The 57,671-nt window shown below is 41.3% G+C and carries 53 protein-coding genes, 1 pseudogene and 1 other annotated feature (1 of these 55 running past the window's edge); of the genes and pseudogenes, 6 read left to right on the top strand and 48 right to left on the bottom strand.

The features are described 5' to 3' along the window. The 7 genes from HMPREF1504_RS09915 to HMPREF1504_RS09885 all read right to left on the bottom strand — a co-directional run. Positions 1 to 338: the 5' portion of a hypothetical protein gene (locus tag HMPREF1504_RS09915; protein ID WP_005376418.1), read on the bottom strand. Its footprint begins 193 nt before the window's first position; the window shows 338 of its 531 coding nt (coding positions 1–338); its start codon is at positions 336 to 338; its stop codon lies off the left edge, out of view. A 163-nt stretch (positions 339 to 501) separates the two neighbouring features. Continuing rightward, positions 502 to 1,572, bottom strand: a complete 1,071-nt coding sequence (gene leuB / locus HMPREF1504_RS09910; RefSeq protein ID WP_038125283.1) for a 3-isopropylmalate dehydrogenase — start codon at positions 1,570 to 1,572, stop codon at positions 502 to 504. Positions 1,573 to 1,845: 273 nt separating this feature from the next. Continuing rightward, positions 1,846 to 2,337 (bottom strand): 3-isopropylmalate dehydratase small subunit, encoded by a 492-nt coding sequence (locus HMPREF1504_RS09905; protein ID WP_016476163.1) that lies wholly within the window; start codon positions 2,335 to 2,337, stop codon positions 1,846 to 1,848. A 1-nt stretch (position 2,338) separates the two neighbouring features. Continuing rightward, positions 2,339 to 3,598 (bottom strand): 3-isopropylmalate dehydratase large subunit, encoded by a 1,260-nt coding sequence (gene leuC, locus HMPREF1504_RS09900; RefSeq protein WP_038125282.1) that lies wholly within the window; start codon positions 3,596 to 3,598, stop codon positions 2,339 to 2,341. Position 3,599: 1 nt separating this feature from the next. After that, positions 3,600 to 5,138, bottom strand: coding sequence for a 2-isopropylmalate synthase (locus HMPREF1504_RS09895; protein WP_005381515.1), 1,539 nt, complete (start codon positions 5,136 to 5,138; stop codon positions 3,600 to 3,602). A 228-nt stretch (positions 5,139 to 5,366) separates the two neighbouring features. Beyond that, positions 5,367 to 5,570 (bottom strand) — a binding site (T-box leader). Between the two features lie 418 nt (positions 5,571 to 5,988). Then, positions 5,989 to 6,396, bottom strand: a complete 408-nt coding sequence (locus tag HMPREF1504_RS09890) for a hypothetical protein (RefSeq protein ID WP_005380138.1) — start codon at positions 6,394 to 6,396, stop codon at positions 5,989 to 5,991. Positions 6,397 to 7,002: 606 nt separating this feature from the next. Continuing rightward, positions 7,003 to 7,635 (bottom strand): hypothetical protein, encoded by a 633-nt coding sequence (locus HMPREF1504_RS09885; RefSeq protein WP_038125281.1) that lies wholly within the window; start codon positions 7,633 to 7,635, stop codon positions 7,003 to 7,005. Positions 7,636 to 7,819: 184 nt separating this feature from the next. Here HMPREF1504_RS09885 and HMPREF1504_RS09880 point away from each other — a divergent pair, with 184 nt between their 5' ends. From HMPREF1504_RS09880 to HMPREF1504_RS09875, 3 genes and pseudogenes are all read left to right on the top strand, one after another. Continuing rightward, positions 7,820 to 8,092: a type II toxin-antitoxin system RelB/DinJ family antitoxin gene (locus HMPREF1504_RS09880; protein WP_038125280.1), complete on the top strand. Its 273-nt coding sequence runs from the start codon at positions 7,820 to 7,822 to the stop codon at positions 8,090 to 8,092. Next, a pseudogene (locus HMPREF1504_RS10275) lies at positions 8,083 to 8,193 on the top strand (type II toxin-antitoxin system mRNA interferase toxin, RelE/StbE family); the annotation flags it as partial. The gene HMPREF1504_RS09880 and the pseudogene HMPREF1504_RS10275, both read left to right, overlap by 10 nt. A 227-nt stretch (positions 8,194 to 8,420) precedes the next feature. Beyond that, a complete protein-coding gene (locus HMPREF1504_RS09875; protein WP_038125279.1) occupies positions 8,421 to 8,768 on the top strand; it encodes a hypothetical protein in 348 nt (115 codons plus the stop codon). Between the two features lie 47 nt (positions 8,769 to 8,815). Here the strand turns inward: HMPREF1504_RS09875 and HMPREF1504_RS09870 are convergent, their stop codons facing one another. The 17 genes from HMPREF1504_RS09870 to HMPREF1504_RS09785 all read right to left on the bottom strand — a co-directional run bounded on the left by HMPREF1504_RS09870 (position 8,816) and on the right by HMPREF1504_RS09785 (position 25,216). Beyond that, positions 8,816 to 9,271, bottom strand: coding sequence for a hypothetical protein (locus tag HMPREF1504_RS09870; RefSeq protein ID WP_038125278.1), 456 nt, complete (start codon positions 9,269 to 9,271; stop codon positions 8,816 to 8,818). Positions 9,272 to 9,339: 68 nt separating this feature from the next. Further along, positions 9,340 to 10,386, bottom strand: a complete 1,047-nt coding sequence (locus HMPREF1504_RS09865) for a type I restriction endonuclease (protein ID WP_232203356.1) — start codon at positions 10,384 to 10,386, stop codon at positions 9,340 to 9,342. Positions 10,387 to 10,580: 194 nt separating this feature from the next. Continuing rightward, the gene (locus HMPREF1504_RS09860; RefSeq protein WP_038125276.1) at positions 10,581 to 11,321 is read right to left on the bottom strand and encodes an ABC transporter ATP-binding protein; all 741 of its coding nucleotides are present in this window, start codon (positions 11,319 to 11,321) and stop codon (positions 10,581 to 10,583) included. Position 11,322: 1 nt separating this feature from the next. After that, positions 11,323 to 12,090 carry an ABC transporter ATP-binding protein gene (locus HMPREF1504_RS09855; protein WP_038125275.1) on the bottom strand — a complete coding sequence of 256 codons (768 nt, stop codon included), beginning with the start codon at positions 12,088 to 12,090 and terminating at the stop codon, positions 11,323 to 11,325. Continuing rightward, positions 12,083 to 13,597: an ABC transporter substrate-binding protein gene (locus tag HMPREF1504_RS09850; protein ID WP_038125274.1), complete on the bottom strand. Its 1,515-nt coding sequence runs from the start codon at positions 13,595 to 13,597 to the stop codon at positions 12,083 to 12,085. Before HMPREF1504_RS09850 ends, HMPREF1504_RS09855 begins: the two co-directional genes overlap by 8 nt. A gap of 66 nt (positions 13,598 to 13,663) precedes the next feature. Next, on the bottom strand, positions 13,664 to 14,473 hold the full coding sequence (locus HMPREF1504_RS09845; protein ID WP_005376468.1) for an ABC transporter permease: 810 nt from the start codon (positions 14,471 to 14,473) through the stop codon (positions 13,664 to 13,666). After that, positions 14,466 to 15,416 (bottom strand): ABC transporter permease, encoded by a 951-nt coding sequence (locus tag HMPREF1504_RS09840; RefSeq protein ID WP_038125292.1) that lies wholly within the window; start codon positions 15,414 to 15,416, stop codon positions 14,466 to 14,468. Before HMPREF1504_RS09840 ends, HMPREF1504_RS09845 begins: the two co-directional genes overlap by 8 nt. A 235-nt stretch (positions 15,417 to 15,651) precedes the next feature. Beyond that, positions 15,652 to 16,236 (bottom strand): hypothetical protein, encoded by a 585-nt coding sequence (locus HMPREF1504_RS09835; protein WP_038125273.1) that lies wholly within the window; start codon positions 16,234 to 16,236, stop codon positions 15,652 to 15,654. A gap of 47 nt (positions 16,237 to 16,283) precedes the next feature. Beyond that, positions 16,284 to 16,883, bottom strand: coding sequence for a hypothetical protein (locus HMPREF1504_RS09830; protein WP_038125272.1), 600 nt, complete (start codon positions 16,881 to 16,883; stop codon positions 16,284 to 16,286). Positions 16,884 to 16,947: 64 nt separating this feature from the next. After that, entirely contained in the window at positions 16,948 to 17,706 is a 759-nt protein-coding gene (locus tag HMPREF1504_RS09825; RefSeq protein ID WP_038125271.1) for an SDR family NAD(P)-dependent oxidoreductase, read from the bottom strand. 329 nt (positions 17,707 to 18,035) lie between these two features. Next, positions 18,036 to 18,812, bottom strand: coding sequence for a Fic family protein (locus tag HMPREF1504_RS09820; RefSeq protein WP_038125270.1), 777 nt, complete (start codon positions 18,810 to 18,812; stop codon positions 18,036 to 18,038). A 284-nt stretch (positions 18,813 to 19,096) separates the two neighbouring features. Next, on the bottom strand, positions 19,097 to 20,092 hold the full coding sequence (locus HMPREF1504_RS09815) for an electron transfer flavoprotein subunit alpha/FixB family protein (RefSeq protein WP_005380054.1): 996 nt from the start codon (positions 20,090 to 20,092) through the stop codon (positions 19,097 to 19,099). Beyond that, a complete protein-coding gene (locus tag HMPREF1504_RS09810) occupies positions 20,092 to 21,096 on the bottom strand; it encodes an electron transfer flavoprotein subunit beta/FixA family protein (protein ID WP_005376408.1) in 1,005 nt (334 codons plus the stop codon). Before HMPREF1504_RS09810 ends, HMPREF1504_RS09815 begins: the two co-directional genes overlap by 1 nt. Before the next feature lie 4 nt (positions 21,097 to 21,100). After that, positions 21,101 to 21,379 (bottom strand): ferredoxin family protein, encoded by a 279-nt coding sequence (locus HMPREF1504_RS09805; RefSeq protein ID WP_005384274.1) that lies wholly within the window; start codon positions 21,377 to 21,379, stop codon positions 21,101 to 21,103. Then, complete coding sequence (locus HMPREF1504_RS09800; protein WP_038125269.1) at positions 21,376 to 22,683, bottom strand: FAD-dependent oxidoreductase; 1,308 nt, start codon at positions 22,681 to 22,683, stop codon at positions 21,376 to 21,378. Before HMPREF1504_RS09800 ends, HMPREF1504_RS09805 begins: the two co-directional genes overlap by 4 nt. Positions 22,684 to 22,972: 289 nt before the next feature. Continuing rightward, complete coding sequence (locus tag HMPREF1504_RS09795; protein WP_038125268.1) at positions 22,973 to 24,580, bottom strand: IS1182 family transposase; 1,608 nt, start codon at positions 24,578 to 24,580, stop codon at positions 22,973 to 22,975. 297 nt (positions 24,581 to 24,877) lie between these two features. Next, on the bottom strand, positions 24,878 to 25,216 hold the full coding sequence (locus HMPREF1504_RS09785; protein ID WP_038125266.1) for an Abi family protein: 339 nt from the start codon (positions 25,214 to 25,216) through the stop codon (positions 24,878 to 24,880). 455 nt (positions 25,217 to 25,671) lie between these two features. On the opposite strand from HMPREF1504_RS09785, the gene HMPREF1504_RS09780 reads away from it, so the two are divergent. Next, positions 25,672 to 26,133, top strand: a complete 462-nt coding sequence (locus HMPREF1504_RS09780) for a helix-turn-helix transcriptional regulator (protein ID WP_005376460.1) — start codon at positions 25,672 to 25,674, stop codon at positions 26,131 to 26,133. Positions 26,134 to 26,220: 87 nt separating this feature from the next. On the opposite strand, the gene HMPREF1504_RS10485 is transcribed toward HMPREF1504_RS09780, so the two are convergent. The 23 genes from HMPREF1504_RS10485 to HMPREF1504_RS09670 form a co-directional block, all read right to left on the bottom strand. Next, positions 26,221 to 26,370 carry a hypothetical protein gene (locus HMPREF1504_RS10485; RefSeq protein ID WP_005376489.1) on the bottom strand — a complete coding sequence of 50 codons (150 nt, stop codon included), beginning with the start codon at positions 26,368 to 26,370 and terminating at the stop codon, positions 26,221 to 26,223. Positions 26,371 to 26,373: 3 nt separating this feature from the next. Continuing rightward, complete coding sequence (locus HMPREF1504_RS09775; protein WP_038125265.1) at positions 26,374 to 27,690, bottom strand: pyridoxal phosphate-dependent aminotransferase; 1,317 nt, start codon at positions 27,688 to 27,690, stop codon at positions 26,374 to 26,376. Positions 27,691 to 27,856: 166 nt separating this feature from the next. After that, positions 27,857 to 29,716, bottom strand: a complete 1,860-nt coding sequence (locus tag HMPREF1504_RS09770) for a TonB-dependent siderophore receptor (protein ID WP_038125264.1) — start codon at positions 29,714 to 29,716, stop codon at positions 27,857 to 27,859. 29 nt (positions 29,717 to 29,745) lie between these two features. Then, positions 29,746 to 30,657 carry an ABC transporter substrate-binding protein gene (locus HMPREF1504_RS09765; protein ID WP_038125263.1) on the bottom strand — a complete coding sequence of 304 codons (912 nt, stop codon included), beginning with the start codon at positions 30,655 to 30,657 and terminating at the stop codon, positions 29,746 to 29,748. A gap of 1 nt (position 30,658) precedes the next feature. Continuing rightward, on the bottom strand, positions 30,659 to 34,282 hold the full coding sequence (cobN, locus tag HMPREF1504_RS09760) for a cobaltochelatase subunit CobN (RefSeq protein WP_038125262.1): 3,624 nt from the start codon (positions 34,280 to 34,282) through the stop codon (positions 30,659 to 30,661). A gap of 3 nt (positions 34,283 to 34,285) precedes the next feature. After that, positions 34,286 to 36,337 (bottom strand): VWA domain-containing protein, encoded by a 2,052-nt coding sequence (locus HMPREF1504_RS09755; RefSeq protein ID WP_038125261.1) that lies wholly within the window; start codon positions 36,335 to 36,337, stop codon positions 34,286 to 34,288. A gap of 2 nt (positions 36,338 to 36,339) precedes the next feature. Next, positions 36,340 to 37,269 (bottom strand): ATP-binding protein, encoded by a 930-nt coding sequence (locus HMPREF1504_RS09750; protein WP_038125260.1) that lies wholly within the window; start codon positions 37,267 to 37,269, stop codon positions 36,340 to 36,342. A 55-nt stretch (positions 37,270 to 37,324) separates the two neighbouring features. Further along, positions 37,325 to 38,170, bottom strand: coding sequence for an ABC transporter ATP-binding protein (locus HMPREF1504_RS09745; RefSeq protein WP_005380117.1), 846 nt, complete (start codon positions 38,168 to 38,170; stop codon positions 37,325 to 37,327). Further along, positions 38,170 to 39,207, bottom strand: a complete 1,038-nt coding sequence (locus HMPREF1504_RS09740) for an iron ABC transporter permease (RefSeq protein ID WP_005380104.1) — start codon at positions 39,205 to 39,207, stop codon at positions 38,170 to 38,172. Before HMPREF1504_RS09740 ends, HMPREF1504_RS09745 begins: the two co-directional genes overlap by 1 nt. Further along, positions 39,200 to 40,153: an ABC transporter substrate-binding protein gene (locus HMPREF1504_RS09735; RefSeq protein WP_038125259.1), complete on the bottom strand. Its 954-nt coding sequence runs from the start codon at positions 40,151 to 40,153 to the stop codon at positions 39,200 to 39,202. Before HMPREF1504_RS09735 ends, HMPREF1504_RS09740 begins: the two co-directional genes overlap by 8 nt. 42 nt (positions 40,154 to 40,195) lie before the next feature. Next, positions 40,196 to 42,181 carry a TonB-dependent siderophore receptor gene (locus tag HMPREF1504_RS09730; RefSeq protein WP_005380077.1) on the bottom strand — a complete coding sequence of 662 codons (1,986 nt, stop codon included), beginning with the start codon at positions 42,179 to 42,181 and terminating at the stop codon, positions 40,196 to 40,198. Positions 42,182 to 42,314: 133 nt separating this feature from the next. Beyond that, a complete protein-coding gene (locus tag HMPREF1504_RS09725) occupies positions 42,315 to 44,258 on the bottom strand; it encodes a TonB-dependent receptor (protein ID WP_005380111.1) in 1,944 nt (647 codons plus the stop codon). Between the two features lie 100 nt (positions 44,259 to 44,358). Further along, entirely contained in the window at positions 44,359 to 45,120 is a 762-nt protein-coding gene (locus HMPREF1504_RS09720) for an ABC transporter ATP-binding protein (protein ID WP_005380044.1), read from the bottom strand. Beyond that, positions 45,120 to 46,166 (bottom strand): iron ABC transporter permease, encoded by a 1,047-nt coding sequence (locus HMPREF1504_RS09715; protein ID WP_005380070.1) that lies wholly within the window; start codon positions 46,164 to 46,166, stop codon positions 45,120 to 45,122. The genes HMPREF1504_RS09720 and HMPREF1504_RS09715 overlap by 1 nt, the downstream gene beginning before the upstream one ends. A 12-nt stretch (positions 46,167 to 46,178) precedes the next feature. Continuing rightward, positions 46,179 to 47,201 carry an ABC transporter substrate-binding protein gene (locus tag HMPREF1504_RS09710; protein ID WP_038125258.1) on the bottom strand — a complete coding sequence of 341 codons (1,023 nt, stop codon included), beginning with the start codon at positions 47,199 to 47,201 and terminating at the stop codon, positions 46,179 to 46,181. Further along, positions 47,201 to 49,612 (bottom strand): TonB-dependent siderophore receptor, encoded by a 2,412-nt coding sequence (locus HMPREF1504_RS09705; protein ID WP_038125257.1) that lies wholly within the window; start codon positions 49,610 to 49,612, stop codon positions 47,201 to 47,203. The genes HMPREF1504_RS09710 and HMPREF1504_RS09705 overlap by 1 nt, the downstream gene beginning before the upstream one ends. Positions 49,613 to 49,740: 128 nt before the next feature. Then, positions 49,741 to 50,484 (bottom strand): TonB family protein, encoded by a 744-nt coding sequence (locus tag HMPREF1504_RS09700; RefSeq protein WP_005380058.1) that lies wholly within the window; start codon positions 50,482 to 50,484, stop codon positions 49,741 to 49,743. A 4-nt stretch (positions 50,485 to 50,488) separates the two neighbouring features. Continuing rightward, positions 50,489 to 50,893: a biopolymer transporter ExbD gene (locus HMPREF1504_RS09695; RefSeq protein ID WP_005376414.1), complete on the bottom strand. Its 405-nt coding sequence runs from the start codon at positions 50,891 to 50,893 to the stop codon at positions 50,489 to 50,491. Continuing rightward, on the bottom strand, positions 50,890 to 51,501 hold the full coding sequence (locus HMPREF1504_RS09690; RefSeq protein WP_005376405.1) for a MotA/TolQ/ExbB proton channel family protein: 612 nt from the start codon (positions 51,499 to 51,501) through the stop codon (positions 50,890 to 50,892). Before HMPREF1504_RS09690 ends, HMPREF1504_RS09695 begins: the two co-directional genes overlap by 4 nt. A 548-nt stretch (positions 51,502 to 52,049) precedes the next feature. Next, complete coding sequence (locus HMPREF1504_RS09685) at positions 52,050 to 53,000, bottom strand: ABC transporter substrate-binding protein (protein ID WP_005380073.1); 951 nt, start codon at positions 52,998 to 53,000, stop codon at positions 52,050 to 52,052. 81 nt (positions 53,001 to 53,081) lie between these two features. After that, positions 53,082 to 54,146 carry an ABC transporter substrate-binding protein gene (locus HMPREF1504_RS09680; RefSeq protein WP_038125256.1) on the bottom strand — a complete coding sequence of 355 codons (1,065 nt, stop codon included), beginning with the start codon at positions 54,144 to 54,146 and terminating at the stop codon, positions 53,082 to 53,084. Positions 54,147 to 54,258: 112 nt separating this feature from the next. After that, the gene (locus HMPREF1504_RS09675) at positions 54,259 to 55,392 is read right to left on the bottom strand and encodes a M48 family metallopeptidase (protein WP_038125255.1); all 1,134 of its coding nucleotides are present in this window, start codon (positions 55,390 to 55,392) and stop codon (positions 54,259 to 54,261) included. 183 nt (positions 55,393 to 55,575) lie between these two features. Then, entirely contained in the window at positions 55,576 to 55,938 is a 363-nt protein-coding gene (locus tag HMPREF1504_RS09670; RefSeq protein WP_005376431.1) for a CGGC domain-containing protein, read from the bottom strand. 193 nt (positions 55,939 to 56,131) lie between these two features. Between HMPREF1504_RS09670 and HMPREF1504_RS10630 the strand changes: the two genes are divergently transcribed. Together HMPREF1504_RS10630 and HMPREF1504_RS09665 are read left to right on the top strand one after the other, a co-directional pair. Further along, positions 56,132 to 56,275 (top strand): type II toxin-antitoxin system RelE/ParE family toxin, encoded by a 144-nt coding sequence (locus HMPREF1504_RS10630; RefSeq protein ID WP_156919376.1) that lies wholly within the window; start codon positions 56,132 to 56,134, stop codon positions 56,273 to 56,275. Then, positions 56,256 to 56,531 (top strand): helix-turn-helix domain-containing protein, encoded by a 276-nt coding sequence (locus HMPREF1504_RS09665; RefSeq protein ID WP_038125254.1) that lies wholly within the window; start codon positions 56,256 to 56,258, stop codon positions 56,529 to 56,531. The genes HMPREF1504_RS10630 and HMPREF1504_RS09665 overlap by 20 nt, the downstream gene beginning before the upstream one ends. An 85-nt stretch (positions 56,532 to 56,616) precedes the next feature. Here the strand turns inward: HMPREF1504_RS09665 and HMPREF1504_RS09660 are convergent. Further along, positions 56,617 to 57,671 (bottom strand): autotransporter outer membrane beta-barrel domain-containing protein (locus tag HMPREF1504_RS09660; protein WP_038125253.1); only part of this gene is annotated, 1,055 nt, incomplete at its 5' end.

Raw genomic sequence — 57,671 nt, 5'->3', positions numbered from 1 at the left:
ACAAAGTTAAAAGTCACAAAAGAAAAAGCATTTGATAATACTTCCATGTGATTTTTAAGATACCACGCACCAAGCAACGCAAAAAAGATATGTGATGCTGCACGCATAACAATAACAAGAGGGAATCCTGCTACAAAGAATCCTAACGTGGATCCAATAACTACACAAGCCGCCGATTTACGTGATAAAAACATAGCCAAAAAGATTGGCACATGACTGGCCAGTGTATAAGACGCCGGTGGTATGACGACTTTCAATGGCATTACGATAGGGATCATAATTGCTAAAGCCATTAATAACGCAGTAATAGTGAGATTTCTGTAAATAGTTGATTTCATGGTAAACACCTCATTTTAAAACTATACTAAATACAAACTAAAAATACCTCACCAAATGCGATGCAATGTCGTAAGCGTTCTTTTACCGCACATGATATAGGATCATGCATCTGACTATATGACAAAAATCAGAGAACTAGTCAAGATGCACGAGCTTACATGACTACAAACGTTCAATAACAGCTTGTGCCATTTCTGTCGTACCCACACGTTTTAAACCATCGCGATAGATATCGCCTGTGCGGTAACCATCAACGAGCACTTGTTCAACAGCTTTTTCGATTGCGTCAGCCACTTGAGGCAAATCAAGGGAGTGACGGCACATCATAGCTGCGGACAAGATTGTACCCAATGGGTTCGCCAAGTTTTGCCCCATAATGTCTGGTGCAGAACCGTGGATTGGCTCATACAATGCTGTGCCAGTACCCATGGATGCAGATGGTAAAAGCCCGATAGAACCAGAGATAACAGCACCTTCGTCAGATAAGATATCGCCGAACAAGTTTGTTGTAACGATAACGTCGAATTGTGCAGGATTTACAACGAGTTGCATCGCTGTGTTATCTACGTAGAAGTAATCTGTTGCGATATCTGGATTAGCTGCCGCTTTCTCTTGAGCAATTTTACGCCATAAACGAGAAGAAGCCAATACATTTGCTTTATCTACGGATACAACCTTTTTATTACGTTTGCGAGCTGTTTCCATAGCAATGTCCATGATGCGCTCTACTTCGTAACGGCTGTAAGTTTCTTTATCCCATGCAAACTCGTTAGCGCCTTCGCCTTGTGCCTCTTCGCGTTCACCGAAATAAATACCGCCAGTCAACTCACGAACGATAACGAAATCTACATCTTGTACGAGTTCCTTTTTAAGAGGGGAATACTCTTGCAAGGATGGATAGATTTTTACAGGACGCAAGTTACAGAACAAACCAAGCTCCTTACGAAGACCGAGGATTGCTTTCTCAGGACGAATAGAAGGATCTACATTATCCCATTTAGGACCGCCTACAGCACCAAGCAAAACAGCATCAGCAGCTTTACAAGCCTCGATAGTATCCTCAGTCAAAGGCACACCATATGCATCAATAGACGCACCGCCCGCTTTTTTATCAATCCAATTAACCTTTACATTAGCTTTCTCAAAAGCCACATCACACACAGCCTTCGCTGCAGCAATAATCTCAGTACCGATACCATCACCAGGAATCAATACGATATTTTTTTCGCTCATCTATATATTCCTCTCCGACGATGAAGCCCCGTTGCAAGCCTCCATTGCCTTAACGGGCCGAGGCCATAGGCCTCGCCCTAGCAAAAGTCGTTTGCGACGGGGCTTCATCGTCTACATCTATCCATATGTACATCATTGCGAAAAAAATCGCAATGATAAGCTACATAGAGCCGAGGTGCATGCTCTGACGCGACTTTAGTAGGTCAAGGCCCTCGGCCGATGACCGTTAAGCTAGCTGGAGCGTCAGAGCATCACCGAGGCTCGGCCACGTACTTATTTGCGATGTTTCGCAAAGTTCACAAGACCTCCTGCTGCCGCAATATCTTGAATGAATTGTGGCAATTCAGTGCCTTGGTATTGTTCGTTTTTAGTCAAGTTGTACACGATACCTTTAGACAAGTCTACGCCGATAGCGTCGCCTGCATCGATACGATCGACTTGTTCGCCGATTTCAATAACTGGTAAACCGATATTGATAGCATTACGGAAGAAGATACGAGCAAAGGAGTGTGCAATGATAACAGGCACGCCTTTTGCTTTGATAACGCCTGGTGCGTGTTCACGGGAGGAACCACAACCAAAGTTTTTACCAGCTACCATGATTTCGCCAGCTTTTACATTTGGCGCGAATGTAGTATCAATGTCCTCCATCGCATGTTCCGCCAATTCGTTCCAGTCAGCAATCGCCAAGTAACGAGCTGGAATGATTACGTCTGTATCTACATCGTCGCCGTAGCGCCAGATTTTTTTGCTTTCAAAATCCATATTAAACCTCCTCAGGGCCTGCAATGCGGCCTAATACAGCACTTGCTGCCGCCACGTAAGGGCTTGCCAAATATACTTCAGAATCAACGTGACCCATACGACCACGGAAGTTACGGTTTGTAGTAGAAACGGTTCTTTCACCAGCTGCCATGATACCCATGTAACCACCTAGGCAAGGACCACATGTTGGCGTGGACACTGCGCAGTCAGCTTGAATGAAGATGTCCAATAAACCATCTTTCATAGCTTGATCGTATACATCTTGGGAACCAGGAATTACGATACAACGAACGAATGGAGCTACTTTGCGACCTTTGAAGATTTCTGCAGCTGCCACCAAGTCTTCGTAACGGCCATTTGTACAGGAACCGATGATAACTTGATCGATTTTAATATCTTTGTCAATCTCGTTGATGTAATGTGTGTTGGATGGCAAATGAGGGAATGCTACAACTGGTTGCAATTGGGACAAATCGATAGTCACAGTTTGAGCATATACTGCATCAGGGTCAGGATTAATAGGTTCTACAGGACGATTTACGCGGCCTTTAATGTATGCTTCAGTAATTTCATCATATGGGAATACGCCACATTTACCGCCAGCTTCGATAGCCATGTTACAGATTGTAAGGCGGTCAGCCATAGTCATGTGTTGTACGCCTTCACCAGCGAATTCAAGGGCCATATAACGAGCGCCGTCTACGCCGATTTTACCAATTAAATCAAGGATTACGTCTTTACCAGTTACCCATTTGTTAGGTTTGCCGATAAGCTCAACCTTAATTGTTTCAGGTACTTTGAACCAAGTTTTACCTTCTGCCATAGCAACGCCCGCATCAGTGGAGCCTACGCCTGTGGAGAATGCATTTACCGCACCATATGTACAAGTATGGGAGTCAGCACCGATCATCATTTCCCCAGGGCCGATAAGACCTTTTTCTGGCAAAATAACGTGCTCGATACCCATTCTACCTACTTCAAAGTAGTTTGTAATGCCATGTTCGCGTACGAAGTCGCGCATGACTTTCGCTTGTGTAGCAGATTGAATATCTTTGTTTGGTGTGAAATGGTCAGGCACCAAGTAGATTTTATGACGGTCAAATACAGGTTTGCCGATTTTTAAGAACTCTTTACGCGCTGGTGGGAATGTGATGTCGTTCATCAATACCGCATCCAAATGACATTCGATGATTTGGCCCGGTTTTACAACATCAAGACCCGCGTGGCGAGCCATATTCTTTTCAGTAATGGTCATACCCATATTATTCTTCCTCCTGTTGTTCTAGCTCCATAGCTAGGAATACTGAGTTTACTGCATTAATATATGCATTTACACTTGATTTAACGATATCGGTGCTAATACCACGACCATGGTACAAGCGACCGTTATATTCTACCTTAAGGGTTGCTTCCCCAAGGGCATCTTTACCTGCTGTGATGGCGCGGATTTGGTAATCTTTTAAGCTAATTGGCAAGCCAACCACACGTTCAACCGCTTTAAGGGATGCGTCTACTGGACCGTCACCTACGGCAGCATCAGCTTTTTCACCTTCTGGGGTCATGAGGCGAACGTCAGCGTATGCGTAGCCTTTTTCACCCAATTTGTAATATTGAGCCACAAGCTCGAATGCTTTTTTATGATGTAAGTTATCTACTACAAGAGCGATAATGTCATCATCGTATACTTGTTTTTTACGGTCTGCCAATTCTTTGAATTTAGCGAAGAGGTCGTTGATTTTCTCTTCTGTGAAAGATTGGAAACCAAGTTTTGCCAAATGATCGGCAAAGGCATGACGACCAGAGTGTTTGCCCAATACGAGGTCTGTTTTTTCAGCCCCTACGGACTCAGGAGTCATGATTTCATATGTTTCAGGATTGCTCATCATACCATGTTGATGGATACCAGACTCATGAGCAAAGGCATTAGAGCCAACGATTGGTTTGTTTGGTGGAACTACGACACCTGTCAAACGACTTACTAGTTTAGAAACTTTCGTAAATTGTTTTGTATCAATGTTCACTTGAAGGTCACCGAAGTAATCATGGCGTGTTTTAAGAGCCATTACAACTTCTTCAATCGCTACGTTACCAGCCCGTTCGCCTAGGCCATTAATTGTGCCTTCTACTTGGCGTGCACCTGCTTTAATAGCAGCTAACGTATTTGCATTAGCAAGACCTAAGTCATCATGACAGTGAACGGAGATAATTGCATTTTCAATGCCTGGTGTATGTTCTTTAATATAGCGGATTTTATCACCGAACTCATTAGGGTTCATGTAACCTACTGTATCTGGTACATTAATAATTGTTGCACCACCAGCAATGGCAACACCAAATACTTGGCATGCGAAATCTAAATCAGAGCGTGCCGCATCTTCACCAGAGAACTCGATTTCATCAACCTTACCTTTTGCATATGCCAATACGGATTTAACCTTATCCAATACCTCTTGGCGAGTCATTTTTAATTTATATTCCATATGAAGCTCGGAAATAGCAATGAATACATGTAAACGGCTACGTTCCGCATCTTTCAATGCATCAATCGCTTTTTGTACGTCCTTTTCATTAGCACGAGCCAACGCACAAATTGTTGCGCCTTTCACTTCGCGTGCAATCGTTTGTACTGCTTCAAAATCCCCAGGGGATGCTGCTGGGAAACCAGCCTCGATTACGTCGATGCCGAGGCGTACTAGGCCTTTCGCAATTTCAATTTTTTCAGGGGTTTGTAAAGATACACCTGGTGTTTGTTCCCCATCACGAAGGGTTGTATCGAAGAAATATACGCGATTTTGATCCATAATCTTCACCTTTTCTGTACTAATAAAACATAACAGTTTATTATATCTATTCATTGTGAAAGTTTAGTCAAACAAAACGTAGAATTAAAGTGCGTGCTCGCAAGCGACTTTAGTAGGCTGAAGACCGTTAAGCTAGCTGGAGCGTCAGATCACCACTTTAATTCGGTCACGTAGTATGGTTGACTAAACTTTTATAAAAAAAAGCCCCTCAGAACAACTGTCGTTGCTCAAAGGGGCGTTATATACATAACACGGTACCACCCTAATTGGGACTCGTTGCGGGTATAACGGAACCACCGTCGATGACTACTGCTGTATTCGCCACCAAAGCTCACGGGAGAGTGTCAGCGTACAACCTCTATTGCCTCGCACCAACCGGCAACTCTCTGAAAGCAGGATCTGTAAACCTTTATACCCATTCATCGCTTGTTTTAAGATATAAAGGTATTGTACTGTATTCTATAGACTTATGTCAATTAAAATAAAATGAATATGACGTATTCTAATATTTATCTATATATTTCTCTTTATCGTTCCTTCTAGAAACATATATATGTACGGTGTATAATTTAGTTGTTACTACTCCAATCTGGTAACAGAAAGGAGGTGAGACTATGTTAGACATTTTGATATCCCTTTTAATGTCTATCGCAGCAGGTATAACTTGTCACTATATCTGCAAGTGGCTAGATAGACAGTCTCGTTAGTAACTAGCACAATAAAAATAGCAGGGTGGCCGCCCTGCTATTTTTTCGTTCATATGAGACTATGTCACATATTGACATCCCTTGTCATATATAGAATAACACTTCACTATAGTATAGTCAATGTGCCATCTACGTAATCAATCTTAAAAGCTTATCCACTCTAAATTCTCAAAATTATTTAAAATTCGTTTATCCATTTTTACCACTTGATTAGATAGCTCTATTTGACCATTAATAAATGAAATATCTGTATACCATTCCTTTAACCCCGCATACACTTCATTCTCTAAATCAATAATAATAGTTTCAATGGGATCCCAGGTTTTGCATCTTACAGACTCGACCATAACCATACTATTACCTATGAAAGTAACATCCCTACCATAAATCCAAAATGGCAATGCTTTTCCCTTTATAGAAATAGAATATATAGCATCTCCATGAGGCGGTTCCGTTTCATATTGCGCTTTTATATTGTACTTTTCCATTATCTCATTGCTAGCATTTTCTATATATGGCAACGTTGAAATCTTGTAATTTTCTAGGTTCATAAAAACTCCGTTATTTTTAATATCAAACATAACAAAGAGGACCATACAGCCTTGGTTTATCACCACGATCTGACAAAAAAGCCCTTGCTAGGACCGGCATCCTTTGCAAGGGCGTCTTTAGTGCATTTAATCAACACTTTGCTCTATCGGTATCTTACCATAAAAAGTAAAATATTGTCATTATGAATAACTTTATTTTCATATATAATATAAAAACCCCTCGGAGTTGCCGCTCCGAGGGATTTTGTAGTTAATTGCACAACTATCAATTGGCTATATAGAATATACTACACTTAAAATGTTTTTTCAATAAAAATAGCAGGGCTACCACCCTGCTATTTTTCGTTCATATGAGACTATGACAAAACATGAAGTTACCTATGTAATTATCATAGTTCTGTTATCAGAAGTCACTATCATTGCACTAGTTAAATAGTACAATGATAAACGCCTAACATATAGAGGAGTGCAGTCCTCTAACAGGTTAGGCATCATCATAATTTTGTTCAGTTTTAGATGAGCCTAATGTCCTAATCACGTTAATGGGCTCTCTATATATGTATATAATAAGCTAACCTTACTTAAAAAGATAGTATAATAAATAGCTCAATTTATACTTACACTATTAATCATTTCTCTAGCCCGCTCAACAGAAACTGGGTCATTAAATAAGAACACATGGTTCTGCCCCGCATGTTTCCAAGATGCTAAGTAAACGGCGTCATCCACCATTCGATAGGTTATCGTCATCCCATTTATAACATCGATTTTCTGAGGTAAGTAATCCTTATAATCACCTGCGATATTACCTGATACTGTAGATACTCGGTATTTGATATACTTTGGCATATCGTCGGATCTATCGAAATATCTCCCTTTTAAAAGTTCATGGTACGCATAGACCACTTGCAACACATCACGATCTACAATGGACACATGAACAGCATGAAACCGGTCTAACCCCATAGGCACTTGAGGATTAAAATTCAGATGTTGCTTAGCCTCATATACAGTATCAAACACCTCTAGCGATTGACCTTTACGAGTGCTTCTATAATCCTCATCAATCATAGTGCAACTTCCAAGTCTATCTGGACAAGGAAACTCATTTCGATCACCATAAGGCTGATCATAAATAGAATTACCATTAAGACGGAACCGCATCAACTCATCTGCGGACACAACATTGATGGAACCTATAAAAGCTAGCGTAGCTAACGCACATACAACCTTTTTCATGATATATTCCCCTGTAAACAAACTACATATAGTAAGTTAATTATATCACCTAAAAAGCTAATATTCTTATATTCATAAGTATTTTTCGTCCAGGAAAAGATATGTATTATGCTTGCAATTCGCAGTTATAAGATCGCAATTATATAGCATTTGCATTACAATAGAAGTAACAGGAGGTGATACTATGGCTAAAACAGCCTCTATCAGTTTGCGTATCGAGCCAGCTGTAAAAGCACAATTAGAAGCACTATATGCTAGCTTTGGCATATCCGTAACTGATGCGATTAATATTTTTCTCCACACATCACTAATGGAAGGCGGATTTCCATTTCAACCTAAACAACCTCGTTATAATGCAGAAACAGAAGCTGCTATTCAAGAAACGAAAGATATATTAGCAGGAAAAATAAAAGCAAAATCATATGCTAATGTAAAAGAAATGATTGAGGATTTATAGAATTACACATCGAACCAGATTGGCTTCTAGTTTATGCAATTAAAGATGACATATTAGTATTATCTTTAACTCGCACGGGCAGCCACTCAGATTTATTCTAACTAAGCTTAAGAGGAATGTGAAAGCATTCCTCTTTTCTATTCCCCCAAAAATTTATACCAGTTATCATCATAAATCTATCACATTTGATAGTATCTATCGCAAATCGTTCTACTATTCAAAATTATTGTAGGTGTTATAATGAACTTATAAAAACGGACAGGTGCTCATATGATAGTAAGTGCATCTTTCGAAACTCCTATTTACTAGTTATATCAAGGAGATTATCATGACACATACACAATTAACACAACTCGTACAAGCATTATTAGATGCACCACAAAGCAATCCTAAAGTAAAAGAATTCGCTCAATCTTGGATTAATGCAGAAGGTACACCTAAACAAGAAGAACTTACAAAACAACTCGTATCCGTAGCAGAACAAAATATTGCACTTATCGACGAAACAATCGGCTTTGCAGGGTCTGAACTCGCTACACAAATCCTTGGCGCAGAAGGCGCAGCTAACCTCTTACAACACGCTAAAGACATTAAAGCAGAAGGCGCAGAATTCTGTGACTGCGCTGCCTGTGTAGCCGCAAAAAATATTATCGATTTGAAAGCGGAAATTCAATAACTATTATAGAAAGAGACTCCAATAGAAGAGTCTCTTTTTTTTATACATTATCTATTCTGCTCTTTACCTTTATAAAAAATCACTTTAGATACTTTATCTCTATTTTTATTAATAACTAAACTAATTCCATATTTATAGTTATATTTAGACTTTGTAAGCTCAATCAATTTATGCTTATCTTTTGAAACTTTAGATTTATTCCACCAAGTTTTTACTTCTATCGCAATAAAATTATTACATTTACCTCTCTTATGGATAATAATATCTGGTATTACATTCTGATTTAGTTTTTCGACAAATTTACCCTCACAACCAAATCTATTATACTCACAATCCACATCATAACCTTCAAATAAAGGGGTAAGATATACGCCCAATTTATGAGTAATAGATCGTTCACTAACATGATTATTCTCTTCAGAATAAATCAAATATTGGTCCTTTTCATATAACTTATTTAAAGCTTCTTCCACCTTATCTAAAATATCATTTAAATTATTCATAAGACTCTCTCTGCTTAATCTTCAAATTATGATAAATATAGCAACAATGTAGCAATAAATTTATTTACTTACTTCATATCTAATGATTGCAATCTTTGAACAAGTTTATCTGTATACCCATAGATATCACTAATATTTTCAATTGTATATTTAATTTGTTCACCATTTTCAACAATAGCAATATACTTCTTATTCTTTTTAATATAGATTCGACATAACCATTTAGTAATACGATCATCTAAGATTATTGCAAAGTAACTTTCTTTATCACTATAAGAAATTCGTTTTACATCAATATATTTACTAAGAATTGCTCTTACAATGTAATATGCTTCAAGTTCTTCTTCTGTTGTAACAATATTACTCTCTACCTCACCATTAATATTTGCATCTTCATTATCAGCTTGCGACTCTGTTGTTGAGACCGGCTCTGTATTTGCAAAAGCAGTCTCAATCTTCTTATTAAGCATTTCTTTTATAATATAATCAAATGCGTTCTTTACAATAGGCGTATATTTTTCAATAACCGCTTGTGTCTTCGCTCGATTATATACACCCTTACCTAATATAAACTTAACTAGTTCTTCACTAGGATCATCTATTTCATCTTTAATAATTTGTCTAATTTGAGCCTCATTTTTTAAGCCCTCTGCAGAATCATAAATTGCATCCTTATCAAAATTTTCTTTTGTAAAATGCTGTAACTTTGCAATTTGCTCATCACGTAGCTCTAATAAGTTAATCTCTAAAAATGGGGCTTCATCCATCTTATTGACTTCATCAATATCTGTATAGAATCTATATACGATACCATTTGTAAGAATAGCAAACTTGGCTGTTGTTGTACCGAAATAGCGATATAATTGAGAGTCATGCTTCTCTAGTCTTTCATTAATTGATTTACACTCGACTAAAATAATAGGTTCATTATCTAACTTAATAGCATAATCAACTTTTTCTCCCTTTTTAATCCCTACATCTGCTACAAACTCAGGCATAAACTCATTCGGATTAAATACATCATAACCAAGAATTCTAAAGAAAGGCATAATAAGTGATGTCTTAGTTGCCTCTTCTGTCAAAATATCATTTTTTAAAGTTTTAATGCGTTGCACATGTGATTTAATAAGGCCTTCGAATTCTATAACAATACCTCCTATACATACTTCACCTTATTTATATATTTCTACATAGAAACAAAATTTCCTGCATATATTAGCATTATTAATTTATAAAAGTAATAAACAGGAAGTAATAGTAAAAAGGCTGTAACAGAATACATTTGTGTATTCTGCTACAGCCTCTTTGTTTACTCACTTGCTTCCACAAGTGCTTTTGTATATGGGTGTACCGCTTCTTTAAGTCGTTTTGATTCGATGTTTTCTACGATTTGCCCCTCTTTCATAACGATGATTCGGTCTGTTACGGCTTGTAAAAGTCCGACGTCATGGCTGACGAACACATAGCCGAAGGGTTGTTCCGTATGTAGTTTTTGTAATAGGTCTAGCACCAACTTTTGGTTCACCGCATCAAGGGCTGATGTAGGTTCATCAAAAAGTACTAGTTTAGGATTCATGAGCATAATCCGTGCTAATACAACACGTTGTAGTTGACCACCACTGACTTCGTGAGGGTATTTATGAACCATATTTTCTGGCAAGTCTACTCGTTGCATCCATTTACGGATATCGTCCTTTGCTGATGCCACATCCATGAGATCATAGTTGATATACGGCTCTAAGAGAAATGCTTCTAAGTTCATCCGTGGCGGAATGATGGCCAAAGGATTTTGAAACATCATCTGCATAGAACGATAGATGTCTCTATGGTTTTGGATGGATGTAACATCCTCTCCAAATAGTTTTAGAGTACCAGAAGTAAGTTTTTCTAGCATCGCAATTAATTTGAGAAGTGTACTTTTACCAGAACCACTACCACCAGCAATTCCTACGCGTTCATTGGCAGCTACAGAAAAGGATACATTGTCAACAGCGTGAACCGTATGATTGTGGTTTGTATATTGTTTACAGATATTCTCAAGTTGAATCATACTACACCACTTTCATTACGGAATCTAATAAAATACGAGTATACTCATCTTTTGGACATGCCATAACCTCTTCGGTAGAGCCTACTTCAACGAGTTGTCCCTTATTCATAACGCCAATGCTATGAGCAATACGTGCAGCAGCCTTGATATTATGGGTTACGATAATTACCGTTGCTCCAAGGGCTTGCGTCACTTCACGTAACAGATCTAACACAGAGGCTTGCACGAGTATATCTAAGGCGCTAGTGGGCTCATCGGCAAAGACAATAGTAGGTTTTAAGATGAGACTCAATGCTATGGCTAACCGTTGTTGCATACCACCACTTAGCTGGAATGGATACGACTGTAATATACGTTCTCCCCCATCGAGATGAACGAGATTAAGCATATCGATAACACGGCTAGCATCATAGCTTTCACCATGGGCATGGAACAAATCCTTAAAATGATTTTCTACGGTCCGATTTGGATTTAAATAGGCACTAGGATTTTGAAAGATCATGGAAATCTCTGTACCACGTAATTTGCGCCAATCGCTATCACTCAAGGTAGAGATGTCGATGCCATTTAACAAAATTTGACCTGTTATAGTAGCTTGTTTCAACATGCCAAAGGCGGCGCGGACTAGCGTAGATTTACCAGATCCGCTTTCACCAACGATGGCAAAGACCTCGCCATTAGGCACGGAGAAGGATATATTGCGCACCGCCTCTTCCGTACCATATGCAATTGTTACATCATCAAATGCAATGCAATCAGATTTATTCAATAGTAGAATCCTTTGTTAATAAGTAGTAATCGATTGGATGTACTGGTACATTTTTAACCTTATTAGTGGATACAACTGTTGCACTTGGATACAACAAGTAAATATCTGCTACATCATCAACTAAGATTTGTTGCGCTTGTTTTGCAATAGTAGAGCGTTCGTTTTGATCAAATGTTACGGACAATTGGTCGATTAACGCATCTACTTGAGGGTTAGAGTAAGCGCCAACATTAGCTTTTGCGCCGGATTTGTAGAACAAGCTGAGGAACCAATAAGGATCATTTGTAGACATGGTAATAACGTTACGTTCTACCAAATCAAAGCCATCTGTACCTAGTGTATCCACTTCATCAGGGCTTTGTAATTTCTTAAGTGTTACATTGATACCCGCTTGTTTCAATTCTTGTTGAATTTCTTCGTACATACTAGTGTCTTTACCCCAAACAGCTAATGTTAGAGATAATTCTTTACCATCTTTAGCATACACACCATTTGCATTTTTAGCATAACCAGCTTGTGTTAAGATTTGGTCCGCTTTAGCTACATCAGTTGTCGCTTTGTTAGCGATTGTATCGTAACCTAGGTTTGCAGAAGGTGGGAATGGTGCTGCACCTGGTGTGGAACCATTACCGATGATTTTCGCCATGGAATCATAGTTAATGATATGAGCTACTGCATTACGTACATCTTTATCATGTAATGGAGATGCTGCAGTTTGGTTCATTTTTAACATGAACACACGAACGCCAGAGATATCTTGGATATTGAAACCATCTTTAAACAAGCTACGGTTAGCAGAGTCCACCTTTTGGATGACATCAACGTCTTTAGATTGCAATGCCATCGCACGTTTATTGTTGTCTTCGATGTCTTTTACTGTTACAGAATCAAGACCTGGTTTGCCGCCCCAGTAATCTGCAAAGGCTTCTAGTTCAATGGTTTCACCCTTTGTGAAAGATTTAATTTTATAAGGGCCTGTAAGAACTGGTTTTGTTGCCACGTCCTTAAGATCCGCTGTATCCATGATGACAAACGCAGGTTCTGTTAAGCTAGACAACAAGGAGCCATTAGGCTCTGTTGTTTTGATAATCAAGTTTTGACCATCTACGGTAATGGACTCGATTTTAACAGCTTTTGCGGAACGAGCACTTTGTTTCATAGTGTACTCGATGGACTCTTTTACCTTTTGTGGCGTCATAGGTGTGCCGTTTTGGAATTTTACATTTTCACGGATATGGAATTTCCATGTAGTAGGGTCCACATTTTCCCAAGAATCCGCTAATTGTGGGGCAAATTTCATGTCTGGTGTAACAACAGCTAATGTTTCGCCAGCACCGATACGAGTCAATGTCCACGCATCCCATTCGTGTGTTGGGTCTAATGTTTCACCAAACCAATACAGACCAACATTCATGTGTTTTCCTTGCTTAGCCGTATCACTGCCACACCCCGTCAAGAGGGCCACCATGGACAACACGGCTAAACATACTAATAACCAACGTTTCATACTTTCTCCTTTAAAAATACATCGCCCACTAGGGCTTTCACCATAAAAAATCTATACAAAGCGCAGTTAACGAGATACATCGAGTGCATCGCGCAACGCATCGCCAATATAGTTGAATAAAACAACAGTAATAAAAATGGCAAGCCCTGGATAGATCAATAGCCACGGTGCCGTTTGTAGGAAATCTCGGGAACTTAATAAGATTGTGCCCCACTCTGGATCTGGCGGTTGTACACCAATACCGATAAGCGAGAAACTTGCCACCAAGATGATAGCGTCACCGAGATGTTGAATGATTACAATCAATAGGGATGGCAGTACATTTGGCAAAATGTATCGCCACAGGATGCGCAGATTTGATGCGCCCGACATGCGAGCGAAGGTAATGTACTCCGCGTGACGTTCAATCTGTACAAGACCACGTGTAATGCGCGCATATTCCGCCCATTTTGTAATACACAAGGAAATAATGACATTCGGAATGCTAGGTCCCATGATACCGATGAACGCGATGGCAATCACCATATTCGGAAACCCTAACACCAAATCAATCAAGCGAGATAGCCAGCGGTCAATACGAGGCGTAGAAAATCCTGCCAAGCCACCGATGACAATACCGATGGCCCCACTAATGCCAATGATGGTGAAAGCAATCCCTAAAGAGGCTTTACCGCCATAAAGGATGCGAGACCACACATCACGGCCCAGCTGATCAGTGCCTAATAAGTGCGTGCTACTAATATCTTGCAACCGGTCTGCCACATTCGTAGCCTCTGGATTAAATGGAGCTATGTATGGAGCACAGAGGAATACTAAAATCCATAAAGTTGCTAAGACTAACATAATGTATAAGGTGTACGGCTTTTGTCTATTCATAAGAGCCTCCTTGTATAGCGGCCCTTCGTTTAGGGTTTAGCCAATAACTCAATGCATCAATGATGATATTGATAATAATGAACACCAATGTAATCCAAATGATATAGCCCTGCATCAATACAAAGTCTCGCGCCATAATGCCTTGTACCATCATGTACCCAATACCCTTGATGGCGAATACTGTTTCAATAACAGCAGAGCCACCAAGCATAGCGCCCATCGTTACGCCCATCATAGGCAATAACATCAGTCCTACATGAGGGAATATATATCGAGTAAATACCATCCACTCTGGTAAGCCTAATGCACGCGCCCCTTGTACGAAGGGACGCCTGGATATCTCTAAAATAGCATTACGCAAGCGACGGATATATAGTCCACATAGCCATAGAGCTAATGTAACAGCTGGCAATATATAAGCAGAGAAACCATTTGTGTTCGTTACTGATACAATCTGTAATTTAACGCCAAATAAGTAGAGCAACAATAACCCCACCCAGAAGCTAGGAATCGCTAAGGCTAGAAACGTCAATAATCGTACACCATGATCCACCCATGAATCCTTGTACTTGGCGGACAGCATCCCTAGTGGAATGGTCACTACAATTCCCATGACAAGTGCTAGTGATACGAGGCCCAATGTATTAGGCAAGGCCCCCGATAACAATGTGATTACCGGCATTGAATACAGGATCGATTCCCCAAAATCACCCCGTACAATTTGTCCAAGCCAACGCACATACTGTTGCCACCACGGATCATTGAGACCTAATTGTTCTCTTAATTGAGCCACCAACACCGGATCAGGCGTGGCACCCACGAGATTAAATTTCATTGCCACCGGGTCGATAGGAGATAATTTTATCAATACAAATGTACCGATAGTAACTACCAATAAAATACCTACAATACTCGCCAAACGCTGTAGTATTAATCGATACAATCCATCACCTACCTTCTTTATCACAAAATAGCTATATTTATATTCTATCAATGTAATACTTAGATAGATATACCCATACAGGTATTTAGAATCGTTATCATTATGAAAGTTTTGCATACCAACAAAAACAGCCCCTCATACGAGGAGCTGTTTATATAAAACCCTTACATTTCATGCGAGTACTGCACTGTAGATCGCATGCCATTCCATCAAGAATAGTTTGTATCAGGCTGTATTATTTCATATGTGATTTTGGTGCAACTGTATTAGCAATGATCGCTTTTGCCATATCTCGATTTACAGGACGTTCAAAGTACATCGCATGGTTTTGACCATCTTTTGTCCAACCAGCGAGGTATACCATTTTTTCGCCACCTTTGAAAGTAACCTTTGTACCGTTTACCTTTTCTGTAGCTGTAACGCGATAATCGTTATAATTACCACTGATATCACCTTTTGTAGTACCTACACGATACACAATACGTTTGCCTGCCGCTTGGTTCCGCGTTGTATCTTCACCAGCTTGGTAAACATACACAACTTGCAAAACATCTTTATTGATTGTGCTTACAGACTCAATATTATAACCTACAGGTAATACTTTAGGTAGATGAGGCATAATATTCATGTATTTAGCAGCTTCATCAATAGTGGCGAATTCATGAATTGGGCTTGGCATGCCAACCATAGACGCTGCCTGTTCTGCAACTACAGGTTTAGCTGGATCTGGTTTTACATCAAAAGTACCTTGTGCACCAGCAACAGTGTAAGAACCTACACAAGCACACGCAACTGCCATTAATACAAATTTTTTAATCATGGGTATAATCTCCCTTCGGTCAATAAAAAAAATTATTAAAAACACATTTATTTTTCATGTGATTTTTCCTCAACAATATTACGGATAATAGCCTTCGCCACATCTCGTGTAACGGGGCGATAAAAATCTAAGGAGTGATTTTGTCCATCTTTCATCCACGATGCAAGATAAACCATTTTGTCACTGCCTTTAAAAGTAACCTTCATACCGTCTACACGTTCAGTTTCTATCACCTTATGAATTTTATGGTCACCTCTGATATCACCAGTTAACTTAGATGAACGATATATAATATATGCGCCTCCATCTTGATTATAACATGGCTCCGCACCAAATTTGTAGACATATACAACTTGTAATATATCTTTCTCTAAAGTGATGACAGATTGAATATTAAAGCCTACAGGTAACAACTTTGGCATCTGTGGTGTAATATTCATATACTCCGCCGCTTCTTTAACTGTGGTGAACACATGTACAGGACTCGGCATAATAAAATTTGGTTCCGTAGGTTCAACTGAGATTCCACCAGTCATAGGCACAGAACGATCCCCAACAGATGGCTCGTGAGCACTAGTAATGCTATAGAAACCAATAGCTGCACATGCTAAAGAAGTCACTAGTAATGTCTTTATCTTTGTTGTCATAACAACAATCTCCAAAAACAAGAATACTGCCTATATCATTTTAAAAAGCTTAGTATTTAGCCTATTATTTCTTATGTACCATAAAACCTGCTGCTTGTTGGTTAGCCATGATGGTTACATCAGAGATTTGCAAGCGTTTAGGTTGGTTTGTTACATATAGTACTACATCGGCCACATCCTCTGGTTGAACCGCCTCAATGCCAGCATAAACGGAAGCTGCTCTTTCAGCATCTCCGTGAAAGCGAACTTCACTGAATGGCGTTTCTACAATACCTGGTTGAATGGTAGTCACCTTAATATCTGTAGCTATGGTATCCATACGAATGCCATCGGCCAACATTTTGACAGCTGCCTTTGTAGCACAGTACACAGCGCCGCCTGGGTACGCATAAATTCCAGCAGTAGAGCCCATGTTCACAATATGGCCACTATTTTGAGCCATCATGAACGGCAATACAGCCTTAGTCACATAAAGAAGGCCTAATACATTCGTATTAATCATTGTTACCGCATCATCAACAGCACTATCTTGGAAAGGATCAAGCCCTTGTGCAAGACCCGCATTATTAACGAGTACATCGACGCCACCAAAAGCCTCGATAGCTGGTTTTACCTTAGACTCTACATCTTCGCGTTTGCTCACATCGAGAACGAGCGTATCTACACGAACGCCATATTGCTGTTCAAAATCCTCCTTAATCGCCGCCAAGCGATCTGCACGACGACCAGCAATCAATACATTATCTCCATCTTGAGCGAAAGCTCGGGCACACTCAAGGCCGATACCAGAAGTAGCACCTGTAACGAAAATTTTGCGGTTCATATGTATTCCTCCTTCTATTTAACAGTGATGACAGGGGCGGAAAAAAGACACGCTATCGCGCAAGCGGGACCCGAAGTCTTTTTCCCGCCCCTATCATCACATACTTTAAATACATCGGTCCTGAATTACATAATGAAACACAAAGATTTTCATTACTAAACAAAGAAAAAGAAAGTAATTCAGGACCTCTATCAGATTGTGTCCTCTCTACGGTAGGGCCAAAGTCGGTTTTGGAAGCCCATCAGGACCTGTTTTAAATACGTTATCCTTATTTCCCGCAAATATTTTCGTTACAGGAATAAAGAAAAAATAGTAATTCAGGACCTTAATTATAATTTATGTTTTGTGGATCCTTCTTTTGGATTTGTATCGATTGTTTTACCAAGTTCGGTTTCATTTATATCTTGGATTTCATAGCCCCAGCGTTTTAGCATGGTTTGTTGTTCTTGTTTTAGGAAATCGAAGAATTGAATGCGATGTTGCTCAGGGCTTTCATAATATCCAATTAAAGCGGTCCGATATTCTACTTCGCGAGATTTCGTTATCGTAATTGGGCATAATCCATTCTGAATAAGGTTTCCATTCATCATGAGCAGAGCGGTTCGTTTATTGCCATCGCCAAAGAACTGGTTACGAGCCATCTCGGCATATAATAGAAGCGATTGTTCCAACGGATTATCCTCTAGCTCTTGGCACCTAGCTATTAATTCGTCCCAACAGGAATTTAAATCCAAAGGATTAGGCGGTGTATAACTTGTACCACCTATAGCTACTGGTGCATTGCGAAATCCACCAAATCCTAGGCGGTTCTCACTTTCAGAAACCAACTTATTATATTCGATAGTCACTAACTTATTAATCTGAAATCGTTTTAACCGCAAATCCTCTATCAAGGCTTGCCAGCCACGATTAATATTATCTATCTGTCGAGTCTCACTTACACTGAGCCCCGCCACAGAAGTACCACACACAATCGTCTCAACCTGCGGATACGTTGCCGTGTTACCCTCCATCTGAGCCATATCAAACACAAACTGAGCCCGCAACTTCTCAGCAATAAACAATGCCAAATCAAAACCTACATAACCATTACTATCAGCAGTCACAACATCACCTCCCTACGTCCATTCAACTATGATATGTATAACACCATTTTACCATATTTCTACTTGTATTATTCCAACGAATATGTTGGCACTAATTTAAGGGGAAACATAAAAAGATTGGGCCTATGGCTGTATTGACTGTAGAGAGGAGAAAGAACCCCTTTCAAAAAACGACTTTGGCCCTGCGGAGGCCGCCGGCCGGAGTCAGACCCGGCCGGTGGAGTTTTTTGGAAGGGGTCCTTTCTACTACGGCAATTAAGCTAAGGGCCCAATCTTTTTATGTTCTATTTTAAATGCGCCAACATATCGTTGAGAACTTCCATACAATCCCCAACAATCCCATAGTTCGCGTGTTGGAATATTTCCGCTTTCGGATCGTTGTTAATGGCCACGATTGTATCGGCACCAGAGATGCCGCTTACGTGTTGGATAGCGCCAGAGATACCAAATGCCAAGTATAGTTTAGGGCTTACGGTTTTACCTGTTTGGCCTACTTGGTATGGCAATTCAATCCAGCCTTTTTCAACGAGTGGACGGGTAGCGCCTACAACGCCGCCGATAGCATCAGCGAGTTCGTAGAGTTTATCAAAGTTTTCCTTTGAACCCATACCACGACCGCCAGCTACGATGATATCCGCTTCTTGGATATTATAACCAGACTTGCTGAATGGAATAAAATCTAGTCGTTTGGTGCGAATGTCTTCGGACTTGAGGTCAAATTGTTCAAGTTGGATACGGCCCCAACTGTCCGCAATGCGCTCAGGTTTTTTGAATACATTAGGCCGAACAGAGCCCATTTGTGGACGATGGTTTGGCGAAATAATTTCAGCCAAGATATTGCCACCTAAAGCAGGACGGGTCCATTCTACAAGGCCTTCTTCTGTATCTACGGTTAGGATAGTGCAATCTGCTACAACGCCATTTTGCATGCGACCAGACATGCGCGGTGCTAGGTCACGGCCATTATTGGTGGCACCAATTAAAAGGATATTCGGTTTATGGTCTTCAAAGAAATCCGTCAATACCTTTGTATAGCCATCTGTTGTATAGTATTTCAAGAGGGGACTTTCAAAAACGTGAACAATATCGGCGCCATGAGCCACAAGTTCCTCTGCCTCAGCTTGTACGTTTTCACCGAGGAGCATGACTTGCACGAGCTGACCCAGTTCCTTGGCGATGCGGCGGGCTTGACCGATAAGTTCATACGTAACTGGATGCACTACATCATCGATGGTATCAGCTACGACAAAAACGTCTCTGTATTCATCAAAATTTGTCATTATCGGTCACCTCCTTCGGAAACAGCATCAGCTTTAGCGGCCTCTGCTGCAAATGTATTTGGATCTACCGCCTTAGGTTCGCTAGGCACCACGCTTTCAACAGACGCAGCTCGCTGTACTGGGTCATTTACGTCAATGCCCTCATCGTCTTGCGCCTCTACAACCGGTGTGTCATTTGGCACCAAAAGGTGTGCGAACTTTTCAGGCTTGATGTGGTACGCCAATTCAAGCACCTTTTTAGCGCCTTCGTCGACGGATGAAAGCATTTCTACCTTGCCACGAAGCGGTGGTTGGTATACCTTGCGTACCCGTGTTGGGGAACCGGTAAGGCCAATGCGGCTTTCATCAATATGAGGCATATCACGTAAGGTAATATGATTAATAGTATATCGTTTCGCGTAAATGGAGCTCCAAAGGCCAGGTTGACGGGGCTCGTTAAGTTCGGCTGTCGTCGTCACAAGCAATGGCAACGGAGCTTCAATCACTTCATAACCATTCTCGTGCTCCCGCTTTACAATCGCCTTTTGAGAGGCTTGGTCTACGGAAAATTCACAAGCATAGGTAGCTTGCGCCATACCGAGTTCCTCTGCGATTTGAGGACCCACCTGTGCTGTATCGCCATCGATAGCTTGTTTACCGCAGAAAATGAGTTGGAATTGACGGTTCATGGTTCGTTGAATATGACGAATAGCGGATGCAATCGTATAACTTGTAGCCAATGTATCGGCACCACCAAAGGCACGATCTGTTACAAGCACCGCATCATCAGCGCCTAACGCCAAGCATTGACGCAATGCCTCTTCGGCTTGTGGAGGGCCCATGGTCACAACCGTAACGCGACTGCCTTCAATTTGGTCTTTCACAGTCAAAGCCGCCTCAAGCGCGTGCATGTCGTAAGGGTTTACAATACTAGGCAGACCTGTACGGATGAGATTATTTGTTTCCGGATCTAGTTTAATTTCCGACGTATCCGGTACTTGTTTTATACAGACTAATAATTCCATGCACTCACCCCTGTCTAAACTCTACGCCCTTGGCGTTACGAGGATATTTCCAAGTCTTAACAACACTGTGTCCACATAATACGCGACATGTGCCACATTCGAGACAACCTGCAAAATCAAAAGCAAGCGTGCCGTCCTCTTGCAATGTGTATAAACCTGCAGGACAACCATTCACGAGCTTCATCGCCTCTTCGCGGCTTACGCTTTCACCATCAATAATGATGTGAGGACACGTTTCATCTACATAATATTTATTCGCGCCCAAACGCTCTTCTAATTTCATAGGGAACGCCCCCCTTTCCATGCATCACGAATCAATCTGAATAGGCCTACATCCTTGACGCGGCGTAACAATTTTTTCATCAATGGCACCGCACCGTCACCATTTACGGTGAATACATCACGCATAAGATTGTTTACAAATGCAGGATACTCATTAAAAATACGCGGATTAGAGGCCAAGAATTTCGGCATATTTTTATACAATTTCATATCGCGACGCAACCAAGACGCCTTGATTTGTTTTTCGTACAATTTAGTAACGCGATCCATATTTTCGTCGCGTAGCGCCACATTGACCGCCTCAGCTGCGCACATGCCGGACTCGATAGCCAGATCCATACCACGAATCGTGTATCCAAGATTCATGCACATCCGCGCCGCATCGCCAACAACGATGTAACCCTTGCCGCCCAATTTTGGCATCGCTTTATAACCGCCTTCAGGCACAAGATGCGCGCTGTGTTCCTTTAATTGATCATTTTTCAAAAGCGGTGCAATTCTAGGATGACTGGTGAAAGCCTCCAACATTTCGTCAACTGATTTATCTGCCAAGCCGATGTCCTCAAGGCCTACTACCATGCCTACGGAAAGGCTGTCCTTGTTCGTATATATAAAGCCGCCGCCTAGTAGACCATCTGTCATATCGCCCAACGTGAGCCATGCCATGCCTTCATCACTAGATAACATAAGGCGATTCTCGAGGTCCTCTTTTTTGAATTTATATACCTCTTTCACACCCACAGCCATCGTCTTAGGATCGGTCGGGTCAGTTAAATCAGCCTCTTCTAAGAGCACTGTATTAGCACCTTCTGCGATGATAACAAGCTTTGCATACACCTCGTCATCGTGACAACGTACACCTACAACGCGACGTTTTTTACCTTCCCCTTCGGTGATGAGTTCCGTTACCTGCACATTAGAAACGAGCAAAGCCCCTTTCTTCTCAGCCTCTTCGGCCAGCCATTTATCGAATTTAGCACGCAACACAACATAGGATTCTTCATTTTCTTTCACATCTTGGTAACTATATTCGATGGTCGTCATCTCATTGCCAGCACCGATGGAAATACGTTCCTTCGTCACCTTTCTTTCAAGAGGCGCACGATTCCTAAAATCCGGTATCAATTTCTCTAGAGAATGCGTATAAATACGACCACCCATCATATTCTTTGCACCTGGCGCCATCCCGCGCTCAATGACCAACACCTTCACACGCTGCTCCGCCAAACGTAACGCCGCTGCAGCACCCGCCGGCCCTGCCCCCACGACGATAACGTCAAATCTCTCATTTCGATCTATTGCCATATACTCAGCTCCTTTTTATGAAAGCCTAACTTACATAAGTCTATATATTATATATTCACGATACAGATTGAAAATACCTTTTTAACATACCACATGTACATGAAAATTTTATAAGAAATAAAAAATGGGGCTGTAACAGAATGCGGTTTTACCGCATTCTAGTTGCAGTCCCTTTAAAATATAAGAAATACCAAGAAAATTAGATTTGTAAAATCCTATGTTCTCTTGGTATTTTTTGTTTTTAGGCGCACCTAAATAGACCTTTAGGCCTATTTAAAAATTTCTTAGTTTAAGCAGTTTCTTTTGCAGTAAATAATGTTGTGTTAACGCGTCCTGCTTGTATTCTGTTATGTAATTTTTCAATATTGAATCCCATAGCCAGTAGATATAACATCTTATGCACTTTTCCACTGCCACGGTGTAAAAATCGTCTAAACCCAAGATCTTGTTTTAACACACCAAATGCGCCTTCAACTTGAATGGAACGGTTAATTCGTAATTGAATGCCTGTATCACTAAGCAGTCTGTCTTGGTTTTCTGCCAATACAGCATCATATGCAGGTGTAATTTCAATTCGTTTTACTGGATTTACTGTTGTTGGTTTCATATACCGTTGGCATTCCTTCTTGTATCCACATCGGTTACAAGATTCGCAGACATATACCTTTCGCTCAGATATAAATCCGGTTTTGTTTTTAGCATTACGAGTTAAAGCATATTTTAATTTACGGCCTTTTGCACATATAAATGCATCTTCTTCTGGTATATATTCCATATTACGAGCTTTACTAATATCTTTAGCCCAAGCTCTAGTTTTTGCCTTTTCATAATATTGTGGTTTTATACAAGATAGGTACTGGTTGTTTTTTAACCAAGTTAAGTTCTCATGGCTATCATAACCAGCATCAGCCACCACATATGTGAATCGGCGACTATGGATCTGTTCTAATTGCTGTACAAATGGAATTAACGTATTCGTATCGTTGGGCTTAGCGAATACACCAACTCCCATAATATATTCAGAATGAACAGCTAATTGTACATTGTAGGCAGGTTTAAGCTGTCCATTACGCATATGGTCTTCCTTCATACGCATAAAGGTAGCATCATGATCTGTTTTAGAATAACTATTGCGTTCACCCATAATATACAACTGCTGTTCGTATTCTTTGCGTTTCTCATATAGAACTTCAGCTCGCTCATACAACCGTTGCAATGGTGTTTTATGCTTGCCTTTTCCTTGTACGAGTTCCATATGTTGTACTTCAATTTCTTTGGCTAAGAAAGTATATATACATTCATCATTCATATAATGGGTATCTAGCCCTAATTCATTCCAGATGTCTTGCTTTAATATAGCTAATTTAGATGGTAATGTATCTAGTCTTTTTTGTACTGCTTTTCGCCAGACAAAGGTGTACTTGTTGGCATTAGCCTCTAGTTTAGTTCCATCAATAAAGACTTCATTAAATGTTAAGGTATCACGTCTGTTAATAGCTTCCATCATCTGTGAAAACAGATTCATTAAGATATCTAGTGTACAACGTGCAAAAAATCGTTGAAAAGTCATATGACTTGGGGCTGAATAGCCTTGAAGAAGCCACATATAATTAATATTTTCTTCGCATTGTTGTTGTATCATACGTGTAGAATACACGCCGTTGGACATAGCATAGACAAAAATTTTGAACAGAATATGCGGTGGAACTTTAGATTTTCTCCCTTTAGGAGAATACAAATGCTGTAACTCTTTATAGTCTAATTCCTCCAATACAGCATCAAGTAACCGCACAGGCGCTGTTTCTTTTATCAAAATGCCATAATCCAATGGTAAAACTAGTTGGCGAGGCATTACTAGTTTGGTATAATTAGATTCATTGGTATGGTTTTTGTTCATAATTTAATTATACCAACGAAAAGGGTCCCTCGGGACCCTTTTTGCTTAGAAATATAAAAAAGTTAAGGGGCTGTTTTGTTACAGCCCCATCAAGTATGCTCCGAAAAGACATACCGCAATTAACATTATTATAATACAACTTATAAAAACAATCAACTAGATATAACCAATTTCAACTGACTAAGACGCCCACTTAAATTAGCTGGAACAATTGCATATTCTACTCTAGTATTAACATTTTGTCTTACATCTGCTACTAATTTTTCATACTGTTTAATAAAAAATAAGATTTCTTTTTTAGGTGCACATAATGTTTTCAATAAACATATCATTAATATGCTCAGATTGTATAAAATTTAAAACCTCTTCAAGTACAATATTTTTAACGGCAGTTTCTATAAACATTAATTTGCTATATAACAATGACTTAAGCTCACTATCATATCGAATAATCGCTTCAACTTCACGATAATCTTGAATCGCCAGTCGGTTAGTAGGTTGTTTAAAAAATCTATAACCTTTATATCCATGAAAATACCCACTATTTCTTAATAGTCGTTTATCGGTCGTTCCTCTAATATCAATACCTTGATTTCGTAAATGTCGCATTAAACCATTTAAAGACTTATAGCTCACAATATACGCCCTCTTCTCCATTTTATACAAACACGAACTAACTATACAATTTAATTATAATCCTCTTAATATAAATTTACTATTTATATATAATGAGATTTATAAATAAAGCACTATGAGTATTCTTCTAAACTCTACCTTTACGGCCTGCGTCCCACGCAGGCCTTTCTCTTCTAGCACATAAAGTTTTTAGCGGGAGGTGAGGGCTTTCAAAAGACGACTTTGGCCCTGTTCCGAAGGAACAGACCTGGCCGGTGGAGGCTTTTAGAATCCCCCTACAGCCGTCCTCAAAAAATTTATAAATTTTCCTAGCTTTCACATAAAAATTAGCGTATGATAAATGTAAGTAATATTCTCTATACGGAGCAAGACGCGTATATAATACGACCGCATAATGCAAGACCACGGTCAAAGTAAGGCACTCAACATTCTGGTATTTACCTCAAGGAGGCCATATGGATCCGCAAAGAATTCTGAAAGCATTATCCAATCCACATCGGTTAGATATTATATTGTGGCTAAAGCACCCAGAGCAAGAATTCGGTGTTCAAGTACACTCTAAAACTCTCATCGATTTTCCAAACAGCGTTAGCGTTAAGAGTATTCAAAAACGCTGTGGTGTATCGCAATCGTCTGTATCTACATTTATGACCATGTTAGAGCGTGCAGACCTTGTGGAATCGCGAAAAATTGACCAATACACCTATTATAGGCGCAATGAAACAGTTATCCGCGAGTTTGGCGAATGGTACAACAAAGAAGTATCCATCCAAGCCGACAATATCGACAAATTATTGGAAACAGTAACCTTAGACGACACATCCTATCCATCAACAGAGGATAGTTCTATGCTAAATCAACAACAAAGCATAGGCATATCTACTAAGGGACTAGACTATGAAAAAGATAATACCTAAACACAACTCCCTATCATTGCTTTATAGGGAACAATAAAGGAGCTATACTGCTAGAGGGTATCCTCAGCAATATAGCTCCTTTTACATTTATTTTTCTGCTCCATCGATTCTCTCCCTTACGCGACGAAAAACATCGGTGCCAGAGAATCTAACTTTACTTTCTTTTGCTGCAGAATCAGCTTCATCTAATGCATACTCAATAGAGTCTGTTAATGCAGCATATAGTTCTATATCCATTTTTTACCTTTGCGCTTCGTATGCTCTAAATAGTTTAGATAGCAATACAGGCGCTAATTTTAAAAGATCTGGATTTTCGCAGAAGGATACGCGAAGTTGTGTCTTACCAGGATTGTGTTCCCTATCGGCACCACTGTAGAATCCATTTAGTGGAGCCATGAGCAATGTATAGTCATTGCCATCATCCAAGGTCACACGGCCGTGTTCAGCACACCAAGCAGCAAATTCTACGCCATCAAAGCCAGGTTTTGCTACATTGCGTACATCGATAACGAAATAGATGGACGCTTCTGGATTAGAAATAATGAAATCTGGTTCTACCTCTTTAAATCCCTTGTGAAGTTCAAAGATCATTTCGCGATAGTAATCACGTTGTTGCTCATACCAGTTATGAAGATCAGCGTGGCTTTCATGAGCCAAGGCACCAAAAATATATTGACCAAGCGTATTAGCACTGAGATTCGCCGTATATTCAGCAACAGATTTTTCATAGCACAACGCATTGTCTGTAATGATGGCGCCAATGCGAAGGCCACAAGCATTCCAAACCTTAGAGGCCGTTTCAAGACTGATACGACGACCTTCGATACCTGGTACATCCTTATTCGTCAATGTCCAAATACTAGATGTTTCCTTGCCTTTTTCGTAGGCCAATTCACGATAGGCTTCGTCGGAAATAATCCATAAATTATATTTTACGCACAAAGATGCATATTCAATCAAAGTTTCCTTACTGAATAGCTGACCAGTTGGATTGTCGTAAGGAATAATCAACAATGCCCCTGGTTTTGTTTCTATAATGCGTTTTTCCACGGTTTCAATGGATGGTAATTCAAATTCGCCATTCTCGTTCAGGCGTCGTTCTACGGTTACCGTTTTACGACCAATGCGATGACCTACCGCATCGTAGTTCGTGTAGGACGGATTGAACATCAGTAGAGGACGTTCCTCTTCACCTGCACCGCCACAAACGCCAAGCATGATGATTTCCATCGCCATGGATGCGCCATCTGTGACAAGTACATTAAGGCCTGTTGTATCGAAACCTTGGCTACGCAAAATATGCAAGAATGCTTCACGACATTCATCAGTCCCCGTTGTTGGTACATATGGCACGATGCCTGTACTGAAAGGACTATTTGGTCCGCCTAGAGTAAATAGTCGGCGCTGCATGGCGGGATGCATAGGACGCATAACATTACCAATAGAACCGTTAACCAAAATAGGTGGGTTCTTTCGTTCTAAAAATTTAATTTGCCCCATGCGGATCCCCGACGGCTTGCGAGCCATCATATACGGGGATAAAACCGGTAGTTCCATACAGAATCCAACTCCTCTAAATAAACGCCTTACACAAAAATAAGGCTGTAATACGCATACATTGATATATATAGATACATTCTATTATAGTGCTTTTACAAGAGAAAATCTATAGTTTTATCATTGTAGCTTACAGCCTTATCAATTTTTATTCTTAACCAGCAAATTAGATAGTAACTTCAACACCTAAGCGGAAGTTGCGACCTTGACCTGGCCACCAATCACCAGCGTGGCCCCAACGAACGCTAGATTGTTCTGCATAGTATGTATCAAATAGGTTATTGATGCGACCAAATACAGTCACATTTTCACGCACGCGATAGTTAGCACTTATATCAGTAATCCAATATGTTGTACGAGGGAAGATATTAGCCGCAGGACCTGGACGGTCGATGACACCGCGAATATCTAAATGAGCATCCCATTTAGCATCGTTGTAATCGAGACCTGCATTGACTGCATGTTTAGGTACATAACCATCGCGATTTGCTTTGCGAGTTGGTGTAGCATCAATATGAGTATATGTATAACCGAGGCGGGCAGATAAATGTTTCGTTAATTGTTTGCGTACATCTGCATTGATACCATGCGCCTTTTCTGTATCAAAATTGCGATATTCACCTGAGAACGCTGCAGGGTTTGTCATTACCCAACCAATTTTATCTTTTGTACTGCGACTAAAGAAGTTGAGATTGCTGTTCCAAGTTTTACCGAATTTATGATGAACACCTAAGCTCCATTCATGACCTGTTTCAGGTTTCAAATTGCGGTTGCCATTTGTGCCATCAAAGAGTTGATATGGTGTAGGAGCCAAGAAGTATTCTTTATACGCTGCATATACATTCGTTTTAGCATTCACATCGTAGCCAACGCTAATGGATGGAGATGTATGTGTACCAAATGCAGAGTGATGGTCAACGCGAACACCTGGAATTACAGTCCATTTTGGAGCAACCTTCCACTCATCTTGTACGAAGTAAGATGTGTTCGTAAGTTTTACACCACCCATATTAAGCACCTTATCTTGACGCCAATCAATACCGCCAACTACGGTATGATCTTTCGCTTTATACGTCACTTGGTCACCAAGCGCACGAGTCTTAATATCTGTTAAATAACCATCATATTTAGTTTTATAATGATTATCTAATACGTACAATTGATGGCTCCAACGTTTGTTGATGTTATTATTCCAAACTGCACGGAAGGAATCACTTGCTTCTGTACCGTAACGAATGTGATTAAGGGCACCCATATGGTCAGAGTACATCGCCTCACCGCGATATGTATCATAGAATACCTTCACATCATTTTTGTCATTGATTTTATTGCCTACCATGAAGGAACCAGTATGGCTGTTGCCATGTTGCGGAATGCGTATGCCATGACCATCTTTATAGGACCCGATGATATCTTTTTGGTACCCTACACGCCAGTACCAATCCTTTTTACTACCTTCATTCAAGAGAGCGTATTGTTCTAAATCATTGCTGCCGCCCATCATGCGAAGCTTAGTTTGAACACCTTCCTCAGGTTTTGCAGTGATAACGTTAACTACGCCACCGATAGCGCCAGAACCATATAAGGTAGAACCGGCACCGCGTTGTACTTCAATACGGTCGATGCTAGACATATCTTTCAAAATTGTCATCGGTGGATTCACGCCAGCGGCGCCCATATTGATGCCGTCCACTAAATATAGTACTTGGTCGGAACCATTGATACGAAACGCATTAGAATTCGTGTAACCTACACCACCACCGTACGTATTGATATCTACCCCCGGTACGATACGCATCGCTTCATTCATGTTAGTTGCGTGACGTTCGCGGATATCATCGCCTGTGACTACACCTACGCTAGCTGGTACTTGTGAAAGCTGTTGTTCACTACGCGTTGCAGTAACGACAATGGTATGAGAATCTTGTGCATCAGCAGCTAATACGCTAGGTGCACTAATTGTGCTACCAAATACAAGAGCTAATCCCACATATAGAGATAAACGTTGTTTCTTTGATACTTTCATAAAAACCTCCACACACATCAAACTATAAATTACATACTATAAATATTTTGTGCCATAGATACCATTGCACGGGTCATAAATTGAGAATAACTCATGACCTGCGAGGAATCTACAAGGTACACACGACGATCGGCGATGGCCTTAACACCTTGCAAGGCTGGATCAGAGTAAAGCTGTTCCGCCGTTGCTGGCGTAGTGCCATCCGAAGTATAGGCCACCGATGGGATGAAAATAATATCTGGATTCGATTTAATTAAATCCTCACGCGTCCCATTATCAAAAGGGCCTAAGCCTATTTGAGCGGCCGCATTGGTTACCTTCAAATAGTTACACATATCATCAAAGGTTGAACCCTTGCCGCCTGTTAAACCAAATTGGGAATAAAACGCCACCAAAGGACGTTCTCCACTATGCTTATTGGCCAATTCTTCTACAGTTTTCAAATCTGCATCCATGCTGGCAATCATGGATTCATCAGAGGCGTGTAGTAGACCGGCAATCTCATGAATAGTAGCTTTTGCTTCTTTTACCGTAGTAGGCGTTTTATATACATAAACAGGAATCTGCATATTGCGCATTTCCCCAATCGCATCTGAAGACATCCAATTGGGTACTAATACTAAATCTGGCTGTACAGAGAGCATGGACTCAGCAGATGCTTTCACATGTTTCTCTACCTTAGCCGACGCGTCGGGCACATTATTAGGTACCGTACCAACAGCGGCTACGCGGCTTGGATCAACCAAAGATAAAACGATATCCTCTGTGCTAGCAGCAATAGGAACGATGCGCTTAGGTTCAGTCGGCACCGTAACAACAGTGCCGGTACCATCCGTCACCTGATGTGTGGCGCCCGTAGTTCCCAGCTGTTTAGGACCACAGCCGAACACCAGAAGTACCATCATGACTATGGTACATATAATAGATATTCTTTGTTTCATACTAATGACCTTCTATAACACCTTCTATGGAAATATATAAGGACTGCAAATTCTCTAGCATCTTTGGAGATGCATCCCAATAGCCACGTTGAGCAGCTTCTAACAAAATTTCCGCAATGCGCTGCAAGGCCCACGGATTTACATCACGCATCCAGTCTTGCACCGTTGTATCTAAAGCATACTTGTTAGCATAACCTTCATAGACCCAATCGGGCACTATATCGCTCGTCGCATCCCAGCCAAAGCTATGGGATACCACATTGGACATATCCGATGCACCTTTGTAACCATGATTCATCATAGCTTGAATGAATTTCGGGTTTTGTGTTTCTCCTTGCACAACGCGGCGCAGCTCATCCGACAAGGACCGCATCACAACGCGACTACGGTCGGTGCTATCCCCCACATAGGCGCGAGGCGCACTGCCCTTTGCAGTCCGCACTGCTGCAATGAGACCACCATGATAGCTATAATAATCGTCAGCACTCAAAATATGAGTTTCCCGATTATCTTCATTCTTAATGGTCACATCCATCGTAGTGAGGCGACGTTGAAATAACCGCATATCTTGTGGAATATCCTGATGTAGGTGAAAGCTACTCCACTTACTGTATACTTGCGCAATATCTTCTACGGACTGCCAGTTTTTGCCTTCTATCAAGGCGCCCACACCGGTGCCATAGGCCTGTGGCGGGTCACCGAAGATACGGAGTCGCGCCTTTTTAGTAGCCAACAAAGGATCCTCACCTTGCTCCACGAGCCAATCTACATCATCGTGAATATGCTTTTTCACATAGTTATCTTCTAGTGGTTCATCTAAGTCTGCCACCAGTTCAACAGCCTTGTCGAGCCAACTAATGGCAGTAGGCATCATATCTCGAATGAGGCCACTGATGCGACCCATTACGTCGATACGAGGTCGTTGTAATTCTTCTAAAGGAATCACCTCTAGGCCTGAAATGCGACCATTGGACTGCCATTTAGGGCGAACGCCCAATAAATAAAGAAATTCCCCTAAACACTGGCCGTGACTTCTAGAGTTGCTACTAGCCCAGAGAATGATACCTACCGTTTCAGGGTACCGTTGCTCATTTAAGATATAGTCAGCAATGACTTGGTCTGCCAAGTCTATCCCTAGCTGATAAGCAATCTTTGTGGGTAATGCCCGTTCATCGAGGCCATAGAAGTTACGCCCCGTAGGCAATACATCAACTTGACCGCTGGAAGGAGCCCCACCAGGGCCGGGTTCAACATATTTTCCCTGCAAACCCTGCAAAATGGATGTAATCTCATTCTTTGTTTGCCCTAATTTAGGTATATACTCGCGCACAATGACTGCGGCCAAAGGCGCTAGCCGTTCTGGTACTGTATAATCTGGTGTATTCACCACATACCTTACAAACGCACGCAGTTCATTCCAAATTTGATCAATAATGTGACTATAACGAATCCCCTCGTCATTTACGTCCCCTGCATGTTGCTCTATATAGGACCAATCATAACCTAATTCTTCGGCTAAGATTTCAAGACCCGATGCAATATCCCCTTGTGGCGTCCGTACAATGGCGGTAATAAATTCCTCTAGCTCTACACCTTCAGGTCCCTGCCCTAAAATGTGCAAGCCATTTCTCATCTGCATATGCTTTAGGTCGCTTAACTTTTCATGGACAGCTGTAATAAGATCGTCCATCTCCATCGTAGCGCCTTGTTCTTCATCGATGAGATGACACGCCATGGCTTTCTCTCGAATCACGTTCTCTATATCCGATACACTCTCAGGATGTTCCTGTTCAAAATGACTATGTTCATCGAGTAAGGCTTCTAATTCTTCAAACTCATCGTAGAGCCCGGCCGTCGTCATCGGTGGCGATAAGTGGCCTACTAAACAAGCGGAGCTACGCCGTTTTGCCTGAATCCCCTCACCTATGATAGTCGTCCAGTACGGGTAAATATTAGGCAAACTAGAAATGCCTATTTCAGGATAACAACTAGCACTGAGGCCAGCGCCTTTACCAGGCAGCCATTCTAATGAGCCATGAGTTCCTACATGGATGACTGCATCTGCTTCAAAGACGTTCCGAACCCAATGGTAGAAGGCCAAGTACTGATGCGGTGGTGGCAAACAGGGGTCATGATAAATAGCAGATACATTTTCCCCAAAACCACGAGGTGGCTGCACCGTAATCCATAGATTGCCATTGGAGAAACCAGGGATAATAACCTCATCATCGTAGACGAATACATCTCCAGGCGCCGCGCCCCAAGACTCGATCATAGACTTTTGCGTATCTGCTGGCAGCGTTTCAAAATACGCTTTGTAATCATCACTACTCAAACGCCCTTCTGCAGAAGCTAAGAGCTCATCAGTGAGCATAGACCTGTCATTCGTCATATGAGATGTGACTATATCCATCAACTCTGCACTCGTTTCTGGCACAGTATCTACGGTATAGCCCTCGTCTTGCATGACCTGTAATAGTCGTCGTACCGATTCAGGTGTATCAAGTCCTGCAGCGGAACCAATATTGGAGTTTTTAGGCGGATAGTTATGCAGGATAATAGCTACCTTTCGCTCCGATACTGGAATATGTCGTAATTTAGACCATTTAATGGCCCGCTCTACAATAGCAGCAATGCGTTCTTTTACAGGTAGATACACATAGTGACCACGCTCATCAAAGGTTTGACACGCCACGACGCCACCCTGAATGACGCCATCGAGCTCAGGTTGTGATATAGATAAATTCACGTCCAAAGGCGTCACGCCTTGCGGGTCTGCAGCCCAGGTTTTCTCATCCATGTATATGGTATAGCCCTGAATGATAGGCACATCCTGTAACTTTAATTCCTCCAAAGTTTGCGCCCCTAAGGACTGGTAGGAGAATTTACAAGTATTTATGAGCACATCAAAGGGGAATACATCCTTACCAAAGAGATGATTCATGGACAACTTCATATTCGGAATGCCTACACGAGGATTCGAGCCATACTGCCCATAAAAGATAATCGGATTGTACTGATGTTTATAAATCTCTTCAAACAAGGCCTGTTGGTAATAAATATCCCCCATAATCCATTCGTCGCGATAGAAATACACCGCGATAGACGGCCAATCCCGATGTCCTTCGGCATCCATGAACTCATCATAGGTTTTGTAGATATTTCCATCGCGGCCCATGATGGCTTGCCACGGAATGTGGTCAGGTTCCTCCCATTCGGAGATTGGTTTTGTACTGAAAGCACCGTTAATAAGGCGCACATAGTTCATGACGCCACTAGTGCGGCGATAGCTTTCAAGAAATCTCCGTTGATTTTCGTCTATATTGCGATAGAGAATATCTGTTTTCTTAGGCTCTACCACATCGATCCAATACTTAGGATGATGTGCATACAGCCAACGCTCTAGACGCTCTAAAAATGGCGAATCTAAGCCAACCCCCATATTCGTTACGAGAACGACATCTGCAGCACGTAGGCGGCTTTCAAAATCCTCATCCCAAAGGGGCTGTTTTTTCATATTACAGATGTCCACCTCACCCTGTATCAATTCAGGATAGGTGGCAACAGCCTGTTCTATATATTGGATTTGTTTTCCTAAATTAGAAATATACATGAGACGACTCATGATCTACCTCCGCGATACTCGTAATATACCATCCGCCGTAATAGTATCCATGGCGTAATAACTGCCATTCATTAATTTACATAATTCTTTAGCAAGGCCTAGCTTGATAAAGCCCGTTTCCGTGTCGATAACGATGCAATCTACAGGCAAGGTCCCAAGGATGCGAGCCCATTGTTTAGTCTCTGCTACGGGATCCTCTAAGTCCCCCGACGTAGCACGTCCATCGGTGATACATATAATCTGAATGCGTTCTGCCCGATGGGCACGCAACAATCTATCGCACATGGTGTAGGCCATGCGTAAACCGTGAGCTAATGGCGTTTTACCACCTGTAGGCATAGAGTCTAATAGTCGCTCTGCCCGCTCTACGCTACGCGTGAACGGCAATAACACCTCTGCCGATTCCTTGCGAAAGGCAATGAGTCCTACTGAATCACGATGGATATAGGAATCCCTCAAGAGGCTCAAAATGGCGGATTTCGTGGCCTCCATGCGATGACGCGCCGCCATAGAACCGCTCGCATCCACCACAAAGAGCTGGTATGCGCCAATACGTTTTTCTCGAGCTTTACGGCGATAGTCCTGTGGTTTTATCACTATAGATAATCCCTTAGCTTCTTGTTGTCCTAATGGCAGAGACTGCGTAGATTGTGTTTCTTGTTCCACCTTAACAGCAGCTCGCAACCGTTGGTAGGGTGCTGCCGCTCGCAATGTATCGACTAAGGCCAAGTCCTCAAGAGCATGTTCATCTTGATAGGCTCGAATCATGCGCCCTCGAGTGTCCTTTGTCTTAGTCATGAGGCGACGACCAGAACCCTTACGATACTGGCGGTCTACCGTCTTATAAGACTGTAATTTCCAATGAAACATCTGGTTAGCTATACAGGCAACAGTATCAGGCAAGGATACAGAAGATAGCCCGTTAGATACATCAGCATCAGTGTTTCTTGAATCAGAACTATCAGATTCCTTAGGGTTAGCGTCATTAGTGCCGCTAGTTTCTTCTTGATTAGCGTTGCCGAATACATCTTGATTAGACGCTCCATCTTCGGTATCACTGATATCATTATTGGAATTATCTGATTCATTGGGATTAGATTCATCACCATTAGAATCTTCTCCACCCGAATTACTCGAGTTATCTACATCAGAGTCCTCTGCTATTTCAGTATTCTTCTGCAACTGATTTTGGTCGTTTGTACTGCTTCCATTATCCCCTTGTGATGATTGAGATTCTGATGCTTCATCTCGCTTCATACGATGGGGCAAAACATATAAAGCGGCTCGGTCTGCATGGATTGGCTTGCAGTACGAGCTGCCATCAAGAACTGCAAGAGATTTCATAACTTGCAGCAATACGTATTCTGCACCATGCCCTACGGTGCGTGCTTGTAGTGCATAGGATATGGCTAGTGAAAGCATAGCATCCGAAACAGCAATATTCTGAACTCGTTTAGTAGCTATGAGAGATAACATATCTTCAGCTGAAATAACATCTATTGAGCTAGTTTCCCCCTCACATAAGGCATCGTCCAAGTCTGATTGATTATCCCCTGCTATAGATGCATCACCACATAGAATTTCTTCTCGATTTTGTTGCAACACAGCTATACGAGATTCTAGTGTTGGTGCAGCCATAGATACATGCACATCAACGAGTTCCCACTCCGCATCATCTAGTGTTCTATCTTCATGATTGATAGTCATGATGAGCAGTATTTGACGTCGCTTCGCCTCTACTAATAAGGCATGACGAACCTCAGGTGCCAGAACGTGCCCATCATCGACAACCCAACATCGAGTGCTAGTGTCATCTAAAAGACCTGCGGACATAATCATCTGGCCCTGCTCTAGGGATGCTTCAAAATCGATAGTCTCTTGTAATTGTGAATTTTCTACATACACAGGTATCAAACGATAGGGAATATGCCATGCTTCGAGGCACTGGCGAAGAATATAACTTTTACCCACACCAGTACCACCAGAAATAACGAGAGTATGAATCTGATTGTTTACAAGGCCTATTTTGAGGGCCTCTTGTACAGATGTTTCCATAGCTAGTCCTCAAGCACAGCCGTTACCACTGTATCAATGCGGTCTTCATCGTGACCTTGCTCCTCAAATGGCAAACGACGTAAACGATGCTTCAATGCTAATCGTGCTGCTATCTTGAGGTCGCTCTCTGTGATTTGATGGTGACCGTGAAAGGCTGCGTGTGCACGAGCGGTGTGCATCATCGTAATATCTGGACGATGACCATCAACGCCAACACCAATACTAATGCTTGCAATTTTCAACAATACCTCATCGGTGGGAATGATGCTTGGCAATAATTCACGAGCTTGTAATAAGCGTTCGTGTAATGCTCGTTCCGATTCCGCATAAGACGCTACGAAACTTACCGGGTCGTCGCCAAAGGCAAGACGACGCTTGATAACCTCCATCCGTTGTGCTGGATCATGCTCACCATAGACCATGACGGATAAACCGAAACGATCTAGCAGCTGAGGTCTAAGGTCACCCTCTTCGGGATTCATTGTTCCTACGAGGATAAAGCGAGATGGATGAGAGTGGCTCACCCCTTCACGCTCTACCGTATTGACACCCATAGCTGCTACATCAAGTAAAATATCTACAATATGGTCATCTAATAGATTAACCTCATCTACATAGAGAATGTTTTGATGTGCTGCATGCAAAATGCCTGGCTCAAAAGCTTTCACACCGTCCTGTAGTGCTTTTTCTAAATTGATAGACCCTACAACACGGTCCTCTGTAGCATTAATAGGAAGTTCCACAACGGTCATGGCCGTAGCCCCTGTCTCCATAGGGGGTAATAGGTTCGCCAAAGCACGGACAGCCGTAGATTTGGCAGTGCCCTTTTCCCCCTCGATTAACACACCACCGACAGATGGATTTATGGCATTAAGTAACAGGGCTAATTTCATTTCATCTTGGCCCACAATAGCAGTAAATGGATATAACATAAGCCTAACCTCATTTAGGATAGAAACATCTTATCTCAACTCATGATAAAAAATTTTATTTCAACGCAGGATCGATAGACATGTCTGTACTACCACCTGTTTGTTTAAAATCATCAATATTTGTAGTTCCCTTAGGGAATACAAAGATACGTTGTTGTTTAAAGTATGGATCATCGTAGACCGCTGCCGATAGATGGAATGCGTTTCGTAGATTCTCTGCAGTCAGCACTTCACGAGGCGTTCCTACATCAACTATATGACCATCACTAACCAAGACGAGCTTAGTACAATATTTGGCAGCCAATTCTAAATCATGGACGACGATTAGAATCGTTTTGCCTTCGTCACATAATCTACGACCTTCGTGAAAGATATCGTCAGCGTACACTAAATCAAGAGCCGCCGTCGGTTCATCTAGTAATAGCACCTCTGTTTGTTGTGCCAGTGCCTTGGCTAAAAATACCCGCTGTCGCTCACCACCGCTAAGGTTTTGTACGGAGCGATGTCTCAGGTGATATACGCCCACCTCTTTCATGGCCTTTTCTACGATAGCTTTATCCTCTGGTCCCTCTTGTTGCCACCATTTCAAATAAGGGTAACGCGCTGTCATCACAATATCAATGGCTTCATAATCAAAGGAAACATTTACAGATTGCTGCATATATGCCACATGATGAGCGATATCCTTATCGCTCATGGAGGCAATGCTTTTACCATCCCATAAAACCTGACCACCAGATGCAGGATAGAGGCCACGTAAAGTTTTTAACAACGTCGTTTTACCAGATCCATTAGGGCCAATAATGCCGACAAATTCACCGCTATCAATAGAGAAGGACGCATCCTTTAGAATAGCTGTTTCCCCTAATGTGACAGATAAGGATTGAACATCTAGTTTCATTAGGCCCCTCCTTTGCTGCGCAAACGATGTAGTAAATATAAGAAATATGGTGCCCCTAAGAGAGCTGTCATGATACCAACACGAATTTCTATAGGTTGTGCTATAACTCGGCCCAATGTATCACAGAATACGAGGAATAATGCCCCTCCAACAGCTGCCATAGGCAGTAATATGCGATGATCCGGTCCTACTAAGAGGCGGACAATGTGAGGAACCACAAGGCCTACAAAGCCAATAGAACCACTGACACATACAGCAGTAGCGGTAACAACGGATGCAAGGAATAAGAATAGCATACGGTACACCATAACAGGTAAGCCCAATGCCCGTGCCTCTGTGTCACCGAGAACGAGTACATTAAGATGACGACCGAGCATCATCAAAATAACGCTGCCTGTCACGATAGGCCCTACAGCTAGTGCCACATGATCCCAACGACGGAAATCAAGGCCACCAACCATCCAGAATAAGAATTCACGCAACCGGTATTCGTTAATCATCGTCAAAATACCCGATGTAAAAGCACCGAGTAACATGCTCACAGCTACACCAGCGAGCAATAAGGTCGTCGTATCGAGCTTATTATTACGCAAGGTTAAAATAATAGTAATGCCAACGGATACAAAGGCGCCAACAAAGGCAAAGGCAGGCATATAAAACATACCAAGAGATGTTACGCCAAGAGCAATGGCGATCACTGCGCCAAGGGATGCCCCTGCGGATACACCCATAATGCCAGGATCCGCTAATGGGTTGGAGAAAACGCCTTGCATAACGGCACCAGCCAAGGCTAATGCACCACCTACAAGGAGACCAATGATGAGACGTGGCATACGGATAAACCACAATACCGCCTCCTGTTCAGCTGTAATCGGAGCTGTAAAATGAACCGGTATCCCCATACCATTTAAAATACTTTGTATGCCACCACCGATAGGAATCATAATCGTTCCTACATGTAGCGCCAATAGGCTTACAATACATAGCAATCCCCCAATTATGGCAATTGCCATGATTTTTTGTTTCTGTTTAGTCATGAGGATTCCTTTCTAACTGAGGATACACAGTATGCATAATAGCAAGCATAGCTTCACCAATATGCTGATTCATAGTATATAAGTACGCAGCCGGTAAAGGCTTAACGCGATGTTCTTTTATAGCAGGCAGGTTTTGAAAGGCTGGATTATCAAGATACCGACTAGCTAAATTCTTATCCATGCCTTTATAGGATGGAATAAAAATATAATCTGGATCCATAGCCAATACACGCTCATCTCCAAAAGGAGTCCGTGGCGGTAAACCAAGAAGATCAGGTGCATTGTAGATGCTCATATACTTGCACATATCATCAAACAGACTGCCTGTTCCGGTGTACCCATCCATGGATGATACGAAGAGTACGCTTTTGCGTTGATTCAATGGAATAGATGTACCAAGCCGTTTCATCTTTTCTAGTTCACGACGGATTTTCTGCTCGTAAAATTGCCCCTTTTCATCTTCCCCTACAATATGAGCTATGTCCGTCACATTCTTAATGACAGATTCTACCGTAGTACCGGTTGGCACTACAACAGTAGGTATACCCATGTGGCGTAAACCTGCAATGACGTCTGCGCTCGTATAATCAGGTGCTATGACAAGATCTGGCTCCAAGGCAATGATTTTTTCTAATGGATAAGAACTCATAGCAGGTTTAACCAGCTTAGCACGCTTCGCCTCTAAAGAATACTCTTCATAGGTAGATAATGTATTAATACCTACCAAGCGGTCTGGTTCTACAAGGCCTAATAAAATCGTATCCGACGCAGAGGATAATGCTAAAATACGTTTCGGATTCTCTGGCACAGCTACACTAACACTATCATAACTTTCAACATAACGGGTATTTGGAAAAGTCCGCGTTTCATCTTGTGGCCCACATCCGGTTACACCTACAAAAAGGAGTACCATCAGACATATAAGATACACAATGCTCTTGTTCATGATGATACTCCTTGTATAGTTCTAATACAGACTTATAGTAATCTAGAATTTTTGAGTGTAGCTAAGCTGATAGTTGAATGGCTCATCCCAGTATTCCCAATCCCCGTTGGAAATAACATTGTGACGATTCAACAAGTTACGCGCATCGAGTCGTATAGAAGAGTTTTCATTGAACTGATACCCTACATACGCATTCCACGCTACAAGATTTGGATTGATGCCGCCATCGCGGTTCTTCATCCGTTTTGTTACAAAGTTTATACTAGATCCAGCTGTCCAAGTGGAACTATTGTAATGAATGCCCCCTGTAAATTGTAATTTTGGATTAGCTTGTTTCCAATAATCTTTATCGATTTCCATTTGTTTTGGATTCGAATACGCTGCACCCACAGTTACTTTCAAGCGATCTGTTAATTTACGGCCATATTGCGCCTCAACGCCAACATTTCTAAAACGGCCACCATTAACGCGAATCGTCATTTTACCATTGCTATCTGGTTTCCAAGAGAAGAAATTCTTGAAATCCATATAGAATGCAGCCACCTTCCAACTATCTTTATTGGTAATGTGCTTGTAACCCAATTCATAGTTCCAACCTTCTTCAGGTTTTAAATTACGACCGCTAACCGATTGATATTGTCGGTTTACTGTTTTAAATGTATCGCTTAGATTAGGCATGGTGAAAGCTTTGCCTACATTCATATATACAGAAGATTCTTTATTAATACGGTGATTCAATTGGAACTGTGGTGTCAACACATGTTGATTCTTCACAGGGTCCTTAATATCCGTATAACGTAAGCCTAGAATAGTAGTCCATTTTGGATTGATTTGATAGGAATAACTACCATAAAGAGCTAAGCTATGACGATGAGGATTTGCATAGACGGGACCTGATGTAGTGCGGTACGTTTCACGTTTACCCAATACACCGGCAATTAAATAGTCCTTTCCACCTCGGAAATCCCATTCGTGTTGCACATCAAAACCATATTGGCGAGCAATATAGTTACTATCATTAGATGTATAGGATGGAAGACTATGTTTACGATTTTTTCCCTTCAAATCTCGATCATTATAGAAGAGTGTGCCCGTCGTATTTCCATCCTTATAAATCAAGGACGCATTGTTCTTAGAATCATCATATGCATATGTTGTAGAGTGGCGATTGCGATTCGTCGCATTGCTTTCAGTACTCAACTGAGCATAGGCCGACTTACCTTCAAAGCGGCTAAAGTTCAATGTTACCTTGTCGCTCAATTTGCCGCTCATAAATATACCTATGGAATTCCCCTTATCCCGTGCTGTATAGTATTCATACCCACGAGGGTGATCCACGGAATCTGTACGAACTGGTGTAGACGGATCTTGTTTACCAAAGAATCCCCGTTCTATACCAATTAAGAAACGCGGCGTGCCGTAGTTGATTTTATAGGTTTGACTACCCATATTGCCTACCCCAATAGTAGCAGAGCCACCTTCTTTAGTAGGTGTTTTAGTAATGACATTAACAACGCCGCTCATCGCATCAGAACCATATAAAGCAGAAGCAGCGCCTTTCAACACTTCGATACGGGCGATAGAACCTGTTGGAATAGAGCTAAGACCACCCTTACCATTAAGGTTCATCGGTACGCCATTGACGAGAATGAGTGAACCTCGTTCTAATCCACGAATATTGACCCGACTATCCATTGCACCATATTCAAGGCCAGATGCACCATAGGAGAAAGATGTAATACCAGGCACCATGTTCACCGCATCAAAGGCATTTTTAGCACCGCTATTCATGATATCTTTGTCCGTAATAACATCCATCGCTGCCGGCGTATCTAGGTTTAACAATACCATCCGATTAGCTGTTACATTAATGACATGACTTTCAGATGCGCCATTTGCTTCAGTAGATGCTACCGTAGTAGGAGTATCTGTGGTAGCCGTTACATCCGCTGCATATGCATGCACAGATAATCCCATCAAAGCCAATCCTATAAGTACAGAAGTCCGTCGTTTCTTAAGATTGTTCATAACAAATCCCTCGTAATACACACTAATTATTCATAAAAACTACATAATTGTATTATTACACATTTAAAAGGGCTACACAAAACCCATACCCCCTATTAGTACTGGATTTTATATAAATCTCTACAAATAAATATTAGAACTTTTGTGTATAACTCAATTCATATGTGAATGGGTCACCCCAGTATTCATAATCCCCATTGGTAATAACGTTGTGACGGTCTAACAAATTGCGTGCATCTAGACGAAGTGTTGCATCCTTATTGAAATGATAGCCCACATAAGCGTTCCAAAGGGCAATATTAGGGTTTAAGCCACCATCTCGATTGCGCAACCGTTTTGTAACAAAGCTAAAGGATGTGCCTGCTTCCCAGGTTGGGCTTTCATAGCGAATGCCTGTAGTGAATTGCAATTTAGGGGCCGCTTGTTTCCAGTAATTTTCATTCAATTCCTTTTGTCTTGGATTAGAGTAAGATCCGCTCACGTTCCATTTGAGGCGGTCGGATAAACGTCTACCATATTCGGCTTCGATGCCCACGTTGCGGAATTTCCCTCCATTTACTCGCACCAAAGGTCGACCATTTGCATCCGGTTGCCATTGGAAGAAGTTTTTGAAATCCATATAGAACACATCAACCTTCCAATCATCCTTTTTGTTGATGCGCTTGTATCCGATTTCATAGTTCCACCCTTCTTCTGGTTTGAGGTTTTTACTGCTTACCGCTGTATACTGGCGTCTAACGCTGCGGAATGTATCGCTCAAACTAGGCATTGTGAAAGCCTTCCCTACGTTCACATACATAGAGGATTGTTTATTGATGGAGTGCAATAATTGGAATTGAGGAGTCAATACATGCTGATCTTTAATTGGATCATCGATTACGGTGTAACGCAAGCCCAAAATGGATGTCCATTTAGGGTTAATTTCATAAGAATAACTACCATACACAGCATAACTATTGCGTTTAGGATGAATGTACACAGGAACAGCCGTTGCATGATAGATTTCTTGTTTACCTGTAACACCTGCGATTAAATAGTCCTTACCATCTCTAAAATCCCATTCATGCTGTACATCAAATCCATATTGACGTGCGCGATAGCTTGTTTCAGTTGCCTTAGCTTGGGACGTATTGTGCACCCGGCTCGTACCACGCATCGTACGGTCATTATAGAACAAGGTTCCTGTAGTACCCTTGTCCTTATAAATTAAGGAAGCATTATTGCGATCATCCTTATAATGATACGTCGTAGAATGTCTTGCTTGATTAACCGGATTTGTTTCCGTACTGATTAGACCAAAGGACGATTTACTTTCAGCACGATTAAAATTCAATGTTACCTTATCTGAAAGCTTACCACTCATAAAGAGCCCCAACGAATTGCCCTTGTTGCGAGTACTATAGTAATCGTAGTGTTTAGTACCTGCATAGTCGTAGCGAATCGGTGTGGATGGGTCCTGCGTGCCCCAGTATTTTCTATCGATACCAACGATGAATTTATCTGTACCATAAGACACATCAAAACGTTTAGACCCACGATTACCTACGGCAACCGTAGCAGAGCCACCCTCTGTAGATGGAGTCTTGGTAATAACGTTAATAACACCACCTAATGCCTCTGCACCATACAATGTAGAAGCAGCTCCTTTCACTACTTCAATACGTTTTATGGCACTCGTAGGAATAGAGCCGAGTCCACCTTTGCCATTGAGGTTCATAGGCACGCCATTTACAAGAACAAGGGCACCACGGTCAAGGCCTCGAATATTCGTACGGCTATCCATGCCACCAAAATCGGCACCGCCGGCACCATAAGAATTTATTGTTACCCCTGGTACGGTCGCCACCGCATCAAAAGCAGTGGTAGCACCAGTATTTTTTAAATCCTCAGGTGTAATTACATTCATCGCTACAGGTGTGTCCAAATCTAGGAGGGCTGTGCGATTAGCGGTAACATTGATGGTAATATCTTCTTCATTGTTATTCGTTGTTACATTCGCTGCATAACCATTAACGGCTATACTAAGCAATGTCATCAATGTAGCTATATACACACGTTTATTAACTTTTTTCATCATCCTATACCTCTATCTAACCACTAACTATATAACTGCAAGTCCTTTTAATTGTTACATACATATAGGAGGTATGCAATAACCCATACCCCCTATATGTATATTATTCCATATTATATATAATGTTCAATCGTCCATCCGGTAAGGTCTGAACCATGGCAGATACACCGTAAATATGGCGTATAGTGTCTGACGACAAAACGTCTTGAGGTGTGCCACTACATACAATATGACCATCTTTTAATGCAATAATGCGGTCACAATAAATAGCTGCCAAATTTAAATCATGAATGGCAGACACAACTGTCGCATCTAATCGTTTGACAATAGTCATCAATTCAAGCTGATACTTAATATCTAAGTGGTTCGTAGGTTCATCTAACACTAAACATTCTGTACGTTGAGCAAGCGCACGAGCCAAGATAACACGTTGCTGCTCACCACCCGACAATGTATTAAAATTGCGACTTTCAAAATCACTAAGACCTACTTGGGCCAACGCATGACGTGCGATTTCATAGTCGTCAATTTGATCTCGGTCGAGCAAGCCCTTATAAGGGGAACGGCCCATGAGGACCATCTCAAGAACAGAGAAATCAAAGTTCACCGTACTATGCTGCGCTACTACGGCCATTTTTAAGGCCGTATCACGATGACTCAAATCACTCAGTTCTGTGCCGTCAAAGAAAATCTTGCCACCATTAGGTTGTAACACGCGGTATAAGCATTTTAAAAATGTACTTTTACCACTGCCATTAGGGCCTATAATCCCCACAAACTCCTTGTCTCGTATATCTAGTGAAATGTCGTGAAGAATAGCTTTTGAGCCAAAGGCGACTTGGATATCATTTGTTTGAATATTCATTATTCCCCTCCAAATCCATAATTCTTACGCACTAACATATACACAAAGGTTGGTGCACCGATGAGAGAAATGAGAATACCGATTGGTAACTCTGCATGAGGAATGATGCAGCGACAAAGGCCATCAGCGATAACGAGGAAAATACTACCACATAGCGCACTAAATGGAATTAATGTCCAGTGATTAGTACCGATTGTCATGCGCACAAGATGAGGAATCAAAAGACCTACAAAACCTATCATCCCTGCCGCGTACACCACAAAGCCGATGATAAGAGAGCTAATAATCAAATAGACTTGGCGATAGGTATGTAAATCACGACCTAATGTTATGGCTACTTCATCACCGAGAAGCATCATGTTGAGGATTCGGCTTTGAGACCAGAAGAAAATAATGCTTACAAGAACAACAACGGCAATAAAAGGCAACATATCCCATTTAGCACCTGCAAAACTCCCCATCAACCAATACGTAATCGTTTGGATGCCTTCCTTGTCGTCTGCCAAATAGACCACAAAGCTAGAGAAGGAACTACACACGGCGCTTAATGCTAAGCCACCTAAAATCAATTTCACTGAATTTGGTCGGCCCCCTAGATTAGAGATAAACAATACGCCAAAGGAAATCGCCATGGCCCCGATAAAGGCCATAACGCCCACGAAGTTTTCCCCAAACATCACGCCTATGCCAAATAAAATGGCTACCGTAGCACCGAGGGATGCACCTGAGGAAATCCCCAAAATATAAGGGTCCGCTAGGGGGTTCTTGACGATAGCTTGCATGATAACCCCAGATACGGCTAGGCCTGCTCCGATAATGGCAGCCATCAACAAGCGAGGCATTCTAAGTAGCCATATAATGGTCTGTTCTGGGCCATTCATAGGATCATCAATAGCTAATGGACTTGAAAATTGATTCATTACAATATTAAAAATTTGAGAAAGTGAAAACTGTACTGTACCAACAGAAAGTCCCCATAGAATGGCTACTGCTAGCACCCCTATGAGGACAAATCCGCCAGCAGTATATCCAATACGTTTTAGCATACTGCTCCTTTATTAATGAATTAAATCTGGTACCCCTTCTGGATAGAGGTTAGGGTATAACCCATGTGATACGATGTCGATACCATCGGATAAGCGAATACCTGGACTATATACAGCCAGCAATGGCAAGAAATAAACTCGTTTGTTGCGCAACGCATTAACACCTTGCAAGGCAGGTTGCTGTAATACATAGTTCATAATCGTATCCGCCTGGCTATATTCACCATCCGATACGATTAAGAAAATAACATCTGGGTTTTGTTCTACTACATCCTCCATACTAATGGACGGTGTATCCGTATCAATAACATCTGCATGAAGTGTATCCCCAATATTACCAGCTAAAGTTTTATGACCATATAAACGGAAATTTTTACCTTCCAACTCAACAAACAAAGCCTTTGGCGGTTTTTCATGCGCTGTTTGTGCAACCGTATAGTTTACCGATTGTTGCATGTCACTGATGAGTCGTTCTGCCTCTACATTACGATGAAAAATACGCCCCAAATCGCGTATATACTTATATTCCATATCCATAGTTAGCGCAGACTGTGCACCTAGTGAGGATTCTGCAATATATACATTAGCATTTCGCGGTTTCCAAAATGCAGGAGGACGCAATCCTTTATTCGTAAAGGTTGAGCGCCAGCCTACGAGCAAATCTGGTTTCATCATCAATACAGATTCCAAGTTAAAATATTGCATATCCTTGTACGGAATTTTATCATACGCTTCGCGATATTCTGGACGCACATACTTGCGATTTGGTATTCCCATACCCGCAACAATTCTATCGCCTTCGCCAAGAGCAATGATGGTTTCAATCGAATTCTGCCACATCGCCACAACACGCTCAGGTACCGCTGTGTACGTACTTTCAAAAGGCTCTCCACGACGAACATAGGACTCAATTGTCACTGGCGGCTGCAATTCGATATGAGGAGGCGTAGACTGCCCCCGTTCAACAGTTACCTGCTGAGGGCCACAGCCTACGCACAATAATAGACATAGTATTAATACGCTAAATCTAATCATTAGAATTTATATTTCGCCCCAATCATAAAGGAACGCGCTGGCATAGCCGCACTACCACGACCATTATAAGCACTATAACTAGTTTCATAAGCGCGGTTAAGTACGTTATTAACAACGATGTACGCCGTTAAATCCTTCGTTACATTATAATTTAGATTCCAGTCAACGATGAGGAATTGTCTATGAGTAAATGCATAATCACTATTGCCGGTGTACCAGTTAAATAACAATCCGGAGTAGAGCTTTTTATTATCATAGGATACATTCAAAGAGTAATGATTTTGCGGACGTAAGCTATTGATAGCCACGTTGATATCATCACTATTGTTATAACCCCAGTTTGGATCAAGCACCCAACCACCTTTAGATAGCCATTTGTCCTTCATGTGAGAATAGGACGCACTCATCGTAACATATTTGTTTAATTTGTGGTCTACAGTAATATTGAAAGATTGTTTATTTTCTTTCGCATTAACTGCTGTTTCTTCAAAGTCACCAGATGTAGCATTCCAAATTGGCAGCGTGGCAATAGCATTTTTCATATGTGTGTAATCGTAGTGAACAGCTACTGTGGTATTATTATTTTTACCAAAATTATGTTGTACGCCGAATGTGAAAGCATCACCTTTTTCATCTTGCAATGGAGTATTAAATACACCATCCACAGATGTATAATCACCTTGTTTTAATGGTCTCATGATATGAGTCCAACCTGCATACATGCTTGTGTTTTTATTAAATTTAATTTGACCATGTAAGCTAGGTGTTAAGGAGCTAATACTACCTTTACCTTGGGAATCACCACTGCCAGAACCTTGATAGCTACCATAATTTACATAGCGCAATGCTGGGGTTAATTCTACATTGTTGCCAATGTAAATCTTATCTTGCAAATATGCATACAATGTATTACGACGAACATCAGAAGATTTTAGAACCCCATTACGCAAAGACTTAGTGTTCAATTGAGAACGGCTATAATCAATATTAGCAATGATATCGTGTTTATCTAATTGACGTGTCCATTGAACCTCTACGCCATTCTTAATCTCTTTGTACCAACTTGTTGGGCTACCAGCCATACCACCTGTATCAGCAATCCATTGACGGAGTGCATCTTTATTATCTGGGAATGGAGCTAAATTAGCATCTACCCAAGCATTAAATTGCTCAACTGTTGTACCTGTTGGGAAGGCGGCTTCATAAGCGGCACGTGCAGCATCTGCTGTACCTCGCGTCCAAGCGTATTTATCGCGGCCTTCATAACGATGATCTAAGCGATACAATCTTACAAAGCTTTCCAATTGACCTTGGCGATCAAAGGTATATTTCAAATCTGTATCTAAGTTTTTAAACTTACTATAGGAGCCATAATTACCATCTAGAGCATATAGATTATGATATCCAGGATTTTTAGAGTCTCCATATAGCTTAGGGGCACTTGCTATTAATTGATGATTTGCATCAACTTGACCTACAGCAGCATTAAAGATAATGCGACGCCAATCTTCTTGGTTCCAATATTTACGGCTTGGTGTAGAAATAGGATATCCATCATAACCTTTTTTATAGTTTACAGAGAACTGCAAATTTTGCTTCTTATTAAAATCATGGTCAATTCGAGCATTAAAGCCTTCTTCTTTCCACTTAGAACCAGTAAGCGTAGCTACTTCACCAGTATCACCGTCTTTATATTTTGTGTCTTGAGACATAGTGCGCGTAGCTGTCACAAAATAACCAGTAGAAGCATTTTTACCAGCTGTCCCTTGAACTGTTAAGTTGTAGCTGTGTTTATTCCAGCTGCCTGTTGCTAAATCAACAGAGCCATTGAAATCGCCTTTACCACGGCGTGTAATGATATTAATAACACCGCCTGTCGCATCAGATCCATATTGAGAAGCACCAGGGCCTTTGACAACCTCAATTTTATCAATGGCATCCATATTCGTTACTTCATCAATATTAACGCCTGTAGACTTAGACCCTCTTTCAGAGCTATCACCCAAACGGCCAGATGTAATATTATCGATACGACGACCATCGACAAGTACTACTACTCGAGAATCACCATTGATGGACACACCATTGTTATAGAATTGGTATCCATACTCGCCACCACGGTAGCCAGGGTTTTGGAATGTAACGCCTGGTACGCGTTTAATCGCTTCTGTTACATCACGGTAATGACGCTTTTCAATTTCCTCACGGGTAATAACCTTTACGTCACCGCCTGTACGATAATAGGATTGCTCTGTAATGGTATTACCATACTCATCCTTTGCAGAGTCTGCAGTAACATTAATATTATGCACCTCATAACCTTTAAAATTTTCATCGTACGCATACGCTTGATATGTGCCTAGCGCTAATGTGACAGCAATTGCTGTGGATAAAAGATGACGTTTTTTCATAAAGCCTCCAAATACACACAAATAAATACATATATTAATAAACAGTAGCCTACACTAATAGCTACAATTTATTGACCCATTATACATTCACACATTTTGAGAGCTAACACATGTTAGCCATATATTACTTAATTCAGATTGTAGCTAACATTCACCTCAATCGTTACAGAATGTCCAGTGGTGTTCTCAATACCACCAGAACTAGAAACAAGGCTATATGCCGCATCATCTAGAATACTTGAACCACTACTGCCCGTCTTTGAAGCAGATACAAAATTACCATCACTATCAAAGGTAACATCAAAAGAAACAGTCCCTGTAATACCACGTCGTACCGCTTGTTGTGGCATAACTTTATTACTTTCTACACGTGCAATATAACCAGCACTGCTATAGGACCCTGAACCTTCCGTATCACTAGTCCCAGGATTGCCGCCCTGTGTACCAGGGCCGTCATTTGCTATTCCACCATTGCCAACGGGGCCACCACCCGGGCCTGTTGTATCACCATCGCCGGGAACACCTACAGGATTATCTGTATTCCCATGTAGATTTACACTAGCCGTTTCATTGCCACCTAGATAAGGGTTAAGATTTTGCAAGCCTGGTGTCGGTTTTCCCGATAAATCCGGTAATACACTACCCGACTTACCGCCCGCAGCATTTTCTTTATCATCAGAGACAATTTTCTCTTGCTCTTTCTTCTCCTGCTCAGGAGGTTCCGGCTGCACCATGTCAAGATTGATGACCAAATCTTTCTTTGGCGTTTCTGGTGGTTTTAAATGGCCGAACCAATCGCCTACAACACCCCAGTATGCTAAATTGACCACCAATGCAGCGATAAAAGGAATGCCATATCGTTTACTCACCATATGATCACTTCCGTTCTGTCGCTACGCTGACAAATCGAGCACCACTCATCTTTAGATTATCCAAAATGCTAATAACATCCTTATACGCAATATCTTCAGATGCACGGACGATAAAAGCCTGTTGTGGTTCCTTCGCAACGATGCCTTGAATTTCATTGCCCAAATCATCAGGTCTAATTTCACGTTCGTTCAAATACATCTTATGAGTAGCTGTGAGCGAAATCGTAATCGGCTCAATTGTTTTTGCCGTTGATGCAGAGGCCTTTGGCAAATTGAGCGGAATTTGTTCCTCTGTATTCATATATAACGTACTCATCATGAAAAATACGAGCAAGAAAAATACAATATCGATCATAGGTATAATCATGATGGTAGGTTCTTTTTGTATCCCTACTGAACTACGTTTCATCGTTGACTCCTAATATATAAATCCAAGATAGAACCTAAGCGTTGTTCCAATTTTGCAATATCATAATTTACTTTACTTGTGCACCAGCTATGGATAGCTAATGCTACGATGGCTACTGAAAGCCCTGTTGCCGTTGCAATCAACGCTTCGGATACACCACCAGTAATAACAGTAGGAGCACCGATATCACCACCAACAGCAGCAAAGGATCGAATCATGCCCACTACAGTACCCAATAGACCTAGCAATGGAGCCATAGTAACCATCATGCTGAGCCAGTTAAGACCGCGTTTTAAACGTTCATCCATATACCCTACTACATCGTGAAGGCGATTTTCCAAGCCTTCAAAATTATATACGGAATCTACAATTGGTGTTACAAATTGACTAAGCGCATCATCATTATTCTTAATCGCTTGTTCTAATGCAATCCAATCATTCGCATTACGACCTGCTTCAATACTAGACGACAATTGTTGAATTTCACTGTCAATGCGACGATACATACGAATTCGCTCAAATAAAATCGTACATGCTGCCAACATAAATAAAACTAGCGGATACATGACTACGCCACCCGCATTAAAAAGATGAATTGCATACTCCATAATAACCTCCTCAAACTTATAATTATAAATTTGTACTCTACTACGTATAAAACACAAATGCAATCTGTATTAATCGTTATATTACGATTAACACTAAGTTATTTTATTATTTCATAAACAAATACGTAGCACAATAAACCTATACCCTGTATAGGTATGCTATTTTACTCTATGTATTTTTATAATTACTAATTTCTCTATTGAATACATACATTTGTCTATTATATAAAAACACTAATAATTCTCATGCTAAAAATTATTTATCTGCTCTCAATACATATAAACAAAGCAGTCTATAGAAATGTTTTCTATAGACTGCCTATACAGATAATATCTAAATTCTTAGCATACTAAGAGGCTGAACATAACACCTCTATCAAGTACATATTTATTAATTCTATACAATTTTATGAATATTATTCATACCTGCATAACCATTCGTTTAAACTATCCTATGACACCGTTATATCATCATAATAAAACTTATGTATGTGCATCCTCTCGCTACGAAATAATGATACATAAACAATATCTTGCCTATCAATACACTATCTTGCATACACCACTTGAGCTATTGTATAAATACCTCGTCCAATATGGTAACTCTTGGCCAACAGGGTATCCGTAGACACGATGGCTACCTTTTTGTTTTTAATAGCTTTCAAATTTGCCAATACAGGGTCATTATAGTAATTGGCATAGATTGCATCGCGATTATAATCCGGTGCATGTATGTCCATCGGTACAATGATAATATCAGGGTCGGCCTTGATAAGGTCTGCCTTTGTACCAAAGTTAGATTGTTTCACTCCGCTCTTAGCAGCTGCATTATCTACGCCCACATAGGTGAGCATATCGGCGATCAAGGTTTTCGGTTTACCATATAATCCGTTTTCATTATACACAGCAACGGTCTGCTTTGGATCGTCGCGGTGTGCAAAACGAAGCGATTCTGTATCGCGGATGTAGTTCATCATCGTCGCTATGAGGCTGTCCGCCTTGCTTTCACGGCCTAGTAATTTACCTACATTGCGCGTCTGGTCCTCTACGTCCTTCACAGTCGCAGGCTCTCTTAATAATGCTACCTTAACGCCCTTTTCTCGCAATGGACTAACGAGTTCTATGGATTCAGCGCCATCTTCAATGATAACAATATCCGGCTTTAACGCCACAATAGCATTCACATCAGGCGCCACCCGTTGCTTAACGGTATTAGTCACTTGATACGGTGCTGCGGTAGTAGCCACTACGGAATCACCGGCCAGTTCGCTCACCAAATCCGCCACATTAGGCCCTACGGCGACGATACGCTCTGCCTTATGATCTAATGTAACCGTTGTGCTGGTTCCATCCACCATCATATAGTGCCCGTGAGAGCTTAATATGCCGAATAGGCCCCCACTTGTAAAGTTTTGCCAAGAACGGTACATACCAAAAGCTGCTACCACCAGCCCCACAATACAAATAGCCAAAACAATCATCAAACGACGTAATTGCATAAGCTATCCTCCTATGCTTTCAAAAAAATCTCATCATGCAATACACTGTAAACTAGCAGCAACAATATAAGACCTATATCGTTAATTAGCTGGCATACTTTGGTATTTTACATAATTCTTATACGACCAATCGCCATACAACCATTTCGACATCTGTTCCATTTCATAATACATCCACGACGAATAGCTCATGATGTGCATGTCATTAATAGGATACACATAGCCCTTTTTCACAGCTGTTATATTCTGCAAGTCCGGATCATGCATAATAGCATCTATATCCTGCTTATACTCAGGTTGTTTGACCGAATATATGGTAGGCACAAAAATAACATCAGGATTGATGCGAATCAAATCCGCTTTTGTGCCCATGTTTTCTTGCATGTTGAAAGTAGGATAGCTCGCCCGATAGTCCCAAACATCAGATAGAACATTAGGATCCTTACCGCTATCTTTGATTTTCAAGTTACCTGCACCATCAACGCCATGAATCATTTCAATCATATCCCGAAGTACACCAGAGCGATACACACCATGCGTGGGATTATACAAAGCAATCACCGGTTTCACATCATTTTTATGAGTCTCCACCTGTTTTTTGACATGCATAACAGAACTATTAATCGAAGATTCTGCACTTGTACTGTTAAATAGCTTAGCCACTTGCTTCGTATTAAGGGTTACATCCTTTAAACTATCTTTCAGAGTATAGATAAATACAGGGATACCGGCGGCACGCAACGATGCCACTAATCCCGGTGGCGTCGTTTCCGGTGCGATAACTACATCCGATTCATAGGCTTTTATAGACTCCACCGTAGGCTGCACACGCCCCTTTATCTCTGTACCAGAACTATACGGAGATCCATCGGTGGCCACAACATAAGGCTCACCAGCAGCCCCAACCAAGTCCACCGTTCCGGTTCCCAACGTAACGACGCGGCGCACATAATCCGGCACGACCATCTCTGTATGTTGACTATCTTGAATCTTTCGGTGATTCGCAGCCGTTAACATCCGACCTATCACGCCATGCCTCGGTATAACATCGCCTAACAACTCTGGCGCCATCCCAATAACTAAACCTATGGCAATACAAATGCCCATTACTATATACGGTAGTACAATCCATTTTATCTTCTTCATAAGCGGTCTCTCTCCATATATCACTTACGAGTCATACGATTTCTTTTGTAAACTACAACCAAAAGTATGTCACCATCGTATTATATTCTTATTTAAATGAGATCTTGTTTAATTATTTCTTACTAGCTTTTTTCTTGTTTGTTTTTGCTGCTTGTTTGCCTTTCGCAGGGCCTGCGGCTTTCACAAAGGAATTATTCAAATTGGTAGCTACCATAAGGGCCACATCAGCATTAGGAGTTGTGACAATAGAACGACCTGCCACGGTCACAGTAGGTCCATCATAAGATGCACCACCTAGCTGAATTTGACCATTATGATACAAGCGCGCCAATTTACCAGCCATGAAATAAGCTCGTTCTTCGCCCGTATAGCGACCGCTATTGGCAGGGCTATAGATATTCACGCCATTCACAAATACCGCGCCATTATCGACCGTAACGTGATTGCCAGAATACGTATACATGCGATCAATATTGTCCTTTACACGGCTGCTCGTCTTAGGATGATTGTTAGGGCTAAATACTTGGTTCAAACCTTCACGGTACAAATCACCATATTTATTACGAAGCACCGCCATAGATGCAGCGGCAGCCCCCACATTATATGGAGACTCGCTCAAGATCTTAAAGCCCAATTCGTCAGCCGCCTTTTCTTGGCCCATCGTGAATACTTGGTTCTCCATGTAATTACCAGCAATATTGGACAAAATAGCCGCATTACCGCCACCGCCAGCAGCAAGGCTCACCGCTGTAGATAAACCTACTTGCTTCTTGAGACCATTGACAATGTCCTTATGCTCGCCATGAGAAATTTCATGAGCCATAACATAAGCGAGCTCATCATCATCTAATAGATCCAAAGCGCCCTTGTTAACAGACATCACGCGACCAACCGTAGCGAACGCATTGAAATCATCACTAGGATTTGCGTACACCACATACGAACGCTTAACGCTAGGCGAAGCCTCTAAGGTCTTCATGATACGTTGCACTCGTGCTTGCGCCGCACTATCCTCTAAATAGCCAGTTTGTTTCTTTGCGCGAGCTAAGCTTTGTTCTTGGCCTTCCTTAGAATTATCCATTTTATTGAAAGCCGTGGATACATATGCATATGCCACTGCACCACCAATTAACGTTTCCGCAGCCCCTGCAGAAGCAGCCTCTACCGTTGTGGGTACTACGGCAACTGTTGTTAATGAAAGCCCCATCACGGCGGCTAGTACCAAAGATTTAATTTTCTTATTCATATTTGAACCTCTCATTGTCTCTCAAAATAAACGCGTTCTATTCTCTCGTTATCTCTCAAAATAAACGTGTGCTATTCTCTCATTATCTCACAACATAAATGCGCCATAGGAACACAAAGATTTCTAATAATTCAATTCATCGGCGAGTTCAATGGCCACCTTATCATCTTAAGCAATAGATTCCTAATTATTGGATTCACCAACAAGCTCAATAGCCACCTTACCATCTTTAGATACAGCGCCACCATGAGTATACCCAACAACATCAAATCCAGCTGCTGCGCATTGGCGAGCTATGCTTTCATAATTGTCATTCTTACCACGCGTACACGTTGAAAGATGAATAGTAGTAACGCCATTTTTCTTGAAAGAAGCCAATTTCTTCTCCAAATCGCCACCGCTATGGGTAAAACCAACTAGCTCAGTATCCTCATCTGCATAGCGCTCAAAAGAATCCACTTTATTCATATATGCCTTAAGACAACCACCGCAAGAACAACGTTGCATCGTGTCTTCGTTCACAAGAACTGCAATCTTCTTAGACATAAACCCTCCTTAGGTAACATACATAATATTATGCATATTATATCACACCAAATTGATAAAAATTATGAATACAGAAAATATAGAATATATATCATTAAAGTTTGTGCCCTTATGCTCATTAAATTATTGCGCTACAAAATGTAAAAGAAAAGAGTTATAGTTGAACTAATATATGCTATCGGTTTGAACCAATATATGCTATCATAATCATAATAAATATATCGTGACACATGGTTTTACAAAGAAAACTCAGAAAACACCAAGTCGAGAAATACAGCGAGCTAAAGTTATTAAAAAGGAATATGAGGAGGAGCAATATGCCAACAATAAAATTTGATGAATTTTTAGCAGAGCAACGGAAAAATCCTTCTTTTGAAAATGGCTTTTTAAAAGAAGATGCTAAATTAGAAAATGCAATTGCACTATTAAGAGCACGTGAGAATGCAGGGCTAAGCCAACGTGAATTAGCAGAACGTTCTGGTGTCCCACAGTCTACCATTGCTAGAATAGAACGTGGTTATAATACAAGTATTGATACACTTAGCAAAATCGCTTTCGCATTAAATAAGAGAGTGAAAATAAGTTTTATATAATAATAGCCCCTATCTTAATTAGTATGATAGGGGCTATCGTATTTATATTGCATTATATTGTAATACTATATCAAATCTTGTGAAATTAGAATTTCCAATGTGCGGAACCACCTACTGTAGCACCACGTTTTTTACCGAACCAACCTTCAAGATTGATACCAGCACTAAAGGCATCATTAGCAGTACCGTATGTATATCCAGTTTCTACAAGACCACTAGCACCACCAAGGGAAGGTGTCAACGTGCTCAAACCTTTTACAGTTGCATTAGCATCACCCAAGAATTCATATTCATAAGCAAGGCCAGCATACCAAGAGCTACCATGTGCTAAGTCTCTAGTCATACGGTATCCAAGGCGTGTACGTAAACTATTAACGCTATCGAATTTATAAGTTTCGCCTAAGCCAACGCCATTAAGAGTTGCACTAGCACCATTTTGGTGGTTATAGAATACTTTGGCATACATATTACCTTTATAATTATTGCGATAAGATTGTACCTTGCCAAATCCTACATGTGCACCATAGTATGCATTATGTGCATCATAAGAAGTATTTACTGTATGGCCAGCTACATTAACCAAATCATTGCTACGGTAATTATAGCTTGCACGACCACCACGGATGCTACCTTCTAAATATAAGCCTTTATCAAAGTTAGTTTTACCATATGCACCCAAACCGTAGTATTTAGCATGACCATCAGCACGGATACCAGAATCAAGATGAGTACTATAAGTACCCCAACCTGCTTCTACGAATGGACCCCAACTTATTCTGCCATAATCTTTAACAAATCCAAGTACTGCATGAGTACCATTAACTTTAGCATAAGAACCAGTTTCCATACGCATATGGTCATAATCTAAACCTGCCACAATATGGCTTGCTTCACCAGAATTACTATTGTTTGTGAAAGCTGCTTGCATAGTATCTTGACCATTATTAACAAAACCAGCAACAGCCGCACGTGTTTCCACAAAGGACTTAGTTTGTGGTAACACAACAACACCTGTGCCACCTGGTGTTACTGTGCCGCCTGGTGTTACTGTGCCGCCTGGGGTTACTGTGCCACCTGGTGTTACTGTGCCGCCTGGGGTTACTGTGCCACCTGGGGTTACTGTGCCGCCTGGGGTTACTG

It is taken from the genome of Veillonella sp. ICM51a (assembly GCF_000524355.1).
GTDB lineage: Bacteria > Bacillota > Negativicutes > Veillonellales > Veillonellaceae > Veillonella > Veillonella atypica.
Note: the sequence above shows the minus strand (reverse complement) of the source record. Positions and strands in the feature narration are given on the sequence as shown.

Excerpts from the sequence above, each read along its gene's own strand:
- HMPREF1504_RS09690 (WP_005376405.1), bottom strand. The coding sequence starts at position 51,501 with ATGGAGTATGCAATTCATCTTTTTAATGCGGGTGGCGTAGTCATGTAT.
- HMPREF1504_RS09825 (WP_038125271.1), bottom strand. The coding sequence starts at position 17,706 with ATGAACCGCAAAATTTTCGTTACAGGTGCTACTTCTGGTATCGGCCTT.
- HMPREF1504_RS09895 (WP_005381515.1), bottom strand. The coding sequence starts at position 5,138 with ATGGATCAAAATCGCGTATATTTCTTCGATACAACCCTTCGTGATGGG.
- HMPREF1504_RS09665 (WP_038125254.1), top strand. The coding sequence starts at position 56,256 with ATGCCAACAATAAAATTTGATGAATTTTTAGCAGAGCAACGGAAAAAT.
- HMPREF1504_RS09780 (WP_005376460.1), top strand. The coding sequence starts at position 25,672 with ATGGATCCGCAAAGAATTCTGAAAGCATTATCCAATCCACATCGGTTA.
- HMPREF1504_RS09770 (WP_038125264.1), bottom strand. The coding sequence starts at position 29,716 with ATGAAAGTATCAAAGAAACAACGTTTATCTCTATATGTGGGATTAGCT.
- HMPREF1504_RS09675 (WP_038125255.1), bottom strand. The coding sequence starts at position 55,392 with ATGAATAAGAAAATTAAATCTTTGGTACTAGCCGCCGTGATGGGGCTT.
- HMPREF1504_RS09775 (WP_038125265.1), bottom strand. The coding sequence starts at position 27,690 with ATGGAACTACCGGTTTTATCCCCGTATATGATGGCTCGCAAGCCGTCG.
- HMPREF1504_RS09845 (WP_005376468.1), bottom strand. The coding sequence starts at position 14,473 with ATGAATAGACAAAAGCCGTACACCTTATACATTATGTTAGTCTTAGCA.
- HMPREF1504_RS09875 (WP_038125279.1), top strand. The coding sequence starts at position 8,421 with ATGACACATACACAATTAACACAACTCGTACAAGCATTATTAGATGCA.
- HMPREF1504_RS09765 (WP_038125263.1), bottom strand. The coding sequence starts at position 30,657 with ATGAAACAAAGAATATCTATTATATGTACCATAGTCATGATGGTACTT.
- HMPREF1504_RS09705 (WP_038125257.1), bottom strand. The coding sequence starts at position 49,612 with ATGAAAAAACGTCATCTTTTATCCACAGCAATTGCTGTCACATTAGCG.
- HMPREF1504_RS09680 (WP_038125256.1), bottom strand. The coding sequence starts at position 54,146 with ATGAAGAAGATAAAATGGATTGTACTACCGTATATAGTAATGGGCATT.
- HMPREF1504_RS09755 (WP_038125261.1), bottom strand. The coding sequence starts at position 36,337 with ATGGAAACATCTGTACAAGAGGCCCTCAAAATAGGCCTTGTAAACAAT.
- leuC (WP_038125282.1), bottom strand. The coding sequence starts at position 3,598 with ATGGGTATGACCATTACTGAAAAGAATATGGCTCGCCACGCGGGTCTT.
- leuB (WP_038125283.1), bottom strand. The coding sequence starts at position 1,572 with ATGAGCGAAAAAAATATCGTATTGATTCCTGGTGATGGTATCGGTACT.
- HMPREF1504_RS09710 (WP_038125258.1), bottom strand. The coding sequence starts at position 47,201 with ATGATTAGATTTAGCGTATTAATACTATGTCTATTATTGTGCGTAGGC.
- HMPREF1504_RS09695 (WP_005376414.1), bottom strand. The coding sequence starts at position 50,893 with ATGAAACGTAGTTCAGTAGGGATACAAAAAGAACCTACCATCATGATT.
- HMPREF1504_RS09835 (WP_038125273.1), bottom strand. The coding sequence starts at position 16,236 with ATGATTAAAAAATTTGTATTAATGGCAGTTGCGTGTGCTTGTGTAGGT.
- HMPREF1504_RS09725 (WP_005380111.1), bottom strand. The coding sequence starts at position 44,258 with ATGATGAAAAAAGTTAATAAACGTGTGTATATAGCTACATTGATGACA.
- HMPREF1504_RS09740 (WP_005380104.1), bottom strand. The coding sequence starts at position 39,207 with ATGACTAAACAGAAACAAAAAATCATGGCAATTGCCATAATTGGGGGA.
- cobN (WP_038125262.1), bottom strand. The coding sequence starts at position 34,282 with ATGAGTCGTCTCATGTATATTTCTAATTTAGGAAAACAAATCCAATAT.
- HMPREF1504_RS09745 (WP_005380117.1), bottom strand. The coding sequence starts at position 38,170 with ATGAAACTAGATGTTCAATCCTTATCTGTCACATTAGGGGAAACAGCT.
- HMPREF1504_RS09715 (WP_005380070.1), bottom strand. The coding sequence starts at position 46,166 with ATGCTAAAACGTATTGGATATACTGCTGGCGGATTTGTCCTCATAGGG.
- HMPREF1504_RS09805 (WP_005384274.1), bottom strand. The coding sequence starts at position 21,379 with ATGAAATTAGAAGAGCGTTTGGGCGCGAATAAATATTATGTAGATGAA.
- HMPREF1504_RS09735 (WP_038125259.1), bottom strand. The coding sequence starts at position 40,153 with ATGAACAAGAGCATTGTGTATCTTATATGTCTGATGGTACTCCTTTTT.
- HMPREF1504_RS09830 (WP_038125272.1), bottom strand. The coding sequence starts at position 16,883 with ATGACAACAAAGATAAAGACATTACTAGTGACTTCTTTAGCATGTGCA.
- HMPREF1504_RS09885 (WP_038125281.1), bottom strand. The coding sequence starts at position 7,635 with ATGAAAAAGGTTGTATGTGCGTTAGCTACGCTAGCTTTTATAGGTTCC.
- HMPREF1504_RS09720 (WP_005380044.1), bottom strand. The coding sequence starts at position 45,120 with ATGAATATTCAAACAAATGATATCCAAGTCGCCTTTGGCTCAAAAGCT.
- HMPREF1504_RS09800 (WP_038125269.1), bottom strand. The coding sequence starts at position 22,683 with ATGGCAATAGATCGAAATGAGAGATTTGACGTTATCGTCGTGGGGGCA.
- HMPREF1504_RS09685 (WP_005380073.1), bottom strand. The coding sequence starts at position 53,000 with ATGCAATTACGTCGTTTGATGATTGTTTTGGCTATTTGTATTGTGGGG.
- HMPREF1504_RS09860 (WP_038125276.1), bottom strand. The coding sequence starts at position 11,321 with ATGATTCAACTTGAGAATATCTGTAAACAATATACAAACCACAATCAT.
- HMPREF1504_RS09850 (WP_038125274.1), bottom strand. The coding sequence starts at position 13,597 with ATGAAACGTTGGTTATTAGTATGTTTAGCCGTGTTGTCCATGGTGGCC.
- HMPREF1504_RS09750 (WP_038125260.1), bottom strand. The coding sequence starts at position 37,269 with ATGTTATATCCATTTACTGCTATTGTGGGCCAAGATGAAATGAAATTA.
- HMPREF1504_RS09815 (WP_005380054.1), bottom strand. The coding sequence starts at position 20,092 with ATGACAAATTTTGATGAATACAGAGACGTTTTTGTCGTAGCTGATACC.
- HMPREF1504_RS09870 (WP_038125278.1), bottom strand. The coding sequence starts at position 9,271 with ATGAATAATTTAAATGATATTTTAGATAAGGTGGAAGAAGCTTTAAAT.
- HMPREF1504_RS09890 (WP_005380138.1), bottom strand. The coding sequence starts at position 6,396 with ATGAACCTAGAAAATTACAAGATTTCAACGTTGCCATATATAGAAAAT.
- HMPREF1504_RS09905 (WP_016476163.1), bottom strand. The coding sequence starts at position 2,337 with ATGGATTTTGAAAGCAAAAAAATCTGGCGCTACGGCGACGATGTAGAT.
- HMPREF1504_RS09880 (WP_038125280.1), top strand. The coding sequence starts at position 7,820 with ATGGCTAAAACAGCCTCTATCAGTTTGCGTATCGAGCCAGCTGTAAAA.
- HMPREF1504_RS09810 (WP_005376408.1), bottom strand. The coding sequence starts at position 21,096 with ATGGAATTATTAGTCTGTATAAAACAAGTACCGGATACGTCGGAAATT.
- HMPREF1504_RS09795 (WP_038125268.1), bottom strand. The coding sequence starts at position 24,580 with ATGAACAAAAACCATACCAATGAATCTAATTATACCAAACTAGTAATG.
- HMPREF1504_RS09730 (WP_005380077.1), bottom strand. The coding sequence starts at position 42,181 with ATGAACAATCTTAAGAAACGACGGACTTCTGTACTTATAGGATTGGCT.
- HMPREF1504_RS09670 (WP_005376431.1), bottom strand. The coding sequence starts at position 55,938 with ATGTCTAAGAAGATTGCAGTTCTTGTGAACGAAGACACGATGCAACGT.
- HMPREF1504_RS10485 (WP_005376489.1), bottom strand. The coding sequence starts at position 26,370 with ATGGATATAGAACTATATGCTGCATTAACAGACTCTATTGAGTATGCA.
- HMPREF1504_RS09700 (WP_005380058.1), bottom strand. The coding sequence starts at position 50,484 with ATGGTGAGTAAACGATATGGCATTCCTTTTATCGCTGCATTGGTGGTC.